Raw genomic sequence first — 56,422 nt, 5'->3', positions numbered from 1 at the left:
GGCCGGAATACCCAGCGCGCCGTCACCATCGCGCGATGCCGCGCGCGCATCGCCGCGCTCGACGCGCAGAAGAAAGACATCGACGCCGCGATCGAGGAACTGGGCGAATTCGTCGTCCTGCTCGAAACCAGCGCAACCAAGGAAGCCTGAACCATGCCGCAATATACGCCCCCCGTGCGCGACACGCGCTTCGTGCTCGATCACGTCGTGAAGCTCAACGGTTACACGAACCTTCCCGGCTTCGCCGCGGCGACGCCCGACATGGTCGATGCCGTGCTTGAGGAAGGCGGCCGTTTCGTTGCCGAGGTGCTGTTCCCGATCAACCAGTCGGGCGATCAGGAAGGATGCACCCGCCATGCCGACGGATCCGTGACGACGCCCAGGGGGGTGAAGGAAGCCTATGCCAAATTCGTGGAATCGGGCTGGGGCACGCTTTCCGCGCCGGAGGAGTTCGGCGGACAGAATATGCCGCACGTCATCTCCACGGCGTTTCAGGAATATATGATTTCGTCGAACATGGCCTTCGCCATGTATCCGGGGCTGGCGCACGGGGCGATCGCGGCATTGCTGGTAAAAGGCTCGCCCGAGCAGCAGCGGACCTATCTGCCCAAGATGGTATCCGGCCAGTGGGGCGGTACGATGAACCTGACCGAGCCGCAATGCGGCACCGATCTGGGCCTCATCAAGACCAAGGCGGAGCCGCAGGCGGACGGATCGTACAGCATCACCGGCACCAAGATATTCATCTCCGCCGGTGAGCATGATCTCACCGACAATATCATCCACCTCGTGCTCGCCAAGACGCCGGGCGCGCCGGACAGTTCGAAGGGTATTTCGCTGTTCGTGGTGCCCAAGTTCATCGTGCAGGACGATGGCTCGCTGGGCGCGCGTAATGCGGTGTCGTGCGGCTCGATCGAACACAAGATGGGCATCCACGCCAACGCCACCTGCGTGATGAACTATGATGGCGCGAAGGGATGGCTGGTCGGCGAGGAGATGAAGGGCCTTGCCGCGATGTTCATCATGATGAACGCCGCGCGCCTCGGCGTGGGGCTTCAGGGCCTCGCGGTGGGCGAAACGGCCTATCAGAACGCGGTGATCTATGCCGGTGATCGCCGGCAGGGACGCGCGCTTACCGGGGCGGCGGAGCCAGCCGAAAAGGCCGATCCGCTGTTCGTCCATCCCGATGTGCGCCGGATGCTGATGCACGGCAAGGCGTGGCTCGAAGGGCTGCGCGCGCTCTGCCTGTGGGGCGGGTTGCTGGTCGATCTGGAGGAAAAGGCGGCGAGCGAGGAGGAACGCCAGTCCGCCGCCGATCTGATCGGGCTGCTCACCCCGGTCATCAAGGGCGTCGGCACCGACAAGGGCTATGAGATCGCCACCAACGCGCAGCAGGTCTATGGCGGGCACGGCTACATCCAGGAATGGGGGATGGAGCAATATGTCCGCGATGCGCGGATCGCGATGATCTACGAAGGCACCAACGGCGTGCAGGCGATGGATCTCGTGGGGCGCAAGTTGGCGATGAACGGCGGTCGCGCGGTGCAGGCGTTCTTCGCGCTGGTCGCGGGCGAATGCGCGGCGGCCAAGGGCAATCCGGCAACCGCCGATCTCGCCAGCCGGCTGGAAAAGGCGCTGGGCGAGATGCAGGCGGCGACGATGTGGTTCATGGGCAATCTTTCCAATCCGAACAACATCGGCGCGGGCGCGGTGCCCTATATGCACCTCACCGGGCTGGTCGCGGTCGGCCTGATGTGGCTGCGTATGGCGAGCGCCGCCGCCAGGCTGAAGGCGGCGGGTGAGGGCGATGCCGCATTCCTTGACGCGAAGCTTGTCACCGCGCGCTTCTTCGCGGAGCGGATGCTGCCCGAGGCCGGCTCGCTGCGCCGCCAGATCGAGGGCGGAGCGGACGCGGTGATGGCATTGCCGCCGGAGATGTTCCGCGCGGCTTGAGGCTGCGGCGCATGGGGGGAAGGGAGCGTTGCCCCGATCGCATCCGCGACCTATCGCACGGCGATGAGCTATCTGTATCTCGCGCTGGCGATCGTCGCGGAGGTGACGGCGACCTCCTTCCTCAAGCAGACGGCGGGGTTCACCCGGCTCTGGCCGACCGCCATCACCGTGGCGGGCTATGCGCTTGCGTTCTTCTTCCTGTCGCTGACCTTGCGGGCGATGCCGACGGGGGTTGCCTATGCCATCTGGTCAGGTGTCGGCGTGGTGCTGATCGCGGCGGTCGCCTGGCTGTTTCAGGGGCAGCGGCTCGATTCCCCGGCGCTGGTGGGAATGGCGCTGATCGTCGCCGGGGTGATCGTGCTGAACCTGTTTTCGAAGACCGTCAGCCACTGAACGTCGCGGGTCAATTCGCCAGCGCGGCGCGGAGCGCATCGGCGATACGATGCCCGCCCAGCGCAACGCGGCGCTCGCCGACGCTCTGGCGCGCCGCCGCATATTCCGCCGGGACCGGGCGCGCCGCCGCCGCCGTCGTCGCTCCCTCGAACGATCCGTTCACATAGGCGACCGTGCGGGCCAGTTCGTAGCTTTCATCAGCCCATGTCCGGAACGCTTCGGGATCGGCCTTCCCGCTCAACTCCTTGAGCGCCGATCGCGGCCATGCCTGTTCGAGCCGGATGCGCACCGCCTCGACATTCGCGTCGTTCTCGTTGTCTCCGCCGATGACATTATCCCAATAGGCATGGAGGGTCGTTGCGTCCCTGCCGCTTGCCGGGCGCACGAAATCGTTGGTTCCCGCGCGATCGCTCAGCGGAAAACGGCCTGAAATCAGGTGCCCGGCATGAAGCGGCTGCTGGATGTCTCCGGCAAGATGGAACAGCCAGCACAGCGAAACCGCGCGATCCGCCGCCGGCGCATAAGGATCGCGCACGGTCGCGAGATTGAGCCGATAGGCCTCTGCCGCTTCGCCGGTGGTCATCCCCAGCATCGCAGGGGGCACGTTCGCCGGATCGGTTCGGGACGGGATCAGCCGTAGCCAGTAATGCCAGCCGGGATGATCGTATGGCCCGTCGCGCGCGTCATCCGGCCAGCGCGCCATCATCTCGAACAGGCGACGGTCGCGCGCCGCGCCCGAATAACCCGCTAGTGCGCGTTCGAACCGCGCCTTGTCGGGATGATGCGTCATCATCTCCACGATCGTCGCGATCAGCGCGGGATTGGCGGCGGCCAGATCGTCATGGGCGATGGCGCCGGTTACCATATGCCCCTGGTTAGACCAGGCGACGGCGTTGCCCGGCGATATACCCAAAGCGGCGGCGCTCAACGCCCAGACCGCCCAGCTTCTGATCCGCATTGCCGATCTCCCCATTGAAGACGCCGCTTTCGGGTTTCCGGGCAGCATCGGGCGCGACGGGGCGATGTCAACCCGAGGGTAAATTTTTGCAGCCCCGCCGGTCGGGGCCGGCGCGATGCGGCCCGATCTCAGATCGCGCCCGAGAAGGTGTCGCATTGCGCGGGGTCGCCGCTGTTCAGCCCGCGCTTGAGCCACGCCTGCCGCTGGGCGGAGGTGCCATGGGTGAAGCTGTCGGGCATCACGCGGCCTTGCGCTTCCTTCTGGAGCGTATCGTCGCCGATCGCCTGCGCGGCGGTCATCCCTTCCTGCACGTCGCCGGGTTCGAGCCGGTCGCGGTTCTGCGCGGCCCAGACCCCGGCATAGCAATCGGCCTGAAGCTCCAGCCTGACCGAAAGGCGGTTCGCGTCAACGTCGCTCATTCGCGCCTGCTGGCGGCGCACCTGTTCGGAGGTGCCGAGCAACGTCTGGATATGATGGCCGAATTCGTGGGCGATCACATAATCCTGCGCGAAATCCCCCGCCGCGTGGAAGCGATCCTGCAATTCCTGGAAGAAGCTGGTATCGAGATAGATGCCCTGATCGGTCGGGCAATAGAACGGCCCCATCGCCGATTGCGCCGCGCCGCAGCCCGAGCGGCCCTGCCCGGAATAGAAGACGAGCTTGGGCTGCGTGAAACGCTCGTTCGATCGGGCGAACAGCGCGGCCCAGGTCTTGTCGGCGGAGCTGAACGCATTGCAGGCGGCGCGGCTCGACTGATCGACCGAGCAGGCGCCGCTTGCCCCGCCCGCGCCGGACGTGTGCGTGCCGGTCCCAATCTGCGGGGTATTGCCGACCCCGCTGCCGAGCATGTTCCCAAGATTGCCGAACCCGCCGAATATCGCGAGCAACAACAGCGCGATAGCGATCCCGCCGCAGCCGAACCGGCTGCCGATCAGCGGCAACAGGCTGAAGATCAATCCGCCGCCTCCGCCGCCGCCGCCAAAGCTCTGGCCGCGCTGATCCTCGACATTGATGTTCGGATCGAAATCGTCGAGCCGCATCGCGCTATCCCCTCAGCCGCCACCGTCGCGCCGGCATGAATGCGCGAAGCGGCGGGGCGGTTGCAAGTGCCGCGCTTGATCGCGGGCGCCGGCCCGTGCAGGAACGTGCCATGGCCGATGTCGAACCTAGCCGGCGCCGCGCGCGGGCATTGCCGTTGCCCGATACGGTGGCGCTGGTGTTGCAGGGCGGCGGCGCGCTCGGCAGCTATCAGGCCGGGGTGATCGAGGCGCTTTCCGTCGCCCAGATCGAGCCGGATTGGGTGGCGGGCATTTCGATCGGCGCGGTCAATGCCGCGATCGTCGCGGGAAACCCGCCGGCGCGGCGGGTGGAGCGGCTGCGTCAGTTCTGGGATCAGGCGACGAGCTGGCTGCCCAGCTTCCCGATCCTGCCCGACGATATGGTGCGCGAATTCGTCCATGAATGGTCCGCCGGGTTCGTCGCCATGGCCGGGGTGCCGGGCTTCTTCAGCCCGCGCTTCATGCCGCCGTTCATGGCGGTGCCGGGAACGCCCGAGGCGCTGAGCTTCTACGATTCGGCGCCGCTTGCGAAAACGCTGGACGGATTGATCGACTGGGATCTGCTGAACGAGGGGCCAGTGCGGCTTTCCGTCGGCGCGGTCGATGTGGAGAGCGGCAATTTCCGCTATTTCGACACGCGCGAGGAGCGGATCGACGCGCGGCATGTGATGGCATCCGGCGCGTTGCCGCCGGGGCTGCCGCCGGTGGAGATCGACGGCCGCTGGTATTGGGATGGCGGCCTGGTATCGAATACGCCGCTCCAGCATGTGCTCGACAACCAGCATAAGGGACTGATCGTTTTTCAGGTCGATCTGTTTTCAGCCGCGGACAAGCGCCCGCGCACGATCATGGATGTGGCGGCGCGCGCGAAGGAGATCAGCTTTTCCAGCCGCACCCGGCAAGTGACCGATCAGTTGATGAAGCTGCGAAAGGAGCGCGAGCTGGTCCGCCGCGTCCTCGCCAAATTGCCGGAGGAACTGCGCGGCGACCGGGAGGTTGAGGCACTGGCGGCGATGGCGGCGGAGCAGCCGGTCAGCCTCGTTCATCTGATCTATCGCGCGAACGCGTGGGAGGGCGGCGCGCGCGATTTCGAATTTTCCACGCGCACCATGCGCGAGCATTGGGCGGCGGGCCATCAGGCAGTGGAGGCGACGATGGCCAATGCCGAACTGGTCGCGGAGAATGTCCTTACTGGTCGCACGGCGGCCTTCGATCTGGCGAGATAGGAGTAGATATGTTTCTGAAAGGCAAGAGCGCGGTCGTCACCGGATCGACCTCCGGCATTGGCCTCGCCATCGCGAAGGCGCTGGCGGCGGAGGGCGCGGCGGTGGTGATTAACGGTTTCGGCGACGCTGCCGCGATCGAGCAGGAACGCGCCGGGCTGGCGGCGCTGAGCGGCGCGCAGGCGCTGTATGACGCGGCGGACATGACAAAGCCCGAACAGATCGCGGCGATGATAAAGCGCGCGCATGACGAACTGGGCGGGCCGGACATCATCGTCAACAACGCCGGCATCCAGCATGTCGCGCCGGTCGATCAGTTTCCGATCGACAAATGGGATGCGATCATCGCGATCAACCTGACCAGCGCGTTCCACATGATGCGCGCGGCGGTGCCGCTGATGCGCGAGAAGAAATGGGGGCGGATCATCTCCACCGCCTCGGCGCACAGCAAGGTCGCCAGCCCCAACAAATCCGCCTATGTCGCGGCTAAGCACGGCGTCGACGGGCTGACCAAGACGGTGGCGCTGGAAACCGCGACCAGCGGAATCACCGTCAACTGCATCTCGCCGGGCTATGTCTGGACGCCGCTGGTCGAAAACCAGATCCCCGATACGATGAAGGCGCGCGGGCTGACGCGCGAGCAGGTGGTGAACGACGTGCTGCTCGCCGCCCAGCCGACCAAGCAATTCGTCACACCCGAGCAGGTCGCCGCTTTCGTGCTGTTCCTGTGCCGTGACGAGGCGGCGCAGATCACCGGCGCCAATCTGTCGATGGATGGCGGATGGACGGCGGCCTGAAAATGGATGGCGAAGCCATGAGGAAAGGGCAGGAATGGGCTTGCTGATCGCGCTCACCGCCGCGGTTGCGGCGTGTCAGGCCGGTGCCGCCGCGGCGCCCCAAGCCGCGCCGCAGGCAAGCGCCGCCGCCGAAGGCGTGGTGCCCGATCGCAAGCTGCCCGAACGATCGGCTTCGTCGTCATGCGCGGGCGTGGAGGCGGCCTGGCGCCACGTCGCGACGCAGAACGATCGCGCGCGGCTGCGCAACTGGCGCACCTTGTGGGTGGAGGCGCTGGCGAAGGCGAAGGCCGCGGGCGGCGCGGACGAGATTGCGCGTGACGAGGCGTTATTCAATCCGGACCTCGCGCTCGATCGCCCGATTCCTCCCGCCGGCGATTATCGCTGCCGGATCATCAAGCTGGGGGCGAAGGCCAAGGATAACAAGAATTTCGTCACCTTGCCGCCAGCGAACTGCACTGTCGGGAAAGACGGTGGCGAAAGCTGGTTCGTGGTGAACGACGGCATCCAGCGCCCGATCGGTCGTTTCTTTGCCGGTCCGCCGGGGCGCGGCATTTTTCTCGGCACGCTGGAACTGGGCGATGAGCGCCGCCCGTTGGAATATGGACTCGACGCGAAACGGGATATGATCGCCTATCTCGATCGCGTCGGGGACAAGCGGTGGCGACTGATCGTCCCCAGCCCGCATTTCGACGCGACGATCGAAGTGATCGAGATCGCTTCGGTGCCTTAGCGCGATTTCGAGGCAGGTGGAATCACCTGCCGGCTCGGAAATCGCAGCAAACAAAGGAAAATAGAACGGTTGTCCGATGCAATCGGGTCGGCAACCGTTCTAGCGCGCCCTCGCCGGGGCATTGGCCGCGATGACCGGCACGGGCGCGCCGAGCGGCGCGAGCGAGCGGAGATATTCCTTGCCGTGGCGGTCGATCAGCGCCACCCGCCCGGCATTCGCGGCGGCGATCGCCTTCAGGAACGATCGCGGCTTCTTCATCAGATCGGGTTGCTCCAGCCCCGAAAGGCCGGCGCGGCGCGCGGCTTCCTTCGCGAAATGGACGCAATTGCGCGTATTCATCAGATAGGTGGCGTCGCCCTTCTTCTCATCCCATTCATCAACGAGGCGCAGGATGGCGGCATATTGCGCATCGCTAAGTTCCAGCGAGAATTGCGCGTCGCTGCCCTCGATATAGCTCGGCTTGGCGATGTCTATCCGGCCCTTGACCGGCCCGAACAGGATCGCGGGCGAGATGGATTTCGGCGTGAAGCCGTAATTGAGATCGACCGCAGCGCCGCCTGCATCCGGCGTGCCGCGCAGCGTGAAGAAGGCGTGCGGGAAATGATTGCCCAGTTCGTGGCTCCAGAAGGTGATGACGACTCCGGCGTGCGCGGGCAGCGCGCCGAGCGAGAGCAACAGAGCGGCGATGGTAAGGAGCAGGCGCTTCATGGCGCGCGATCTTGCCCGTGGCGGCGATCGGGTCAACCGCCTGCGCAGGAAAAGCGCGGGTTGTTGCGCGCCCGAAAGAGCTTACTGGCCGAAGCCCGCCGCGCTCGCCTGCGCGATCGCCTCCCGCGCGGCGGCGACGAGCGCGCTGGCCTTCGCCTCGCATTCGCGCTGTTCATAAGCCGGATCGGAATCCGCGACGATGCCGGCGCCGGCCTGCATGTGGATCGTGCCGTTCTTCACCACCGCGGTGCGCAGCACGATGCACGAATCCATTGATCCATCGGGCGAGAAATACCCGACGCCGCCGGCATAGGCGCCGCGCTTTTCCTGTTCCAGTTCGGCGATGATCTGGCACGCGCGCACTTTGGGCGCGCCGCTCACCGTGCCTGCCGGGAAGCCCGCCAGCAATGCGTCGATCGCGTCATGCGCGGGATCGAGCCGGCCGACGACGTTCGAGACGATGTGCATCACATGGCTGTAAAATTCGACCATGTAGCTGTCCGTCACCGTCACGCTGCCGGCGGATGCCACGCGGCCCACATCGTTGCGGCCTAGATCGAGCAGCATCAGATGTTCGGCGCGTTCCTTCGGATCAGCGAGCAGGCTGGCGCGGTTCGCCTCATCCTCGCTGGCGGTACGCCCACGCGGGCGGGTGCCGGCGATCGGGCGGATCGTCACTTCGCCATCACGCGCGCGGACGAGGATTTCCGGGCTGGAGCCGATCAGCGCGAAGCCCGGCAGATCGAGGTGATAGAGGAAGGGTGAGGGGTTGATGCGCCGCAATGCGCGGTAAAGCTCGAACGGCGGCAGCGCGAAGGGCGCGGTGAAACGCTGCGCCAGCACCACCTGAAAGATATCGCCCGCCGCGATATATTCCTTCGCCCGCGAAACCATTTCGCCATAGCGGCCAGGCGCAAGCACGGGGTTGAGCGCAACCTCCATCGGCTCGCCGCTCACGCGCGGGGGCAGCGTGGCGGCGGCGAGCCGCGCTTCCACCGCATCGAGCCGTTCCTCCGCCTGGGCGACGATCGCCGCGGGCGCACGGCTGCCATCGGGCCAGGCGGGCGCGACGAGAAACAGCGCGTCGGCCAGCCGATCGAACACCAGGATCACCGTTGGCCGCACGAACATCATGTCTGGCAGGCCGAGCGGGTCCGCCGCCGGCACCGGCAGGTTTTCCGCCAGCGCCATGGTTTCATAACCGAAATAGCCGACGAGGCAGGCAAGCGCGCGCGGCAACCCCTGCGGAACGTCGGCGCGGCAATCCGCGACCAGCCGCCGCAATGCCTCTAGCGTCGGTTCGGGGCAGGGGGTGAAGGCGTCGCGATCGGTCAGCCAGTGCGGGTTGATCGCCGCGCTGTTTCCCTCGGCGCGAAACACCAGATCGGGGGCGAGGCCGATCAGGCTGTGGCGCCCGCGCACCGATCCACCCTCGACCGATTCGAGCAGGAAATCGCCGCGTCCCGGCTCGATCAGCTTGAGCGCGACGGCAACCGGCGTTTCGGTATCGGCGACGCGCCGCCGCCACACGAGCGCGGGGCGCCCGGCGGCAAGCGCGGTTTCGGCAGCGTTATTGATTGGACGCATCCTTGCCCGCAAGATCGGCCTTCACCCGCGCGATTTCAGCCTGGTTACGCGTCGCCTTCATTTCAGCCTTCACCGCATTGGTGAATTGCTCGGCATATTCGCGACCGACCATGCTGCCCAGTTCGCGGCGCGTGGAGGTGACGAGCTGCGGCATCTTCGCGGCGTCTCCGGCGACGATCGTGTCGAGTTTGACGACCATCCAGCCCGCGTTGTTCGGCGCCTCCAGCAGCCGCGCCCCACCGCCGGGCAGGCTGAACAGCAGCGCGAGCGCGGGATTGGCGCCGCGCGGATCGTTGATCTGGCCGCGCACCGCGCCGATCGGCTGGGTGCTGGCGCCTTTCGCGCCCGATTGCGCCACCGCCTGTGCCAGCGGAACGCCCTTCTGCACCTTGGCGAGGATCGCGGAGGCGGCCTGGCGCGCCGCTTTACGCGCGCGATCGGTCGCGAAATCCTTCGCCACCGCGTCGCGCACCTTGTCGAGCGGGCGGGGGGCCGAATGAACGACGCGATCGAGCGAGACGAGCGCGAAGCTGCCATCGGGCGCGAGCTGCACCATCGTCGGCGAATCGCCTTCCTCCGCAGCGAAGCCGGCCTTGACGATTTCGGCCAGCGCGGGATCGGGCTTGGACGCTGCATCGTCAGGGTTGATCCCGGCGCTGGTGAGCGCGGGCGTTGCCTGCATGGTGAGCTTGTTGTCGTTGGCGAGTTCGCTGAAATTGGCGTTATCGGCGATCGCATCGTCCAGCTTGTCGTGGATTTTGCTCATCGCCGCGATCGTCTTCTGCGCGGTGAGCGCCTTGGCGATCTCCTCATGGACCTGCGCCAGCGTTTTGGCGGGCACCTGCTCGATCGCATCGACCTTCGCGACGATAAAGCCGATCCCGCCCTTGATCGGGCCGATCACAGCACCTTTGGCGGCGCCGAAAGCGGCGTCGGCGGCAGCGGCGGAGGTCTGGCTCGCGTAGGCCGCCTTTTCCACCGCGCTGATCGTGCGCGGCTCCAGCCCGGCGGCGCGCGCGGCATCGGCGATCGAGCCGGCCTTTGCCTTGGCGGCAAGCGCCTCGGCGCCCTTTTGATCGAGCACGACGACCTGCGTGAGCGTGCGGCGCTCCTTCGCGGCATATTTGGCGCGATCGGCGTTATAGGCCTGCGCGATCTCCGCCTCGCTCGGCTGGGCCTGCGCCTTCAGCATATCCGAGGTGACGAGCGCGTAGCGGATCACGCGGCGTTCCGGCACGGTATAACGCGCGACGTTGCGCTTGTAGAAATCCTGCACTTCCGCGTCGGTTGGCGCCGGGCCGCCGATCATCGCCGCGGCGGGAACGATCGCCACCTCGCCGGTGCGGCGCTCAAGCAGCAGAGAGGCATAAGGCAGCGCCACGGATTCGGGCATTTGCGTCGCCCCGACGGTCGGCCCCATCAGGAAGCGCGCCATCGTCTGCTGCGCGATCTCGCCCTGGATCTGCGCGTCGGTCAGCCGGCGCTGCTGGAGGATACGCTCGTAAGCGGCCTGATCGAACTTTCCGGTCGGCCCGATCAGCGCCGGAATGCTCTGCAACTCGCTGCCCACCAGCGCGCGGCTGACCGCCATGCCCTGATCCTGGCCGAATTTTTCGAGCGCGATGCCGGTGGTGAGCTGATCGAGAATGCTCTCGACGCCGCCGTTGGCGATCAGCGTCGCCATGTCCACCGTCGGATTCTGCTGGCGGATTTCGTTGAGCTGATCGGTGACGCGCTGTTTCAACTGCGCTTCGCCGATCACGGTATTGCCGATCCGTGCGACGGTGGTTGTCGTCATCGCGCCGGAGCCGGAGCGCAACCCGGTGACGTCGCCCGCGGCAAAGGCCACCGCGATCATGGCGAGAACGCCGAAGGTGATGATTAGCCCGATCTTGGAATTGGTGATCCGCCGAAAGAAGCCGAGCATACTCGTAAAAACCCGTGAAGTTGCAGGTGAGGGCTTTAGGGTCGGCTTCCGGTGGCATCAAGCGCCGAGCGCGGCTATCGCCCGATGCAATCGTGATTATCGCCATCAAGGGGAGGAATATGCGTCGTAAGCTGGTTGCCGGAAACTGGAAGATGAACGGATCGCTCGCGAGCCTTGCGGAACTCGACGGGATCGGTGCCGCCATGGATCCGCGCGTCGATGTGGCGATCGCGCTACCGGCGACGCTGATCGCGCCCGCCGCGCAGCGCGCCTCCTTCCCGATCGGGGCGGAGGACGTTCATGCCGCCGACAGCGGCGCACATACCGGCTGCATCTCCGCCGCGATGGCGAAGGAGGCGGGCGCGCGCTTCTCGATCGTCGGCCATTCCGAACGCCGCCAGGGCCAGTGCGAGAGCGACGCCGATGTGAAGGCCAAGGCGGAGGCGCTGCGCCGCAACGGGATGGACGCGATCCTGTGCGTCGGCGAAACGCTCGACGAGCGCGAGAGTGGCCGCGCGGTGGCCGTGGTGACGGCGCAGATCCGCGCGTCGCTGCCAGAGGGTGCGCGCGGCGACTGGCTCGCTATCGCTTACGAGCCGATCTGGGCGATCGGCACCGGGCGCACCGCGACCGTCGCGGATGTGGAGGCGATGCACGGCGCGATCCGCGCAACGCTGGTGGAATTGCTCGGCGCGGAGGGCGGCGCGGGCGTGCGGCTGCTCTATGGCGGATCGGTGACGGCGGATAACGCCGCCGCGTTGCTTCATGCCAGCGACGTGGATGGCGCGCTGGTCGGCGGCGCGAGCCTGACGGCTGCGAAGTTCGCGCCGATCATCGCGGCGGGCGCGGACGCATGACGCTGGCGCCCCTCCGCCAAGTTCGCCGTGTCCTCACCGCGATCGACGGGGAGGGGCGATCACACATCGCCGCCGACGGGCCGAGCCCGGCAGGATTCGCGCTGCCCGGCTCGCCGTTTCGCAGCGATAATATCTGGCGCACCGGCGCGGCTCCGGCGCCGATCGAGGCACCGGATACGATCGCCGAACACAAGGGTGTGCTGCCCCCACCGGGCGGCACGGTGCTGCGCGTGATAGATTTTCCGCCGCAGGAGGGATCGCGTGCCGATCAGGCAGCACTTGCCGCGCAGGTGTTCGCGTTGCTCTATCCCGATGCCGATCATCACGCGGGCAGCGAGCGCAGCGCCGGGATGCACACCACCGATACGGTCGATTATGCGATCGTGCTGGCCGGGGAAATTTGGGCGGTGATGGATCGCGACGAAACGCTGCTGCGCGCCGGCGACATCCTGATCCAGCGCGGCACCTCGCATGGCTGGGAAAATCGTGGCACCGCGATGGCGCGCGTGGCGTTCGTGCTGATCGACGGCACGCGCGATGGCGTGAGCGGTCGCACGGCCTGATGCTGCTGATCGTCGGAACATTTCGGTTGTCGCGCGACCGGCTGGATCGGGCGCGCCCGGCGATGGCCGCGATGATCGAGGCGAGCCGCGCCGAGGATGGCTGCCTGCTTTATGCCTATGCCGAGGATGTGCTCGACGCCGGCCTGATCCATGTGAGGGAACTGTGGCGGGACGAAGCGGCGCTGGAACGCCACTTCGCCTCCGCGCATATCAAGGCGTGGCGCGCGGCATGGCCCGCGCTTGGCATTGGTCAGCGCGATCTCGTCGCCTATGAAGTGGGCGCGGCGCGCACGGTCTGACGCCGCGCCGGCTTCAACCGAACCGCGTCTTCAGCACTTCCCATGCCGCGCGCAGGCCGAGCGCATCGCCGCCCTTGGGGCGCCCGGCTTTCGCCGCCGGTCGCCATGCGAAAGTATCGACATGCGCCCACGCGATCGTTTCCGGCACGAAACGGCGCAGGAACAAGGCGGCGGTGATCGCGCCGGCAAAGCCACTGTCGGGTGAATTCACCATGTCCGCGATGTCGGATTTCAGCATCTCGTCATAACCGTCCCACAGCGGCATTCGCCACAAGGGATCCTTCACGCTTTCGGATGCCGCCAGCAATTCCGCCGCCAGTGCCTCGTCATTGGCGAACAGCGGCGGCATATCCGGGCCAAGCGCCACGCGCGCGGCGCCGGTGAGCGTCGCGAAATCGAGGATCAGCGATGGCGACGATTCCACCGCCTTCGCGAGCGCGTCGCCAAGGATCAGCCGCCCCTCGGCATCGGTATTGGTGTTCTCCACCGTCAGGCCCTTGCGCGTCTTGAGTACGTCGCCGGGGCGGAAGGCGTTGCCGGCCACCGCATTCTCCACCGCCGGGATCAGCAGGTGGAGCCTGACCTTCAGCCGCGCGCCCATCACAAGGCCAGCCAGAGCGAGCATATGCGCCGCGCCGCCCATATCCTTCTTCATCAGCCGCATACCCGCGGCCGGCTTGATATCCAGCCCGCCCGAATCGAAGCACACGCCCTTGCCGACCAGCGCGACGCGCGGATGCGCGGGATCGCCCCATTCCAGCTCGATCAGGCGCGGCGCATGTTCCTTCGCCGCCGCCTGCCCGACGGCGTGGATCATCGGATAGCCCGTGGCGAGCGCATCGCCGCGCGTCACGGTGAGCGTCGCGCCATGTTTCTTTGCCAGCGCCCCGGCGATCTCCTCCAGCCCCGCCGGGCCGAGATCGGATGCGCCGGTGTTGACCAGATCGCGCACCATGGCGGTGGCCTCCGCGACGCGCAGCGCCTCGTCGATCCGCGCGGGTTCGCCCGAGAGCAACACGCGCGGCTCAGCCGGATCGGCGCGATAGCGCTCGAAGCGATATTGGCCGAGCAACCAGCCGAGCATCGCCGCCCCCGGCTCGCCCGAGGCGAGGCGATAGGTGCCCTCCGGCAGCGAGGTGCCGAGCGACGCGATCCGCCATGGCGAGCTTTCCGGCTCGGGGCAGACGAGCAGATACGACCATTCCTCCGCGCCCTCGCCGGGCAGCACCGCGCGTTCGCCCGCCTTGCCCGTCACCCGGTTCGCCGCGATCGCGCTGCGCACGCGGGGCGGCTGGCCGGCGAGCCAGTCGGCGAAGGCATTGGGATGGACGACGTGGATCGCGCGTGCCGGCTGGCCGCGATCGGGCTGGAGCATCGGGGTAAAGTCGGTCATGCCGTCACCAAAGCAGGACTTTGGCGCGCGCGCAACGCGAGCGGTTTGCAAGCGCGAATGCACATTCTACATCATGCGCCATGACAATTCATTCCACCCGTATGCTGATTCTCGGTTCCGGCCCGGCCGGCCTTTCCGCCGCCATCTATGGCGCGCGCGCCGGGATGCAGCCGATCGTCGTTCAGGGCATCCAGCCCGGCGGCCAACTCACCACCACCACCGACGTGGAGAATTATCCCGGTTTCGCCGACGTGATCCAGGGCCCGTGGCTGATGGAGCAGATGCAGAAGCAGGCCGAGCACGTCGGCACGCGGCTGATGTGGGATACGATCGTCGAGGTTGATCTCTCGAAGCGGCCGTTCCGCCTGATCGGCGACGGCGGGGACGTTTATGAAGGCGATGTGCTGGTGATCGCCACCGGCGCGCAGGCCAAATGGCTCGGCATCGACAGCGAGGAGCCGATGAAGGGCAAGGGCGTCAGCGCCTGCGCCACCTGCGACGGCTTTTTCTATCGCGGCAAGAAGGTGGCGGTGATCGGCGGCGGCAATACCGCTGTCGAGGAGGCGCTCTATCTCACCAACCATTCCGATAACGTCACGCTGATCCACCGCCGCGATTCGCTGCGCGCGGAGAAGATCCTTCAGGATCGGCTGTTCGCGCATCCGAACATCACGGTGCTGTGGAACAAGGAAGTGCGCGAATTCGTCGATGGCGGCGGCACGGCGGGCCTCGTCGCGCTCGATCTGCGCGACACGGAGACGGGCGAGGCGTCGCGGCTCGATGTCGAGGGCGGCTTCGTCGCGATCGGGCATCATCCGGCGACCGAATTGTTCCGCGGCCATGTCGCGCTTGATGCCGACGGCTATGTCGCGGTGCAGACCGGCTCGACGCGCACCAGTGTGGCGGGCGTGTTCGCGTGCGGCGACGTGATGGACAAGGTCTATCGCCAGGCGGTGACGGCGGCGGGCACCGGCTGCATGGCCGCGCTGGATGCGGAACGCTTCCTTGCCGAGGCCGATTTTGAAAAGCTCGCCGAAGCGGCGGAATAGCTTTACGTGTATTGTGAAGGTGATACACACCTTCGCCTGAACGATAATGAACCGGGGGGAATGATGAAGTTTCGGATCGCGCTCGCGTTGTCGGCGGCGGGCATCATGCTGGCGGCGCCGGCCATCGCGCAGGACAAAAAGACGGACGACAAGGCGCCTGCGGAAAAGAGCGGCGATCCCGCGATCCCGCCGCCCGTCGTTTCGGTGACGCACCACAGCGGCACGTTCGGCGGGGTGAAGATCGCGTACAAGGCGATCGCGGGCGAAACCTATCTGAAGGACAAGGACGGCAAGCCGCTCGCGGCGATCACCTCCTATAGCTATATCAAGGAAGGGCCGGTCGATCCGAACCGCCCGGTGACGTTCCTGTGGAACGGCGGTCCCGGCTCCGGATCGCTCTGGCTTCAGATGGGCGCGTTCGGGCCGAAGCGCGTCGTGCTGCCCGATGCCAAGGACGATGGCGCGCCGCCTTATCGCATCATCGACAACAACGCCTCGCTGCTGGATGCGACGGACCTTGTATTCATCGACCCGGTCGGCACCGGCTTCAGCCGCGCGCTCGGCAAGACCGATCCGAAGGATTATTGGGGCATCACCGCCGATGCCAAGTCGATGGCGCGGTTCATCCGATTGTGGCTGGACGCCAATGGCCGGTGGAATGCGCCGAAGTTCATCGGCGGCGAAAGCTATGGCACCACGCGTTCGGCGGCGGTCATCAACGAGCTTGAGGGCAGCTATACCGATGTCGCGGTGAACGGCATCATCCTGATCTCCTCGATCATGGATTTCAGCCAGGCGGCGGAAGCGCCGGGCAACGAACTTGGCTATGTCACCAACCTGCCGTCGATGGCGGCAACGGCCTGGTATCACAACAAGGTGCCGAACAAGCCCGCCACGGTCGAGGAATTCGTGGCGGAGGCGCGCGCCTGGGCGATCGGCCCCTATGCCTCGGCGCTGCTAAAGGGCAACAACCTGTCTGCCGAGGAGCGTGCGCAGATCCTGCCGCAGCTCTCGCGCTTCACCGGCGTGTCGCAAACCTTTCTCAGCAATGCGGACCTGAGGCTGTCGCCGGGGCGCTTCTACAAGGAATTGCTGCGCGATCGCGGGCTGACGATCGGGCGGCTCGATACGCGCTACACCGGCAAGGATTACGACAATGCGGGGGAGGAGCCGGATAACGATCCGAGCTTCTATGGCATTGACGGTTCCTATACCGCCGCGATGAATTGGTGGGCGCGCGAGGGGCTGAAATATTCGCCCGAACTGGTCTATTCCTCGATCGGCGCGGTGCGCGACTGGGACTGGAAGATCCCCGGCCCGCGCGGCGGCTCGGTCTACGTCAATGTGGCGCCCTATATCGGTCGTGCGCTGCGCGAGAACAGCGGGCTGCGCGTGTTCGCCGGGCAGGGCTATTATGATTTCGCGACGCCCTTCTTCGGCGCGGAATATTCATTCAGCCGGACCGGAATGCCCACTGACGGGCGGATCGAATGGCATTATTATCACGCCGGCCACATGATGTACGTGCGTGATGAGGATTTGCAGAAACTTTCCAACGACATTCGCGCGTTTATTCGCAAGCGTTGACAAGATCGCGGATCGCCGCCGCCAGCGCGGCGGCGTCCGCTTGCCGCGCGAAGCTATGTGAGGTGGAGGGGATAACGATCGTGCGCGGCGCCACCGCTGCGCGTTTCGCGGCATCGGCATAAGCGATGGCGGTGGCGTCGCCCTCCGCCAGAATAACCGTCGCCTTCGATCCCCAGCCCGCGATAGCCGGCAGCGCGGTGGCGGCGAGCGACCCGGCCTCAGTCGATCCATCCGAAATGCGCCGTAAACCACGGATGAATTTACCGATCGAAACGCCGCCGCTGAGCGCGCGGCGCCATGTCGCGGGATCACGCAGCCGCGCGGCATAATGCGCGCGTATTGCGGCGGGCGGGGGCAGCCCGTCCACCGGCTCGATCACCCATGGGTTGGCGAGCAGCACCCGTGCGATTCCCGCCGCCTTGCCGTGGAGCGCCAGCGTCGTCGCTGCGTCGCAATTACCGAACCCTGTCAGCCGGGTGATATGCGGCGCTTCGGCGCGAAACGCCGCGGCTGCGGCGAGCAGATCGTCTCGCGCCGCATAGAAGCCGCGATTTTCTCCGCTCGAATCGCCGATTCCGCGCCGGTCATAGCGGAACACGGGTACGCCCTCCGCGGCCAGAGTGGCGGCCAGCATCGCCATGCCGCGATGCGCGCCCGCACGAATCTCATTACCCCCCGAAACGATCAGCAGCCCCGTTGCGCCTGGCGCCTCGTCAAGCGAGCCGATCAGCGTATCGCCGCCGCAGGGGAAGGCGATCAGCCGCCGCACGCGGCGATCCATGCGGCGAGATCATCGGCCACCGCTTCCTGCAACACAGCATCCACCCCCGGTTCGGTGGCGCGCCATAGCGGCCGACCGGGCAAGTAAAGCGCCGCCTCGCGCGGGTCTTCTTTCAGTCGCGCCACGCGCAGCGCGCCAGCGGCTGGCGTTTCGGCGGTATCGAGTTCGCCGAGCAATGCGGGCGACAAACGGTTGCCCGCATAACCCTCGCCGCCGCCGATCCGCTGAATCCGCGCCAGTTCGCGATATTGCTCGGCCCCGGTCATCGGGGAGAGGCGCCACCGGCCAGCGAGTTCGGCTCCACCGTCGATCAGCGCGCCGCCGCGCCACGCCATCGCGAATACCGGCGCGTTCAACGCCTCCACCGCCGCGGCGAAGGCCGCTCGCCAGCCCGCCAGCGATGCTGCCCGCGTGGGGACGAGGCTTTCGCCGGTGCCGGGCAGATCGGGCAAGGCGCCGCCAATGCCGAGCGCGGCCAGCCGCCGCAGAACGTCGATCGCCGCCGCGCGGGTGCGGTTGCCCTCCTCGAACAAGGGGAGGATGGCGGCGACGACAGGGCCGCGTTCCGGTCCGAAACGCAGCATCGCCTCGCGACCGCCGCGCCATGCGTAATGCGTGATGCGCGGGGCGCTCAGGCGGCCACCTTGTCCGCGGCGAAGCGCGCGAGCGCGCCGAACGTCTCCAGCATGTCGCCGTCGATATCGTCATCGTCGATGGTGATGCCCAGCCGATCTTCCAGTTCGGTCAACACCCCGGCGACCGCCATCGAATCGAGTTCGGGCAGCGCGCCGAACAACGGCGTGTCGGCATGGAAGGCGGCGACCTGTGCCTCGGACAGCCCAAGCGCATGGCGCAACACCGCGCGCACAGCCTGTTCGATCTCGTCCATCCCTGCTCGCCCCATGCGCGATCCCTTCCCGTCAGGACGGGCCGTTAGGACGGGGGGATGAAATCCGCAACGGGTTCGGCCATGGAAAGCATCATGGTGCCGCTAGACCCGACCCCGCAATTGATAGATCACGTCCTTGCCGGGGCGGACGACGCCCCCGCGCTGATCGAGCGCGGCACGACGCTGACCTATCGGGAGGTGGAGCAGGCGGTCGCGCGGCTCGCTGGCTGGCTGGCGGGCTTCGGCTTCGCGCCGGGTGATCGCGTCGCGACCTGGCTACCCAAGGCGCGTGCCGCCTGTCTGATGCCGCTCGCCGCGCCGCGCGCGGGGCTGGTCCATGTGCCGATCAATCCGCTGCTGAAGCGCGCCCAGGTGGCGCATATCATGGCGGATAGCGGTGCACGGCTGCTGCTCACCCAACCGCCGCGCGCAGCGACGCTGGCGGCGGATGACCTCGCGACGGAAGTGATCGTCGCGGTGGAGCCGGGTGAGGGCGATGCGTTGCCGCGTTCCTCGGGTGATCCGGATGCGCTGGCCGCGATCCTCTACACATCGGGTTCGACCGGGCGGCCCAAGGGCGTGATGTTGAGCCACGCCAATCTGTGGTTTGGTGCGAATTCCGTCGCGCATTATCTTGAAATTGTGCCAGAAGATCGCGTGCTTGGCGTGTTGCCGTTGAGTTTCGACTATGGCCAGAGCCAGTTGCTGTCGACATGGGCGGCGGGCGCTGCGGTGGCGCCGCTCGATTATCTTACGGCGCGCGATGTGGTGAAGGCGGTGGAGCGGGTTTCGGCGACGACGCTGGCGGGGGTGCCGCCCTTGTGGGTGCAATTGATCGAGGCGGACTGGCCGACAGAGACCGCCGCGCGGATCACGCGGCTGACCAATTCCGGCGGCGCGCTGACGCCCCGGCTGGTGCGCGCGCTGCGGGAAAGGTTCCCCGCCGCGCGCCTGTATCCGATGTACGGGCTGACCGAGGCGTTCCGCTCGACCTTCCTCGATCCGGCGCTGGTCGACAGCCGCCCCGAATCGATCGGTCGCGCGATCCCCCATGCCGAGGTGCTGGTCGTGCGCCCGGATGGCACCCGCGCGGGCGCAGGAGAGGCGGGCGAACTGGTCCATGCCGGCCCGCTGGTCGCGCAGGGCTATTGGCGGGACGCGGCGCGCAGCGCGCAACGCTTTCGCCCGGCGCCGGCCTTCTCGCATTATGGCGGAACGGCGGTATGGTCCGGCGATACGGTGATTGCGGATGCGGAAGGGTTGCTCCGCTTCGTCGGGCGTGACGATGAAATGATCAAGAGCGCGGGGAACCGCATCAGCCCCGCCGAACTGGAAGAGGCCGCCGTTGCCGGTGGTGAGGCGGCGGAGGCGGTCGCAATTGGCGTTGCCGATGCGCGGCTGGGGCAGGCGATCGTGCTGGTGCTGCGCGGCGATGCGTCGCAGGAGGGGGCGTTGCGCGAACGGCTCAAGCGTGATCTGCCCAATTTCATGCAGCCGGCGCGGATCGAGTGGCGCGGCGATCTGCCGCGCAACCCCAATGGCAAGCTCGATCGTGCCCGAATCCGTGCGGAGGTGACGCCATGAAGCCGATGGGGCCGATCCCGCCCGAATTTGCCGGGCAGCGGGGTGAATTGACGATCGGCGGGCGGCGTGCGACCGATTGGATCGCCGAGGCCGGATCGCCGTGTTTCGTCTATGATCCCGCGATCGTCGCGGCGCGGGTTGCGCGGTTCCGCGCGGCGATGCCCGCGATTGACCTGCATTATGCGATGAAGGCGAACCCGAACCCGATATTGCTCGCTGCGATCGCGCCGCTGGTCGACGGGATCGACGTGGCCTCCGCCGGCGAATTATCCGTCGCGCTGAAGGAGATGCCGGCCAGGCACATCAGCTTCGCCGGGCCGGGCAAGCGCGACGCGGAACTGGAGGCGGCGATCATCTGCGGCGCCACGCTGAACGTCGAATCCATAGGCGAGGCCCGGCGCGCACTGGCGATCGGCGATCGGCTGGGCGCCCGCCCGCGCCTCGCCGTCAGGGTCAATCCGGATATGGAGCTGAAGGGATCGGGGATGAAGATGGGCGGTCGCCCATCGCCCTTCGGCGTGGATGCGGAAATGGCGGCGGACGTGGTGCGCCTGATCCGTGACGGCGGGGCGGACTGGCGCGGCTTCCATATCTTCGCGGGCTCGCAGGCGCTCGACGCGGCGGCGATCATCGACACGCAGGCGGCGACGGTCGCGCTCGCCGCGCGGCTGGCGGACGAAGCGGGGGCGGCCCCGCCGCTGGTCAATCTCGGCGGGGGATTCGGCATTCCCTATTTTCCGGGCGACATCCCGCTCGATATCAATCGGATCGGCGACGCGCTGGCGGCGACGCTTGAAGCGCGCGCGCCGATCCTTGGCGACGCGCGTTTCGCGATCGAACTGGGGCGCTGGCTGGTGGCGGAGGCCGGGGTCTATCTCACCAGCGTGGTCGATCGGAAGGAGAGCCGGGGCGAGACCTTCCTCGTCGTCGATGGCGGGCTTCACCACCAGCTCGCCGCCAGCGGCAATTTCGGCACCGTGGTGCGGCGCAACTATCCGATCGCGGTGGCGCATCGCATGGGGGAGGCGGCATACGGTGAGGTGTCCGTAGTGGGGTGCCTGTGCACACCGCTCGACCGGCTGGGCGATCGCGTGGCGCTGCCCCATGCGGCGCCGGGCGATATCATCGCGATCTTCCTCGCCGGCGCTTATGGCGTCACCGCCAGCCCGACGGCGTTTCTCGGCCATCCGGCGCCGGCGGAGCGCATAGTCAGTCGTTCCTAACGCTATCTTCACCTCTTGACCCCATAGGCCGGAAACGAGTGCATCCGGCGGGGAAGACGTCTCCCGCCAGGCCGGGCGCGCGAAGGAGAATGTTATGCGTTTCGGCAATGGTTCCCGTGGCCTGGCGGCGATGACCGTGGCATCGGTGATGCTGGCGGGCTGCGCTCAGGACAAGGCACGGCCAGGCGGGCTGCCGTCCGCCGCCTTTGTCGCCAAAGCGGAGCAACCCGGCGAGCAATATGTCATCGGGCCGCTCGATTCGCTGCAGATCTTCGTGTGGCGCAATCCCGAACTGTCCGCCAAGGTGCAGGTGCGCCCCGATGGCCGCATCACCACGCCGCTGGTCAACGACATGTCCGCCGTGGGCAAGACGCCGGCGCAACTCGCCGACGATATGAAGGCGGCGCTGGGCGAATATATCAAAGACCCGATCGTATCGGTGATCGTCGAGAATTTTTCCGGCACCTACAGCCAGCAGGTGCGCATCGTCGGCGCGACCGAGAAGCCGGCATCGCTGCCGTATCGCGCGAACATGACGTTGCTCGATGCGATGATCGCGGTGGGCGGCCTTTCGCAATATGCCGCCGGCAATCGCGCGCGGCTGATCCGCTATGACCGCGCGACCGGCAAGCAGCACGAATATCAGCTGAAGATCAACCGCCTGCTCAAGAGCGGTGACCCGACGGCCAATGTGAAGCTGGAGCCGGGTGATGTCATCATCATCCCCGAAAGCATGTTCTGAAAGGCCGGGCGTGTCGGGATTGCTTGAGGAGATACGGATCGCCGCCCACATGATGTGGACCCGCCGCTGGCTTGCGCTGGCGGTGGCGTGGGGCATCTGCATTCTGGGCTGGCTGTTCGTCAGCCAGATTCCGAGCCGCTACGAAAGCCACGCGCGCATCTTCGTGCAGGTGCGCCAGGTATTGCCGACCAGCGCGAACGGCGCGGCTGTAGGGGATCAGACGCGCGATATTGATACGGTGCGCCAGACGCTGACTTCCGCAGTGAACCTTACCAAGGTGGTGCGTGGCACCGATCTGGCGCAGGGCGCGACGACGGATCGCGCGATCGCGGATCGCGTCGCGGGGCTGCAAAATGCGATCAAGATCACCGCGCAACAGGATAATCTGTTCGAGATCGTCACCACCGCCTCCACGCCGCATCTCGCGCGGCAGATAACGCAGAAGCTGATCGACCTGTTCGTCGAGCAGAATCTGTCGGACGATCGCAGCCAGAGCGCGCAGACACTCCAGTTCCTCGATTCGCAGCTTCAGTCGCTCGGCGCCAAGCTTCAGGACGCGGAGGTTAAACGCGCCAATTTCCAGAACCGCTATCTCGGCTCGCTGCCGGGCACCGGATCGGTCAGCGACCGGATCGGCGCCGCGCGCGCGCAAATGGGGCAGGTCGACAGCGATCTTGCCGCGGCGCAGGCCAATCTTGCGGCGTTGAGCGGCCAGATGTCTGGGACGCCGCGCAACATCCCCGGCGCCGGCCCCGCGCCGGGCATTGGGCCGGCGCGCGCGCGCCTCGCGGCGATCCAGGGCCAGCTCGCCGATGCGCGATCACGCGGTTATACTGATAACCACCCGGATGTCGTCGCGCTGAAGGCGCAGCTTGCGCAGGCGCAGGCGGATGCCCGCAACGAACCGGCATCGGCAGGCGCGGCATCGGCGGACAATCCCGCCTATATCTCGCTCCAGTCGATGCGCGCGGACCGGCAGGCCGCCGTAACCGCGCTGGTGATGCGCAAGCGCCAGCTTCAATCCGATCTCGATACGCTCAACGCGAAACTGGCGCAGGATCCGGCGGTCGCGGCGGAGCAGGGCGGGATCGACCGCAATTACAGCGTGCTCAAGGATCAGTATGACCAGTTGCTCGTCCAGCGCGAGCAGGTGGCGCTGCACAGCCAGGCGCAGACGCAGACCGACGCGGTGAAATTCAGCGTGATCGACCCGCCGACCAGCTCGCGCACGCCGACCGCGCCGAACCGCCCGTTGCTGCTGACCGGCGTGCTCGCCGCCGGGTTGCTCGGCGGGCTGGGCGCGGCCTTCGCGCTGGGCCAGGTACAGGGAACCTTCCCGACGGCGCAGCGGCTGGAAAAGGCTTCGGGGATGGCGGTGATCGGATCAATCGGCGAGATGGTGACGCGTGCCCAGTCCGAGGATCGCGCGAAGAAGCTGAAATGGCTGGCGGGCGGCACCGCTGCATTGCTGGCGAGTTACATCATCCTGCTCGGCGTCGAGATGGTTCAGCGGGGGATGACGGCATGAGCAAATCATCCGCCCCGCGCGAAGGATCGCTGATCGAGCGCGCCGCGCAAATATATGATTTCGATGCGCAATTCCGCGTGCGCCGCGCCGATCGTGCTGCCACGCGGGAGGCGCAGGCGCAGGCACAGGAAGCGGAGGAAACCGCGCCGGGGCTTCCGGCTCACACGTTCCTGGATGACGCGCCCGCGCCGCCGCCGGGCGCGATGACCATGTCGCCCGAAGTGGCGGCGACGCTGGCTGCGATCCCGCTGGAATTGCGCGATTTCGCCGTGCAGGCCGACGATGACGGATGGGAGAATCCATCCGGCGTCGCGCATATTGATCGGGCGATGCTGGCGGGGAAGGGGATGCTCGTTCCCGGCGCCCCGGTGGGCGCACTCGCCGAGGAATTCCGCATGGTGAAGCGGCAGTTGCTGCTCAATGCGCGGACGATCGCGGCGGGCGCGCCGGAGCGCCGCGCGCGCACGATCCTCGTCGGATCGGGCAAGCCGGGCGAGGGCAAGACTTTCTGCGCGATCAATCTCGCGATCAGCCTCGCCGCCGAACGCGATGTCGAGGTGTTGCTGGTCGATGCCGATTTCGCCAAGCCCGATGTCATGGCCTCGCTCGGGCTGGATGATTCGACCGGGCTGCTCGATATCATCAGCGATCAGACGCTCGATCCGGAAGCGTTCGTGCTGAAGACGGACGTGCCGCAACTCTCGCTGCTGCCGGCGGGCGCGCGCAGCCACGCCGATACCGAATTGCTCGCCAGCGTGCGCACCGCGCAGGTGCTCGATCAGTTGCTGGCCGCCGATCCGCGCCGGATCATCGTGTTCGATTCGCCCCCGGCGCTTGCCGCCTCGCCGGCATCGGTGCTGGCGCTGCTCGTCGCGCAGGTGATGCTGGTGGTGCGCGCCGATCGCACGACGGATAGCGACGTGCGCGAAGCGGTGGCGCTGCTCGACGGCTGCGAACACATCAGCCTGGTGTTGAACGCCACCTCCTACGAGCCGCACCGCGGGCGGTTCGGCAGCTATTACGGGCAGGGGAAATGATGATGAGGCGGGGTCTCCTTGCCGCGTCGCTAGGGGCGGTGATGATCGCTTCGCCGGCGCTTGCCGATACGCGATATGTCGCGCCCTATGTCGAACTCGGGCAGGCGATCGGCGCCGATCTGACCAACGACGATGTCGTGACCTGGACCCAGGTGGCCGTCGGCGTGGAGGCGGGCATTTCAGGCCGCCGTGCCGAAGGGCAGATCAGCGCGCGTTATGAGCGCCGCATTCCGTGGAACGGCAATCTGGCCGACGTGGACATGGTTTCCGGCCTCGCGCGCGGCTCGGTAAAGCTCGCGCCGGGCTTCTCGATTGATGCGGGCGCCCTCGCGACCCGCACCCGCGCCGACATTCGCGGCGCGGCGCCGGGGCTGTTCAGCGACAATTCGGCCAATGTGTCGAACGTCTATTCCGTCTATCTCGGCCCGCAATACACCACCAGCGCCGGCCCGGCGCAGGTGATGCTCGGCTATCGCTTCGGTTATACCAAGGTCGAGGTGCCCGGCTTCACCGGCATCGCGCCGGGGGCGCCACGGCTCGACTATTTCGATGATTCGACAAGCCATCTCGCGGTGGCCTCGATCGGCGTCGGCGCGGGGCGGATCGCGCCGTTCGGCATCACGCTGAGCGGTGCGCTGGAGCGCGATTTCGCCAGCCAGCTTTCGCAACGATACGAGGGCGAGTTCGCGCGCGTCGATGTGGTTCAGCCGGTCAGCCGCACGGTCGCGCTGCGTGCGGGCGCGGGCTATGAGAAGATACGCTCGACCCAGCGCGATCCGCTGATCGACGGCAACGGCAATCCGGTGCTGGACGGCAACGGGCGCTTCGTCACCGATCCCGCTTCGCCGCGCCGCATCGCCTATAACACCGATGGGCTGATCTATGACGCGGGCGTGGTGTGGCGCCCCTCCGCGCGGCTCGAATTGCAGGCCAATGCCGGTTATCGCTACGGCGGCGAAACCTATTTCGGATCGCTTGCGTGGCGCATGTCGCCGGACAGCGCGGTGCGCGCGGTGGTTTACGACGGGATCAGCACGTTCGGGCGCCAGCTCCGCGATGGCCTGGCTTCGCTGCCGACCAGTTTCGAGACGCAGGCCGATCCGTTCGGGCAGCAGTTCGCCGGCTGCGTGTTCGCGGCGCAACCGGCCACGGGTGGCGCGGGCGGATGCCTCAACAGCGCGTTCCAGTCGGTAACCACGGCCGTCTATCGCGCGCGTGGCGTGGACGTGGTCTATTCCCGCACGCTTGGCGTGACGCGGCTCGGGCTGGGCTTCGGCTATGCCAATCGCAAGCTCTACGCGCCGCCCGCCGCGCCGGGCATCAGCATCCTCGGCGATAATGACGAGAGCTATTACGCGCAGCTTTTCTACGCGCGCGCGCTGAGCCCGGTTTCGGAAATCGACGCCAATCTGTTCGTGAATTATTATAACAGCAACATCGCGGTGATGCAGGGCGTGCTCGGTGCCGGCCTCACCGGGAGCTATCAGCGTCGCTTCGGGCGCATCGGCACGATCGCCTCGCTCGGCATCTACACATACGATCAGCGCGGTTTCGACAGCCAGTGGTCGGCGCAGGGGCTCCTTGGGGCGAGGTACACGTTCTGATGGCGCGGGAGCACGAAAATCAGGGAGCCTCGCAAGATGTATGAGGATCATTTCGGCCTCAGCGAACGGCCGTTCCAGCTCACGCCGGACCCGAAATACTGGTTCGACAGCGCCACGCATCGCAAGGCGATGGCATATCTCGGCTATGGGCTGGCGCAGGGCGAGGGCTTCATCGTCATCACCGGCGATATCGGCGCGGGCAAGACAACGCTGGTCGGCCATCTGACTTCGCGGATCAATCCGGCGGACCTCAACGTCATCTCGCTAGTGTCGAGTGCGATCGAGGCGGACGATCTGTTGCGGATCGTCGCCACCGGGCTTGGCGTTGCCGATGCGCCGCGCAACAAGGCCGAACTGCTCACCGTGATCGAGCGCGGGCTGAACGCGGTGGCGCGCACCGGGCGGCGCACGCTGCTGATCGTAGACGAGGCGCAGGCGCTGGATATCTCCGCGGTCGAGGAACTGCGGATGCTGTCCAATTTCCAGGCCGGCGGGCGGGCGCTCGTCCAGATATTCCTGCTCGGCCAGCCCGAGTTCCGCGAGCGGCTGCACGGCTCGCAAGCGCTGGAGCAATTGCGCCAGCGGGTGATCGCGATCCATCACCTCGATCCGATGGGGGCGGAGGAGATCGCCGAATATGTCGGCCACCGGCTCCAGATCGCCGGATGGCGGGGAAGCCCGGATTTCGCGGACGATGCCTTTCCGTTGCTCCACCAGATTACCGGCGGCGTGCCGCGCCGGGTGAACCAGCTCATGGGACGCGTGATGCTCCACGCCGCGATCCTCGGCGCGACGCTGATCGACGCCGCGCTGATCGAGGAGGTGCAGGCCGATGCGGTTCGCGATCTGCCGACCGCGACACCATCCACCGCGCCGGCGGACGCGATCACGCGCGAGGATGCAGCCGTGCTCGCCCAGCGCATCGCCACGCTGGAAGCGCGGATCGAGGAGCAGGATGCCGCGCTGCGCCGCGTGCTCACCCTGTTGGTTGACTGGGTGGAGAATGAGGTTGGCCCGCCCGCATCCCGGCTGGAGGCGGTGCGCGGCGCCGCTGCCTGACATGGGTGTTATCAACGGCTTGTCGGTCGATATCGAGGAATGGTTTCAGGTCGGCGCGTTCGAGCGGACGATCGCGCGCAGCGACTGGGAGGGCCTGGAATCGCGCGTCGAGCGCAATACGGGCACGGTGCTCGATCTGTTCGCCGAGGCTGGCGTGAAGGCGACGTTCTTCACGCTCGGCTGGGTCGCATCGCGCCATCCCGCGCTGATCCGCCGCATCGTGGCCGAGGGGCATGAGATCGCCAGCCACGGCTGGGATCATGCGCGCGTCTTCACGATGGACGCGGCGATGTTTCGCGACGACCTGCGCCGCACCCGCGCCGCGCTGGAGGATGCGGGCGGCGTCGCCGTCACGGGCTATCGCGCGCCGAGCTTCTCGATCGACGCGCGCACGCCATGGGCGCATCAGGTGCTGGCGGAGGAAGGCTATGCCTATTCCTCCAGCGTCGCGCCCGTAGTGCACGATCATTATGGCTGGCGTGACAGCCCGCGCTACGCATGGCGCCCGCTGGCGGACGCGGCGTTGATCGAATTGCCCGTCACGGTGGCGGAAATCGCCGGGCGGCGGCTGGCGACGGGGGGCGGATTCTTTCGGCTGCTGCCGTCCGCGCTCACCGATTTCGCGGTGCGGCAGGTGAACGGCGAGAAGCAGCCGGCGATCTTCTATTTCCACCCATGGGAGGTCGATCCCGGACAGCCACGGGTCGCGAACGCGCCGATCCGCTCCAGGCTGCGCCATTACAGCCGGCTTGGCGCGATGGCGGGCAAGCTGCGCGGGCTTGTCGCGCGGCATCAATGGGGGCGGATCGACGCGATCGCGACGAACGGCACGGCGCGATGAACGCGGAAGGCGGACTGGCGATCGCGGTGCGCGAGGCGCTGCCGGCGGACGATACGGCGATTGATGCCTTCGTCCGCGCACGGCCCGATGCGACGCCATTCCACCTTCCCGCCTGGAGCCGGGCGGTGGAGCGTGGGTGCGGCCAGCGCGCGCGCTATCTGCTGGCCGAGCGCGGCGGCGCGATCGTCGGCGTGCTGCCGCTGACCGAGATGCGTTCGCGGTTATTCGGCAACGCGCTGGTCTCGGCCGGTTTCGCGGTCGATGGCGGGGCGCTGGGGGAGGGCGGCGAGGCGCTCGCCACCGCCGCTCGCGCGCTTGGGTTGCCTTCGGTCGAACTGCGTGGAGGCGCGGCGCCGCGCGGCTGGGCGACAGACGACGCCACCTATCTCGGCTTCGTTCGCCCGCTCGCGAGCGATGACGAGGCGGAGTTGAAGGCGATCCCGCGCAAGCAGCGTGCCGAGGTGCGCAAGGCGCTGGCGAACGATCTGGAGGTGATGACCGGCGGCGTGGAGCACGCGGGCGAGCATTATGCGGTCTATGCCGAATCGGTCCGCAATCTCGGCACGCCGGTCTTCCCGCGCGCGCTGTTTCGCGCGGTCTTGGAAACGATGGATGCGGACGTGCTGACCGTGCGCCACAAGGGCCGTGCGGTGGCGAGCGTGCTCAGCCTGTATTTCAACGGAACGGTCTATCCCTATTGGGGCGGCGGCACGGCGGCGGCGCGGGCGCTGCGCGCCAACGACCGGATGTATTTCGCGCTGATGGCACATGCGCGGGCGCGCGGCTGCACCCGTTTCGATTTCGGGCGCTCCAAGGCAAGCACGGGCGCGGCGGCGTTCAAGAAGAACTGGGGGTTCGAAGGCGAGCCGCTCGCTTATGCGCGGTGGAGCGAAGGGGCGGCGCGCGAGATAAATCCGCTCAACCCCAAATATGCGCTGATGGTGCGGACGTGGCGGAAACTGCCGCTGCCGATCGCCAATTTCATCGGCCCGTGGATCAGCCGGGGGCTGGGGTGAACGAGATATTGTTCCTCGCGCATCGCGTGCCGTTCCCGCCGGATCGCGGCGACAAGATCCGCAGCTATCATGTGCTGCGCCACCTCGCCGCGCGCGCGCGTGTGCATCTGGTGACGTTCGCGGACGATCCGCGCGATCTGGTGCCGGCGCCGGAATATCGCGCGCTGGTTGACGAATGCGTCGTGGTTCCGCGCACCAAATCGCGCGCGCGTGCCGCGATCGAGGCGCTGGCGACGGCGCAGCCGCTGTCGCTCACCGCCTTCGCGCATCACCGTGTCGCGGCGGCGGTGCGCGATATCCTCGCGCGGCGCCCGATCGACGCGATCTACGTCTTTTCCGGGCAGATGGCGCAATATCTCCCCGTTTCCGGGCCGCGCGCGATCATGGATTTCGTCGATCTCGATTCGGCCAAGTTCGCGGCCTATGCCGGGGATGCGCGTGGGCTGACCCGTTATATGATGCGTCGCGAGGCGCGGCTGCTCTCGGCGTTCGAGCGCGAGGTGGCGGGGCGCGTCGATGCCCGCCTGTTCGTGAGCGCGGCGGAAGCGGCATTGCTCCCCGGCAGCATCGCGATCGAGAACGGCATTGATACCGCGCATTACGATCCCGGCGCGCGGCATGTGCCGGTGGTGGGGCAGGGGCCGCTCATCGTCTTCACCGGGCAGATGGATTACCGCCCGAATATTGATGCGGTGATCTGGTTCGCGCGCGAGATGCTGCCGCGCATCCCCGGCGCCCGCTTCGCGATCGTCGGGCGCGCGCCCACGGCGGAGGTGCGCGCGCTGGCGGGGGAGCGGGTGATCGTCACGGGCGAAGTGGCCGATGTGCGCGGCTGGCTGGCGGCGGCGAGCGTGGTGGTAGCGCCGCTCAAGCTGGCGCGCGGCATTCAGAACAAGGTGCTGGAGGCGATGGCGATGGCGCGCCCGGTCGTCGCATCTGCAGCCGCCGCGGAAGGGATCGACCATGACGGCACGATCCGTGTCGCGGGCGATGCGGATGGGTTTGTCGCCGCCGTCAATGCGCTGCTCGGCGATCGGGATGCTGCCGCTGCGCTCGGCAAGGCGGCGCGCGCACGGGTGATCGCGCGTTATGACTGGGCCGCGGCACTCGCGCCGCTGGACGAGTTGATCGGGATCGCGCCGGCGCCGCGCGTGGCGGCATGACGCTGGCAATGGCCCAAGCGGCGGTGGCCGCACCCGCGAGACGGCAGACGTGGCGGGGATCGCTGATCGCGCTGGCGCTGGTGGCCGCGCTGATCCTCACCGTTTTTCACGACGATCTGTTTCATCTCGTGTCGATCTGGTGGACCAGCACCACCTTCGGCCATTGCCTGTTCATCGGGCCGGTCGTCGCCTGGCTGGTGTGGGTCAGGCGGCGCGAACTGGCCGTGTTGCAGCCGCAGGCGTGGTGGCCGGGGCTGGCGATCGTCGCGCTGGGCGGGTTCGGCTGGCTGCTCGGCGATGCGGCGGGGGTGGCTTTCGCGCGCCAGCTCGGCCTGGTGATGATGCTGCAAGGCGCGGTGGTGACGTTGCTCGGCGCGAATGTGGCGCGCGGGCTGCTGTTTCCATTGTGCTACGCCTTTTTCCTCGTGCCGTTCGGCGAGGCGTTGGAGCCGCCATTGCAGCAGGTGACGGTGGCGATCACGCTGCCGTTGCTCCACCTGTTCGGCGTGCCGGCGGTGGTGGACGGCGTGTTGATCCACGCCGGGCGCTATTATTTCGAGGTGGCGGAGGCGTGTTCGGGCGCGAAGTTCGTCATCGCCATGCTCGCTTATGGCGTGCTGGTCGCGAATGTCTGCTTCGCCTCGTGGCGGCGGCGGGCGGTGTTTCTTGTCGTCAGCCTGATCGTGCCGGTGATCGCCAACGGCATTCGCGCGTTCGGAACGATCTATGCCGCGCATCTCACCTCGATCGAGCGGGCGACCGGGTTCGATCATATCGTCTATGGCTGGCTGTTCTTCGGCGTCGTGATGGCGCTGGTGATGGCGATCGGCTGGCGCTGGTTTGATCGCGCGCCGGATGATCCCGCGTTCGATCCGGCGACATTGGCGCACCCGATCCGTCATCGGCTCGCGCTCCTTCCCGCGGCGGCGCTGGTGCTGGCGACCGCAGGACTGTTCGCCGGATGGAGCGCCGCGATCGCCGCGCGCGCTGCCACGCTGCCGGACCGGATCGCGCTGCCGGAGGTGCCGGGCTGGCATCGCGCCCCGCTCAGCCGGCGCGCGCCATGGCAACCTCATTACCCCGCGGCGGATCATTATCTGTTCGGGCGTTATATGGATGCTGAGGGCCATGCGGTGGATATCGCGATCGCGGTGTTCGCCAGCCAGCGTGAGGGCAAGAAGCTCGCCGCGTTCGGCACCGGGGTGCTGCGCGAGAATGACGTGTGGGTGCGCGTTTCCGACGTACCGGGCCTTTCCGGCGGCAGCGCGATGCGGATCACCGCGCCCGGCCCGGTGGAGCGGATCGTCGCATCATGGTATCGCGCCGGCGGAATCGTAACCGGGGAAGATGTCATCGTGAAATTCGCCACGCTCAGGGCCAGGCTGCTGGGCGGCGATCAGGCGGCGGTCGCGATCCATCTGTCGGCGGAAGGGCGCGACGCGCGTGCCTCGATCGAGCGTTTTCTCGCGGCGCTCGGGCCGATCGGCGGCGTCGCGGATCGCGTGACGGCGGCGCGCTGATGTGCGGCATCGCGGGGCTATATTATCCGGGAACGCCCAAGCCGGTTGATCCGGCGCGCGTGCGCGCGATGGCGGATGTCATGGCGCATCGCGGGCCGGATGGCTCGGGCGTGTGGACCGCGCCGGGCGTTGGCCTTGGGCATCGCCGGCTCTCGATCATCGACGTGGAAGGCTCGCCGCAGCCGATGCACGGCGCTGACGGCGCGCTGTCCATCGTGTTCAACGGCGAGATCTATAATTACCGCGCGCTGCGGCAGGAACTGCGCGCGCGCGGCTGGGCGTTTCACAGCGACGGCGATACCGAGGTGCTGCTCGCGGCATGGGCCGCATGGGGGCCGGCGATGCTCGATCGGCTGATCGGCATGTTCGCCTTCGCGATCCATGATGCGCGGGCGAACACGCTGTTCCTCGCGCGGGACCGGCTGGGGGTGAAGCCGCTCCATTATGTGGAACTGGCCGATGGCGCGCTTGCCTTCGCTTCCGAACTGAAGGGCCTCATCGCGCATCCCCTGCTGCGCCGCGCGCCGGATGTGACAGCGATCGAGGATTATCTGGCATTCGGCTACGTTCCCGACGATGCCTGTATCGTCGCGGGGGTGAAGAAACTCCCCGCCGGTCATTTCCTGCTGGTCGAGCGTGGCAAGCCGGTTCCGGCGCCGCGCCAATGGTGGGACGTGTCCTTCGCCGATCGCGCATCGGGCACGCCCGCCGCGCTGGAGGAGGAACTGCGCGCGCACCTGCGCGAGGCGGTGCGCTCGCGGATGGTGGCGGATGTGCCGCTCGGCGCGTTCCTGTCGGGCGGGGTGGATAGCTCCGCAGTGGTCGCGCTGATGGCGGAGGCGTCGACGCAGGCGGTGAAGACCTGCACGATCGGCTTCACCGCCGCCGGCCATGACGAGCGCGGTTACGCAAGCATCATCGCCGAGCGGTTCGCGACCGATCACCGCGCGCGCATCGTCGATGCGAGCGACTTCGGGTTGATCGACCCGCTCGCTCACGCCTTTGACGAGCCGTTCGCCGATGCCTCCGCGCTTGCGACGCTGCAGGTGTGCGCGCTCGCGCGGGAACAGGTGACGGTCGCGCTCTCCGGTGATGGCGCGGACGAGGCGTTCGCCGGTTATCGCCGCTATCGCTTCCACGCGGCGGAGGAGCGGGTGCGCGGGTTGCTGCCCGCGGGGTTGCGCGCCGGCCTGTTCGGGACGCTGGGGCGCTTCTATCCCAAGGCGGATTGGGCGCCGCGCCCGCTGCGCGCGAAGACCACCTTGCTCGCACTCGCTGGCGACGGGGCGGAGGCCTATGCCCAGGCGGTCGGCGTCACCACGCCCGCGCTGCGCCGACAATTGTTCACCGATGCCGCGCGCCGCGCGCTTGCCGGGCATCGGGCGGAGGATCGCTATGTCGCCGCGATGCGTGACGCGCCGGCGCGCGATGGGCTGGACCGCGCGCAATATGCCGACATGAAGATCTGGCTGCCGGGCGATATCCTCACCAAGAGCGATCGCACCAGCATGGCGGTGAGCCTGGAAGCGCGCGAGCCGTTGCTCGATCACCGCCTGGTCGAATTCGCCGCGCGGCTCCCCGCGTCGATGCGGTTGCGGCATGGCGAGGGGAAATGGCTGATGAAGAAGGCGATGGAGCGCTATCTCCCGCGCGAGATTCTCTATCGCCCGAAGATGGGCTTCGTCACCCCGGTCAGCGCATGGTTTCGCGGGGCGCTGGCCGATCAGGCGGCGGCGCTGGCGAAATCGCGCAGGCTGGGCGATACCGGCTGGTTCGATCTCGATCGGCTCGCGCGGCTCGCCGAGGCGCACCGCACAGGCCGCGAGGAACATGGCCGGACGCTGTGGCAGTTCGTCATGCTGGAAAAGAGCCTGGCGGGGCTGTTCGGCTAAAGCAAAAAACCCCTCCCTGTCGGGGAGGGGCTTCTGGGCCGTCATGGGAGTGAATCCCATGACGTCGGACGCGGCAGGTGGCCGCGCCGGCCGGCCTTTCGCGGTCTCGCGGCCAGCTTGCGCTGGCCGCGTGCCGCTCAGGCGAACAGCTTTGCCCAGCGACGTTCCGGGCGATCCTTCCACAGGCCGCGATGATAGGCGTCCGACGCCAGCAGCGGCATGACCGAGCCGGCCTCGGCGAACACCATCTGTTCGATGCCGGTGTTCACCTTGCCCCAGCTTGCCGCCTCTTGCAGCGTGGAGGAGGAGCAGGCGCCGTCACGCACATCGGCGACGGTGATCTGCACCGCATATTTATGCACCTCGACATCCTCGTGGCCGAGGATCTCCGCGCAGACGACGGTGTCCTGGATGAAGTTCTTCGGCACGCCGCCGCCGATCATCAGCAGGCCGGTGGTGCCCGCCGCGATCTTGATATCGGTCAGTTCGCGGAAATCGGCCACCGCGTCGATCATCAGATAGGGCTTGCCCGCCTTGGCATTGTCCACCTGATGCTTGACGAGGCCGAAGCCCGCCGAGCTGTCCACGAACGCCGGGCAGAAGATCGGCACGTCATGCTCATAAGCGAGCTTGACGAGGCTGTTCTCCTTCTTGCCATGCTCGGCGAGATAGCGGCCCATTTCGCGGATGAACGCGCGCGAGGAATATGCCTTGGGCTCCAGTTCGTTCGCGATCTTGTTGATCGTGAAATCGCAATCCTGAAGCTGTTCCTCGTCGATATAGGTATCGTAGATGCGATCAATGTAGAGCGAGCGCAGCGTGTCATCGTCCGGCACCTCAAGCGCCTGATAATGCTTGTGGCCGAGGCCCTCGAAGAAATCCATGTCAACGATCGTCGCGCCGGTGGCGACCACCACGTCGACCATCTTGTTGCGCACCAGTTCGGCATAGAGATCCATGCAGCCGCCAGCCGAGGTGGAGCCGGCGATTACCAGCACCACGGTGCAATCCTTGTCGCCAAGCATCTGGTTGTAGATGCTGGTGGCGCGGCCGAGATCGCGGCTGGTGAAGCTCATGTCGGCCATCGCATCGACGATCGGGCGCGCGTCAAAGCTCTTGATGTCGATGTGCTTGACCTGCTTCGACAGCAGTTCGGCCTTGCGATTGTCATTGATCGGCGCGTTGGCCGCGGCGGTCTTGGTCAAGGTGTCGGTCATGGGAAACTCCCGCATACGATGCCGTCGTCATTCAAGGGGACGCGGAAACCCCAGGGGCGACGATGCGCGCGGAACGCATCGTCGCCCGAAAGCCTGCCTTGCGGCTATTACAATGTTACGACGTTGTTCGCGACCTCGCGCACGCCATCCATGTAGAGCGAGACCATCGGCTCGTCGGTGACGATGATCGTCTCGTCCGATCCGAAGCCGTTGAACGCGGTGCGCATCGCCGCGCCATAGGCGCCGAGCATCCCGATCTCGATATAATCGCCGGCCTGCACGTCCGCCGGGAGCAGGAACGGGCCTGCCATATGATCGAGATCGTCGCAGGTCGGGCCGTAGAACGAGAAGGGGTGATCGCGCACGGTCGATTCCGGTTCGCGCAACAGCGCGACCGGGAAACGCCAGCCGATATGCGCCGCATCGAACAACGCGCCATAAGCGCCGTCGTTGATGTAAAGCTCGTTGCCGCGACGCTTTTCGACGCGCACCACCACCGAACTATATTCGGCGCAGAGCGCGCGGCCCGGCTCCGCCCACAGTTCGGCCGAATAGCTGACCGGCAGGCTTTCGAACGCGCGGTGGATCGTCTCGAAATAACGCTCCAGCGGGGGCGGTTCCATCCCCGGATAGGAGGAGGGGAAACCCCCGCCGACATCAATCACGTCCACCGTCACCGCCGCATCGACGATCGCGTGGCGCACGCGCTCCATCGCCTCAGCATAGGCGTCCGGCGTCATCGCCTGGCTGCCGACATGGAAGCAGATGCCAAGCGCATCCGCCGCCTGCCGCGCCGCCATCAGCAGCGGCTTTGCCTCATGTGCCGGAACGCCGAACTTCGACGCGAGGCTGAGCTTGGAATGCTCCGACGACACGCGCAGACGGACGCACAGCGTAAGATCGCTGGCGTTGCGGGTGGCGCGGACGATCTTGTCCAGTTCCTCAAGGCTGTCGAGGCTGAACACGCGCACGCCATGCGTGAAATATGCCTCCGCGATCGCTTCCTCGGCCTTCACCGGGTGCATGAAGCAAAGCGTGGCGCCGGGCGCGGCGCGCGCGACGAGCCGCACCTCCGCGATCGAGGCGACATCGAAATGCGTGATGCCGTTTTCGAACAGCGTGGCGATCAGCTCGGGGCTGGGATTCGCCTTCACCGCATACATCGAGCGGCCCGGAAACTTCTCCGAAAAGAAGCGGGCGGCCCGCGCGGCGGCGTGCGGACGGATCAGCGTCACCGGCTGAACCGGCGCCCGCTTCGCAATGTCAATGGCTCCGCCGGCATTGGTGGCGGAAACTATCGAGGGGGCGGCTAGCCCCAGCGCGCTATGATGCTGGTGCAACTCAAGGGACCTCCAATTGCCTTGCGGCGTCGAGCGAAAAAAGCTGCCTTGCGGTTGGAAGTCCCATGGGGCAGCGGATGGGCGAGTTAGGGTCGCTGGCCCTGAATGTAAAGTGGATTCAGATGATGCAGGTTCGACCGTGACAATTGTACGCCAGCCAACCCGTGCCGGGGTGCGCGACGCAGCGGCGAAGATCGCCGCGATCCTCCCGCCGACGCCGTTATTCGTGCATGAAATCAATGGGATTGATGTCGCCTTCAAGGCGGAATCGTTGCAGCCGATCGGGGCGTTCAAGATCCGTGGGGCGTGGCACCGGCTGACCGCTTTGGACGCGGAAGCGCGCGCGCGTGGCGTTGTCGCCTTCTCATCCGGCAATCACGCGCAGGGAATCGCCTGGGCGGCGCGGCGGCTGGGAATCGCGGCGACGATCGTGATGCCTGCCGACGCGCCGCGCGCGAAGCGGGAGGCGACGCTCGCGCTGGGTGCGGAAGTGGTGGCTTACGACCGGGCGACCGGCAGTCGTGAACTGATCGCCGGGCAACTCGCCACGGCGCGCAACGCGACATTGGTGCCCAGTTTCGACGATCCGTGGGTGATCGAAGGGCAGGGAAGCACCGCGATCGAGGCGGCGCGACAGATGGTTGAGGCCGGCCTTGGCGCACCGGCTCACGCGATCGTGCCGTGCGGCGGCGGCGGGCTGGCGGCAGGCATTGCGCTCGCGCTGCCCGAGGCGCGAATCACCATCGTCGAACCCGCCGGGTGGGACGACATGACCCGAAGCCTGGAAGCGAGCTGGATCGAGCCGGTCGGCCCGAATCCGCCGTCCACGGCCTGCGACGCGCTTCAGACGAAGGAGGTGTCCCCGCTGACCTTCGACGTGCTGGCGCGCCGCGATGCGAAGGGCGTTGCCGTAAGCGAGGAAGAAATTGCGACCGCGCAGCGCTGGGCCGCGGAAAACCTGCGACTCGTGGTGGAACCCGGCGGGGCGGTGGCGCTGGCGGCGCTGCTGGCGGGGCGTGTCGCGCCGGAACCCGGCGTGCTGGTGATCCTGTCCGGCGGCAATGTGGATATCGCCGCATACGGGCGTGTGCTTTGCGGCGGTTCCGAAAGCTAGTCTGGTGTACGAAAAAGGGGCGACGAACCGAAGTTCGCCGCCCCTTTTTCGTGTTGAAACGCTGAAGCTTACGAAGACTTCAGGTTCGACGAGACATTGTTGAACGTGGTCGTCAGCTTGCCGCCCAGGTTCGACATCGCGGTGATCGCGGCGACGGCGATGAGCGCGGCGATCAGGCCGTATTCAATCGCGGTGGCGCCCTTGGAATTCTTCAGGAAAGTGCGGATCTTCTGCATATTCGATCTCCAATGCTGGTCCAAAGCTTCAGTCACCCGGCTGAATCGAGGATCCCTCATTCAGCACACGAATCGATAGAATGTTGAGGTTGAGGAATGTTTAAAGCGGGGAAATCTTTGTCGGCATGGCGAAAGAAGTCAGCTTGCCTTCGTCACTTTGGTGCTGACATTGTTCCAGATGTCGGTGGTGGCGGAGGCCACTTCCATCAAGCTGGCGATCATCGCGATCACGATCACGGCGAGGATCAGGCCATATTCGATCGCGGTCGCCCCGCGACGATCACGCCACAGGCTCGTGCGAGCACTGCGTTTGCGTACAGGGCGTGATGGCCACTTTGGCAACATGAGGTAAAGATGGCAGATCAGCCTTAACGAAAAGTCGACATGGCGCCCGGAATCGAACTTTTTCTCGTCGTCGCCGCCGCGCTTGTTGATGAGGCCGGCAGAGTGCTTGTGCAGCAGCGCCCCGAAGGAAAGGCGTTGGCCGGCCTGTGGGAATTCCCCGGCGGCAAGATCGAGCGCGGCGAGACGCCGGAAGCGGCCTTGTGCCGGGAGTTGCGCGAGGAACTGGGCATCACGGTCGCGCCGGCCGATCTTGCGCCGGTGACTTTCGCCAGCGAACCGCGTGGCGAACGACAGATGATCCTGATGCTCTACCGCTGCCGACGCTGGGCGGGATCGCCGCAACCGCTGGAGGCGGCGGCGTTGCGCTGGGAAGATACGGATTCGCTCGCCGCATTGCCGATGCCGTCAGCGGATGTTCCGCTCGCGGCGGCGCTGCGCACGACTGGGGCGTTACGGCGCGTCGTCAGCGATTGATCCGTCATATCTGCCGCTTCCCAGCGGGAAGTGAAGGGTTGCGATCGTTCTCCCTTCGCGGCGCGCAAGCGCGATATCCCCGCCAAGCTGGGAGGCGAGGGCTGCGATCAGCCGTTGCCCCATATGCCCCTCATTCACTGGCGTGGCGGTCAGGCCGATGCCGTCGTCGCTCACGGTCAATTGCATCGCGTCCGGGCGGAACGGGTGTGGCCGCAGGCGCACGGCGACATTGCCGGGGCGATCGTCGGGGTAGGAGTGTTTGGCGATATTGGTCAGCAATTCATTGGTGATGAGCCCGACGATCACGGCCTGAGACAGCGGCACGGCGCATTTGTCCGCTTCGAAACGCAGCGAAATCGGGCGCATGTTGAAGCGCGTCAGCCGCATGTCGTCACATAAATTGCCGAGGAAGGCGCTCAGATCCACCCGCTCGCTGGTCGCCTCGTCGATCCGCAGGCGCTGATAGACCCGACCGAGCACCACCATGCGGGAAACGATGCTGTCGATCGCCGCCGCCGTTTCGGGGGTGCTCGATTGTCGCGCCGTCATCGTCGCGGCGGAAACCAGCATCGAAAGATCATTCGCCAGACGATGCGACAATTCGCGCAGCAGCGCGGTGTAACGCGCCTGTCCGGCTTGCGCGAAACGCAGTTCGCCGGTCAGCAACTCGTGTTCGCGTTTCGCGCGGCCAGCGAACCATGAGACAAGCAGCCCGAGCATCACGGTGGCGATCAGCCCCAGCGCGTTGGTGGGATCGGGCACCGCCAGCCCTTCGCCGGGCAGCGCGAAGGCAAGCGCAATCGCGCCGAACCCGACGCCCGCCAGCCCCGGCCCGCGCCCGCCGACAATGGCGATGACGACAAACGCGAGCGCGATCGAGACGAACAACAGCAAGGGATGCGCGGGCGCGAAATGCAATATCCCGAACGTCACCCCCGCGATCAGCGCCAGCGCCCCGGCGGACAGGATGAGCGAGCGGCTGAGCGATGGCGTCACGGCAGTTTCTCCCACCAGCGTCGACGCGAGTTGATTTCCGGACACGTGCTGATGCGCTTCATTATGCGCCTTCTTGCTTACGCCGGCCTTACTCCACTTCTGTTCCACGCATGGTCACATGGCCGTGGCTGGCGTAATGTCCGTGTAAGCGATGGTGGATAGAGCGCCCGAAATGTGCTCACCATTCGGCGGGCGATAACATCAGTTGATAGCGGGCAGGGCGCTTTGACCGACATATTCGATACTGTTGCGCCTTTGCCGCAGAGCCGCTCGATCAGCCGAAGCGGGCAGATGCGGCTGATCGCGCTCGTGTTCGCCGTGCTGGTCGGGCTGCTGCTGCTCGTCGCGGGCGGGCGCATGTTGTTCGCCACCCACCCGGCGCCGCCGGAAAAATTGCCCGCGGGCGCGTTCAGGCCGACGCCGGAGCAGTTGAAGCAACTCACCATCGCGTCGGTGCGGAGCGGTGCCGATGCGATGCTGGTGCGCGCGAGCGGCGCGATCGCGGTGGACGGCGATCGCAGCACGCCGGTGTTGCTGCCGTTTTCCGGGCAGATCATGGCGGTCTATGTCGAGCCGGGCCAGCGGGTCACGCAGGGGCAGCCGCTGCTCCGCATCGCCTCGCCCGAAATGGTCGATGCGCGCAATGCGCTGCAAGCCGCCACCGCCCAGCGCGCGACAGCGGCGGAGGCGCTGCGCGTCGCGACCGCGAATGCCGCGCGGCAGAAAGCGATTTTCGAAACCGCCGGTGGCGCGCAGAAGGATTATACCCAGGCCGAGGCCGATCGGGTGGCGGCGCAATCCGCGCTGAACACCGCCGAGAGCGCGCTCCGCGCGGCGCAGAACCATCTGGCGATCTTCGGGCGGCGCGGCGACGGGGATGGGCCGGCGGGGCATCCCGCGACGCTCTATCGCGCGCCGGTGGGCGGCCTGATCGCCGATCGCAGCGTCGTGCCGGGCCAGTTCATCACCGCCGGCAGCAGCACGCCGCTGTTGACGATCACCGATCCCTCGCGCGTGTGGCTGATCGCGCAGGTGGCGGAGGGCGATGCCGCATCGGTGCGGGTCGGCGATCAGGTGCGGGTGACGACGCCCGCGTTGCCCGGCCGCACATTCGACGCACGGATCGACAATGTCGGCGCGGCGCTCGATCCGAACAGCCATCGCCTGCCGGTGCGCGCGTCGATCAGCAACCCGGACGGTGCGCTCAAGCCACAGATGTTCGCCTCGTTCACGATCCGGCGGCAGTCGGATGGGGGTAATGCGATCCTCGTGCCCGCGTCCGCGGTGATCCATGAAGGCGATAATGCGCGCGTGTGGATCGAGGGGCGCGACAAGCTGCTCTATGCGCGCACGGTCACCACCGGGCCGAGCGAGGGTGGGCTTACCCGCATCACCAGTGGCCTGAAGCCCGGCGATCGCGTGGTGACGGCGGGCGCGCTGTTCGTGAACGAGGCGGGCCTCGATCAATGAACCGGCTGGTAGAGCTGGCGCTGCGCCAGCGGATGCTCGTGCTGACGCTGCTCGTCGGCCTCATCATGGCCGGCGCGGTCGGCTTCGCGAACCTCAATATCGAGGCTTATCCCGATCCCGTTCCGCCGATGGTGGAAGTGCTGACGCAAAGCAACGGCACGTCCGCCGAGGAGATGGAACGCAACGTCACCACACCGATCGAGGTGGCGATCGCCGGCCTGCCGCATATCAAGGCGGTGCGCTCGATCTCGCTGTTCGGCCTTTCCGACGTGAAGATCCAGTTCAGCTACGACGTGACCTTCCGCGAGGCGGAGCAGCTTGTGCTCGGTCGCCTCTCGCAAATCCCGCCGATGCCGAACGGCGCGCAGCCGACGATTTCGCCGACCAGCCCGATCGGGGAGATCTATCGTTATCGCGTGGTCGGCCCGCCCGGCTATTCGGTGATGGACCTGAAGACATTGCAGGATTGGGTGCTGCAACGCCGCTTCAAGCGGCTGCCCGGCGTGGTTGATGTCACCGGCTGGGGCGGGAAGCTGCGCACTTATGAGGTGCAACTCGATCGCGACCGGCTGATCGCGCACGGCATCACCGTGTCGCAGGTGCTGGCGGCGATCGGCAAGAGCGACGGCAATGTCGGCGGCCAGACCGTGAATTTCGGCGAACAGGCCGCGATCGTGCGCGGGGTGGGGCTGATCCAGTCGGTCGATGCGATCCGCGATACGTTCGTCGGCATGGCGGGCAACGTCCCCGTCCTGCTGCGCGATGTCGGCACGGTGAGGATCGGCAACATGCCGCGCCTCGGCATCGCTGGCGACGGCAAGGACGACGATATCGTCATGGGAATCGTGCTGATGCAGCGCGGGGCCAAGTCGATGCCGGCGATCCGCGCGGTCGAGAAAGAGGTGGAGACGATCAACGCTGGCGGGGTGCTGCCGCCCGGCGTGCGGCTGGAGCGCATCTACGACCGCTCGAACCTGATTAACGTCACCACGCACACCGTGATGCACAATCTCGTCGCCGGCGTGGCGCTGATCTTCATCCTGCAATGGCTGTTCCTCGGCAATCTGCGCAGCGCGCTGATCGTGGCCGTGACGATCCCGTTCGCGCTGTCGGTCGCGGTGCTGGTGCTGATCCTGGAGGGGGAATCCGCCAATCTGCTGTCGCTCGGCGCGCTCGATTTCGGGCTGATTGTCGACGCGGCGGTCATCATGGTGGAAGCGATCTTCCGGCGGATGGTGGAGCGATCGCACGATATCGGCAGCGGCCGCATCCACGCGAGCAACGCCAACCGCTTCTCCGCGATCCTCCACGCCTCCAACGATGTGAGCCGGGGCATCTTCTTCGCCGCCGCGATCATCATCGCGAGCTTCCTGCCGTTGTTCACGCTTACCGGCGTGGAGGGGCATATCTTCGGCCCGATGGCAAAGACCTATGCCTATGCCATCGCGGGCGGGCTGGTCGCGGCGGTTACCGTCGCGCCGGTATTGTCGGCGCTGCTGCTGCCGGACAAGCTGGCCGAGGTGGATACATGGGTGGTCCGTCACCTGAAGCGGCTGGCCGAGCCGGCGGTGTCGTTCGCGCTCGCCAATCGCGTGCTGACGGTGGGCGTCACCAGCCTCGCGCTCGCCACCTCGCTGTTCGCGGTGCGGGCGCTGGGCGTGGAATTCTTGCCGCATCTGGAGGAGGGCAACCTCTATATCCGTGGCACCTTGCCCGCGTCGATCTCGCTTGAGGCGGGGCAGCCGGTGGTCAACGGCATCCGCCGCATCATCGCCGATCGACCGGAGGTGGAGCGCGTGGTTTCCACCCATGGCCGCCCCGATGACGGAACGGACGCCACCGGCTTCTTCAACGCGGAATTCTACGCGCCGCTGAAGCCCGCCGAGGACTGGCCGAAGGGCGCGACCAAGGAGAAGCTCACCGCCGAACTGCAACAGAAATTGCAGGCCAAATACCCCGGCGTCGATTTCGAATTCTCGCAATATATTCAGGACAATGTCGATGAGGCGTCTTCGGGCGTGAAGGGCGCCAATTCTATCAAGGTGTTTGGCAACGATCTGGAAACGCTGGAAAAGATCGCCGCGCAGATCAAGGCGCAGATGGCGCAGGTGCGCGGCATCGCCGATCTTGGCGTATCCAATTCGCTCGGTCAGCCCACCGTCCGCATCGACATAGATCGCGTGGCGGCGGCGCGCTACGGCCTCGCGCCCGACGATATCAACCAGACGATCGCGGCGGCGGTCGGCGGGCAATCCACCGCCAACCTTTATGAGAAGGACACCGATCGCTATTTCCCGATCGTCGTGCGGCTCGATCCCACGCAGCGCAACGATATCGAGGCGCTCAATCGCATCACCGTCGGCGCGCCATCACCCAGCGGCAACGGCATGATCCAGGTGCCGCTATCCGAAGTGGCGAAGATCCGCCTCACGTCGGGCGCGTCGTTCATCTATCGCGAGCATCAGGAACGCTATGTCCCGATCAAGTTCAGCGTGCGTGGCCGCGATCTGGGCAGCACGGTGGACGAGGTGAAGGCGCGGATCGCGAAACATGTCGATCTGCCGCCGGGCTATCACCTCGAATGGGCGGGCGAACTGGGCAATCTCGCCAGCGCGGTGGCGCGCCTTCAGATCGTGGTGCCGATCAGCCTGCTGCTGATCCTCATCCTGCTGTTCGCCAATTTCGGTTCGATCCGCGATACGATGCTGGCATTCAGCGTGATCCCGATGGCGTTGATCGGCGGGGTGCTGGCGCTGGCGCTGACCGGCACGCCGTTCAGCATCTCCGCCGCGATCGGCTTCGTCGCCCTGTTCGGCATCGCGGTGATGGACGGTATCCTCGTCGTTTCCACCTATAACGCCCAGATCAACGAGGGGCTGGCCCGCGACGATGCGATCGCGGTGACGGTGCGCCATTGCCTGCGCCCCGTGGTGATGACCTGTCTTGCCGCCGCGATCGGCCTGCTGCCCGCCGCCGTTTCCTCGGGCATCGGCAGCCAGGTGCAGAAGCCGCTCGCGCTGGTCGTGGTCGGCGGGATGACGCTGGCGCCGATCCTTATCATGATGGTCCTGCCGGTGCTGATCGCGCGCTTTTCCCGCCATACAGGCGGCGTTATTCATCAGGTGCGCCATGACGACGCCGATGAGACGCCGATGGAGCCGGCATGATGCGCGTTCTTTCGATATCCGCGCTGGCCGCACTGCTGGCGGGCTGCACGATCACCCCTGCGCATCCTGGCACGCAGGTGCCGCTCCCGCCCGCGCGCGCATCCGCGACGATCGAGCCCGTCAGCGGCGCGGCGCAGCGGCTTGAGGTCGGTGCCCCCGCGCTCGATCGCTGGTGGCAGGCGTTCGGAAGCGCGAAGCTCGATGCGCTGGTGCAACTGGCGCTCGCGCACAATGAGGATCTGGCGACCGCCGACGCGAACCTCCGGCAGGCGCGGGAACAGGCGCGCGTCACCAGCGGAGCGCAGGGGCCGCAGCTCGATGCGAGCTATCAGGCGGAGCGCACACGCGTTTCGAACGTGCTGTCGCCGCCGCTCAACGATCAGGCGCTCACGCTCTATACGCTCCATACCGCGCAGGTGACGGTGGCCTATCCGCTCGACCTGTTCGGCACGGGGCGCAATGCGGTGCGTTCGGCGCGCGCGGCGGCTGAGGTCGCGGCGCATCGGCTGGATGCGGCGCGGATATCGGCGGTCTCGAATCTCGTCGTCGCGGTGATCGAGCGCGCTGCGCTCGATGCGCAGGTTTCCGCCACGCGCAAGGCGATAGAGGATGATCGCGCGCTCGTCGCAATGCTTGAACGCCGCCGTGTGCTGGGCGAGGTCGGGCTGGTGGACGTTGCCGCGCAGCAGACGGTTCTTGCCAATGTCGAGGCGACGCTGCCGGCGCTGGAGCGGCAACGCGATCATCAGGCAGGCCTGATCCTCACCTTGCTCGGGCGACCGGCGGGATCGGCGCTGCCCGATCTCCCGACGATCGACGATTTGCATCTGCCCACCGATCTGCCGGTTTCGCTGCCCGGTGATATCGTCGCGCATCGACCGGATGTGCGCGCGGCGGAGGCGCAGATGCGCGGCGCCGCAGCGGATGTAGGCGCGGCCATCGCCGCGCGCCTGCCCGCGATCACGCTCAGCGGCGCGGCGGGGGGCTCCTCCACGCGCTTCTTCGACATGTTCGCGAGCGGCAATCCGTTCTTCGCGCTGATCGGCGGGGTTACCCAGCCGCTGTTCCATTCGGGTGAACTGCGCCACAAGCAACGCGCGGCGGAGGCGGCGCTCGATGCCGCCAAGGCGCAATATCGCGCCGCGGCGTTGCAGGCGTTCCTCGATGTGGACGACGCGCTTTCCGGCCTGCGCAACGATGCCGCCGCGCTCGATGCCGCGACCCGCGCGGATGTCGCCGCGAGCCGCACGCTGGCGATGACGCGGCGGCAGATGGAGCTTGGCGCGGTCGGCGCGCTGGCGCTGCGCGGTGCATCGTCGGCGGCATCGCAGGCGTCGGTCCAGCGCATTCAGGCGGTCGCCGCGCGGCTCACCGATACGGTAGCGCTGTTTCAGGCATGTGGCACGCCGGTGACGGCGCGCTGAGGACGATGTTCAGTTGGTTTGCAGCATGTAGCCAACGCCGCGCACCGTCTGCACGGTAAGCGCCAGCCCGGCATCCTTCAGGTGGCGGCGGATGCGGTGGATATAAACCTCCACCGCATTCGATCCGAGCGAATCGCCCGCGCCGAACAACTGATCCTCAAGCACACGCTTGGGCACCACGCGATCGAGCTGCCGCATCAGCAATTCCAGCAACTCCCCCTCGCGCACCGAAAATTCCAGCGGCGCGCCGTCGACGCGGAATTGCCGGGCCTCGGTGTCCAGCTCCAGCCCGCCGGCACGCAACAGGCGATCCTTATATCCCGAATCGCGCCTGAGGATCGCGAGCACGCGGGCGTGAAGCTCGTCGAAATGAAACGGCTTGGACATATAATCGTCCGCCCCGGCGCTCAGCCCGCGAATACGGTTTTCCACCTCGCCCCGCGCGGTGACGACGAGGATCGGTTCGCTGTGGCGCGCCGTGCGCAGCCGGCGCAGCAGATCGAGTCCGTCCTCGTCGGGCAGGCCGAGATCGAGGATGATGAGCGCGTAGCGCGTCGTGCGGATCAGGATTTCCGCATCGCCCGCATCGTGCGTGATGTCGCAATGCATATGGCGGCGCGCGAACGCGTCGGCCATCGCATGCGCAAGCTCGATATTGTCCTCGACGATCAGCAATCTCATCATGGCTTCATGCGATGATGGCACGGCGGGTTCAACGCGTATCAGCCGTGCGGCGCGGCATAGCCGGGAAGATATGACGCATCGGCGCTGCGCGCCGCCTTCAGCGCCTGTTTCACGGCGGCGTCGAAATCGCCGGCGACGAGCGCGGGCTTGATATGGCGGCGCAAATAATCCGCCCACAGGAATTCGGAAAAAGGCGTGTCGTCCTTGGCATAGCCGCCCGCCCGCCGAAGCTCGCCCGCGAGCGAGCGATAGGGATCGTCGATCAGCTTCGTCACCTTCTTCGGCAGATCCTCCGCCGGTTGCCGCACGCCCTTCGCATCGAAAGGATGGAGCCAGTTGCGATTGTCCATGACCGTCAGGAACATGTCGTGCGGCAGGTGGCTCAGATCGGCGACGATATGCACCAGCACGGTTTTCTGGCCGGCATCGTGCAGCGCGAGCGTGAGGTGGTGGTTGTCGATCAGCCAGGGCCGCTGCTTTGGCCCCATCACGGCGGGGACAAGGTGGTGGGACAGGAATGCCTCGTCGGCGCCCCTGGATTGCTCCTCCCAGTCGCGTCGCTTGCGCGCGACCTCACGCAGGCCGACGGTCATCTGCGTCGGGCGCAGGTCCGTGATCGGGGTTGGACGGAGAAAGGGCTGACATTCCTGCATTACCATTCCCTCTGATCGTCATCACCGCATCCGCGACGCTGAAGCTGCTCCGGGCGATCAACGTTTCCTGCCCCGCGCGGCGGAATAGATCGCGGATGTGATCGTGAACGCGCGCAAGCTGCAATCGGATGCCGCCCCGCTTCAGCTTTCCGTCGAATTCGATCAGGCAATCGAGCGCGGTGCTGTCGAAATCGCTGCTTTCCTCAAGGCTCAGCACCAGCGCGCGATCGCCCCCGAGCCTGCGCTCCACCGTGCCGAACACGCGCTCCGCGTTGCCGAAGAACAATGGTTGCGCGGGGCGCAGGATCGTCACGCCCGGCACCGCCTTCGCTTCCGGATGGCGCGCGAGATCGACGAAATCGTGGCCGCCGTCGAGTTGCCCGAGCGCGGCGACATAGGGCGCGGCCATGCGCTGGATCAGCGCGGCGAGCGACAGGCCGATCGCCACCAGCATCCCATCGAGCACGCCGAACGCCAGCACCGACGCGGCAGCCGCGAAGGCGACGATTTCGTCGCGACCGATTTTCCACAGATGCGCAAATGGCGCGGGTGACAATGCGTGGGTGAGGGCGGCGATCACCACCGCCGCCAGCACAGCATCCGGCAAATGCGCGATCGCCGGTCGGCCCAGCCATGCCAGCGCCGCCAGCGCGAGCCCGGCGAACACCGATGTCCAGCGCGAGCCGCTGCCCGCGCTCTCGCTCGCCGAGCCGGCGGAAAAGCCGGCGCCAACCGGCATACCCTGCACTAATGCCGCGGCGAGGTTCGACACGCCGATCGCGGCCAGTTCCCGATCGGGGTCGATCGTGTCGCCGTGACGCAGCGCGAGCGCGCGCATCGTGCCCCAGCTTTCGGCGAACAGGATCAACGCCAGCGGCACGACGAGTTGGGCGAGCCGCGACGCCTGCCCGAAAGTCAGATCCGGGATGCTCGGCAGATGCGGCGCGATGACGATTTCGCCGACCGTCTTCACCCCATGCGCGGGGAGATCGCACAATAATGATGCGGCGACGCCCAGCGCCAGCACGACGAAGGCGGCGGGCATCCCCCTGATGCGGCGCAGCGCGAGCAGCAGCGTCAGCGCGATCAGGCCCGTGGCGACGCTCGCGCCATGCCATTCGCCGATGTTTCCGAATATCCCCCCGATCAGCTTCAGCAGATTGCCGCCGCCAATCTCCACCCCGGTGATCGCGGGCAATTGGCGCAGGATGATGGTGATGGCGAGCCCGAGCGCGAAACCACGCAGCACAGGGCGCGCGATAAAGCTGGTCAATGCCCCCAGCCGCAGCGCCGCCGCGATCAGGAACAATATGCCGGCGAAGGCCACCGCCACCGTCGCCAGTGTGGCGCGCAATGCCGCGTCGCCCGGCATGGCGGCGAGCGCCGCCGCCAGAATCGCGGCGGACGAGGAAGTCGGCGACACGATCGCGAAGCGGCTCCGCCCGAACACCGCATAAGCGAGGCACCCGGCGATCGCGGCGACGATCGCACGCGCCGGTTCCAGCCCGGCGATACTGGCATAGGCCACCGCCTCGGGAAGCAGCAATCCCGCCACCGAAACGCCGGCGACAATGTCCGATCGCGTCATGCGCGCAACGCTACTCGCTTCGCGGGAGAGGACAAGCGGTCGGGATGTTTGAGAGGTATTCGCTTGCCCGGCGCTGTATCGGTCCCGTCGGCGGTTATCGCGCAGCATCTTTGCGTTCGGGTTCAAAGACGCGCTAAGTCAAGCGCCGGGCATGGAGCAGGTGGAGTTCCTTTGAGCGAGAAAAAATACCCCGTCAGCTTCTACGCGGAAACGACGAACAGCATCGGCTATCTCACGCGGATGGCGTTTCGCTCTTTCACGCGGTCGCTTGAGCGGCGGACCCAGCCTTATGGTGTAACCGCGGGCCAGTGGCGTTTTCTTCGCGCGTTATGGGCGCGCGATGGCGTTACGCAGCGCGAACTGAGCAAGCGTGTCGGCATCCACGAGCCGACGGTGGTAACCGCGATGAACGGCCTGGAGCGAAAGGGCTTCATCCGCCGTGAACAGAGCACGACGGACCGGCGGCGGCTGCACGTGTTCCTCACGCCAGAGGCGCGCGAACTGGAGGCGCAATTGCTGCCCCATGTCGCGGAGGTCAACGAGATCGCCACGCGCAACATGACCGAGGAACAGGTGAAGACATTGCGCGAACTGCTGGCGCTGGTCACCAGCAATCTCGCGGAGGACATCGGCGAGTGACGGCCAGCGGCGTGGGCCGCATCAAATCCTGAATTCCGCGAACGTCTCCGGCGCGAACATCTCCTCGATCGTCAGCCGACGCGGCGACAGGCCCTGTTCGTGGTGATAGCGGGTGAACGTCTCGATCACGTGGCGGTTGCGGCCGATGCCATAGGGCCACCATTCCCTGCCCATCGTGGCGATCGTATCCTCCACCGCCGCGATCTGCCACGGCAGCATCGTCTTGAGCGAGGCGGAGACGAGCAGTTGCTCGTAGCTCAGCCGCTGCGCCTCTACGAACGCCTTGTAGAGCGACTGCGCTATCCAGCGGTTCTTCTCATACACCTCACGGCGGATCGCGACGACGTGCATGATCGGGAAGATGCCGGTCTTGGCGAAATAGGCCTTTTCGACATCGACGAAATCGGGGAACAGGCGGCGCACCTTGCCCGGCTCCGAATAGAAGGTTGATGGCGCGCGCGCGGTGTGGAGCGCGTCGATCTCGCCATCCGCCAGCATCCGCGCGAGCGTCTCGGTCGGGCCGATCGGCTCAACCCTGAATTGCGGCGGCAGGTTGAGCTTGAGTTTCTCCTCGCGCCCCGGCTCCTCCTCGCCGCCGGTGACATAGGTGACCGAGGCGGGATCGACGCCATATTCGTCCTGCAGGATGCCGCGAATCCACACGGGCGCGGTCATCTGATATTCCGGAACGCCGATCCGCTTACCGATCAGGTCGCTCGGTTTCTCGATCCCGCTGCGCGCGGAGACGAAGATGCACGAATGGCGGAAGAAGCGCGATGGAAACACCGGGATCGCGATAAAGCCCGGATCGTCGCGCCCGAGCGTGACGCAATAGGAAGACATCGAAAGCTCCGCCGCATCGAACTCCCGATTGCGCAGCATCCGGAAGAAGGTTTCCTCCACGTCCAGCGCCTGAAAGTTGAGGTCGATGCCGTCCGGTCGCACGCGCCCGGTTTGCAGCGCGTCGGTGCGATCATAGTTCCAGCAGGCGAATGAAAGGGGAAGGCGGCTCATGCGGAAATCTTCTCCAGCGCGATATCAATGATCGTTTCGGGTGAGGCGTCCGCCTGGCTGGCCGCGGATTCGATCAGCGCGGCGCAGGCGGCCATGGTTTCGAGCCCCCAGCGCCCGTCGTGGATCGGCGCGCGCGTGCCATGGATCGCGGCGGCGAATTCGTCGATCACCGCGCGGCGCGGCACGATGGGCGGGTCGATCGGGCGCCATTCGCGCGCGCCGTCGGTGTAAAGCATCAGGCCGGTGGGGAGCAGCTTGATATCGGCGCGCTCGCAACTCGCGAGGATGAAGCCGAAATGCTCGTGGTGCGGGGCGGGGGCAGGGGGAGCGCTGTTGCCGTAGGTGCGCGCCAGCTTCGCCTCGATTTCATCCTGTTGCCGAAGCGCGCGCCGTGCCGTGCCATAGGCGTCGGGGTCTTTCGGACGGCCAAGCTCGCTGATCCAGCCGAGCAGTTCGTCGCTGTCATAATGGGCATAGCCGCTATAGGAGAGCGTCGCCGCCGCGCCGCCATCGAAGAACAGCATCGCGCTATAGGCGCCGTCACTGGCGCGCGCGCTGTCCCAATTGCCCGTCACCGCGCGCACCGAACGCAGCTTCCGCCCGGCCAGCCGCCGCACTACGTCGATCTGATGCGCCGCCTGACTATAGACCACGCCGCCGCCGCGCGCCGCGTCAAGTTCCTCCGGGCGGCGGGGGCGGTACATGAAATCGGTGAAGTTGAACGCGAGAAGCTGGCGCAGCGGGCCGTAAGCGCCCGAGGCGATCAGATCGGCGGCGGCGCGCACGGGGGCGTCGAAGCCATGGCTTGGCCCGACGACGAGCACGCGACCGGCGCGCCGGGCCGCCTCGGCCATGGCGGCGCAATCGTCCACGCTCGTCGCCATCGGCTTTTCGACCAGCACATGCTTGCCGGCGCGCAGCGCCGCGATTGTCTGCTTGGCATGATATTCGTGCGGGGAGGCGATATAGACGGCGTCGATATGCGGCGCGGCGAGCATTTCCTCCAGTGACGCGAAGGCCGTCGCGCCGAACTCGGCGGCGAATTGTCGGCACGCCGCCGCGCGCGGATCGACCGCACCCGCCAGCACGACGCGCGCATCATTGGTAAGCGCAGGCTGGGTGAGCATGAAACCGCGCCCCAGCCCGACGATCCCCAGCCGAATCCTGTCCATCGCGTCCTGCCGCTCCCTCCAGCGTTACCCCTGATTAACCCGCGGCGGGCTTGAAAGTCAAAATACTTCGATATAAAAGTATTGTCATTCAAGGCGGCTCCACCGGGGTGGACCGAGCGCGCTGCGCAGGATCGAGGATTGGCGAATGACACCGGAACAGAACGACCTTCTCTGCCGCGTCGAGGGTGCGGCGCCGATGGGGCGGCTGATGCGGCAGCACTGGCTTCCGGCCTGTATGAGCGAGGAGGTCGCGGAGCCGGATTGCACGCCGCTGAAAGTGCGGCTGCTCGGCGAGAATATGGTGGTGTTCCGTGACAGCAACGGCCGGGTTGGCGCGCTCGATGAGCTTTGCCCGCATCGTCGCGCCTCGCTCGCCTTCGGTCGCAATGAGGAATGCGGCCTGCGCTGCCTGTACCATGGGTGGAAATTCGATGTGGACGGCAATGCGATGGACATGTCGTCCGAGCCGGTCGACGCGGCATTGCGCACGACGATGAAGGCCAGGGCCTATCCCGTGCATGAAGCCGGCGGCTTCGTCTGGGTGTGGATGGGCGATCCCGCGCAGGTGACGCCGTTCGCGCCGCCCAATTGGGCGATGGCGCCGGCGGGCAAGATCAGCATCGTCAAGATGCACGGCGCATGCAACTGGGCGCAGGTGCTCGAAGGTTCGATTGATTCCGCGCACAGTTCCAGCCTGCATTCCACCAACATGCCGACCGCGACCGAGGTTGACGGTTCCACCGCGACCGAAACCGCATGGCTGCGCCCTTCCGCCGACAAGGCACCGCGGCTCGAAGTGCAGAAGACGCCGTTCGGCTTTCGCTATGTCGCGATCCGCACGCCGATCGTGGACGCGGACAAGCAGGATTATGTGCGGATGACGTTGTTCGTCGCGCCGTTCACTGTCCATATTCCGTCCACCGATCGTTATCATCTCAGCCAGATGCTGGTGCCGATCGACGATGAGAACACCATGTTCTACTGGATCGCCTGGCATCCCGAAAAAGGCATCTCGCAGGATGCGTGGCGCCGGTTCTGCGGCGCGGAGATCGGCAAGGATGTCGAGCCGGTAACTTTTCGCAAGGTCCGCAACGCCGCCAACAATTACATGCAGGATCGCGCCGCGATGAAGGCGGGGGACTTCACCGGGATCTACGGCATCCCCACGCAGGATATGGCGATGTGGGAATCAATGGGCGCGATCGCCGACCGCAGCGAGGACCGGCTGGGATCGAGCGACAAGGCGATCTTCACCTTCCGCACCCAGATGTATCGCGCGGCGCAGGCGGTGGCGCGCGGCGAGCCCGCGATCGGCACTGTCGAGCCACGCGTTCCCCATGCCAAGCTCATGTCGTTCGAGGGGATGTTGCCCAAGGGCGAGGATTGGCGCGTGCTCAACGTCTGCGATGAGGAAAGAGCGATCGCATCCGGCCAGCCCTGACGTCCTGACCGGGCCTTCCTAACTCGCCGTAATTGACGCCCGCGCTCGCTGGCGCTGTCAGGCGTGCTTTATCCGCGCCACGGGTTAAGCTGGGCGGAGCGCGGCGCGCGACGGTCAGATGATCGGCGGCGGATGCAGGGAGTGAGCAGGAATGAATCTGGCGATCGCGATGGGAGCAGCGCTCGAGTCAAGACCGCGCCCGCTGACCGAATTGTTCGACGCGACGGTGCTCGCTTATCCCGACCGGCCAGCGATCGACTTCATGGGCCGCGTGATCCGTTACGCCGATCTGGCGGAATCGGTGCGCCGTGCGGCAGCCGGGTTGCGCGCGCTCGGCGTTGGCAGCGGCACGCGGGTCGCGCTTTGTATGCCCAATATGCCGCATTACCCGATATTGTTTCTGGCGACATTGCGGCTCGGCGGGGTCGTGGTGAACGTGAACCCGCTCTACGTCGAGCGAGAGCTGCATCACCTGCTGGAGGATTCGGGCGCGGAGATCATCGCCACCTGCGATCTCACCGAAATACATGCGCGCGTCTCGTCGGTCGCGACCGCTCTTGGCGTGCGCCACGTCATCACCTGTCCGATCGCGGAGGAACTGCCGGCGCTCAAGCGCATCGCCTATCGGCTATTCAGGCGCGCGGATATCGCGCCGAAACCGGCAGACCCGCGACATATCACCTTCCGCGCCCTGCTGGCGGCGGGGCGGGAGTTCACGCCGCCGACGGTCGCGCCCGATGCGGTGGCGGTGCTGCAATATACCGGCGGGACGACCGGGTTGCCCAAGGCGGCGATGCTCAGCCACGCCAATCTGGTCGCCAATGCCGATGCGATGGTGGCCTATGTCGGCGGCGAAAATCCGTCGCAGGATCGCGTGATCGGCGCCTTGCCGCTGTTTCACGTCTTTGCGTTGACCACGGTGCTCAGCTTCTCGATCCGCGTCGGCGCGCAGATGATCCTGCTCCCACGGTTCGAACTGGAGGGGATGCTCGCGACGATCGCGCGCACGCGCCCCACCTTCCTGCCCGCCGTGCCGACGATCTTCGGCGCGGTCGCCAGCGTCGCGGCGAAACGGACGGTCAATCTCTCCGGTGTTCGCGCCTGCATATCGGGCGGCGCGCCATTGCCTGCGGAAGTGCGCGAGGCTTTTACGCGTGCCACCGGCGCGCGGCTGGTGGAAGGCTATGGCTTGTCGGAGGCGTCGCCGATCATCACCTGCAACCCGATCGACGGCGTGGACAAGCCGGGTTCCGCCGGCCTGCCGTTCCCCGGCACGACGATCGAAATCCGCGACCTCACCGATCCGGGGAAAATAGTTTCGCAGGGTGAGCGCGGCGAGATATGCGCGCGCGGGCCACAGGTGATGGCCGGCTATTGGCGGCGCGACGAGGCCACGCGCGAGGTGTTCGTCGATGGTGCGCTGCGCACCGGCGATGTCGGCTATCTCGATGATGGCGGCTATCTCTTCATCGTCGATCGCATCAAGGACGTCATCATCAGCGGCGGCTACAACGTCTATCCGCGCGTGATCGAGGATGCCTTGTATGAGCATCCGGCGGTCGCCGAGGCGGTCGTAATCGGCGTCGATGATTCCTATCGCGGGCAGGCGGCGAAGGCATTCGTGACACTGAAGCCCGGACCAGCCCCGACACCCGCCGAGCTTCGCGCCTTTCTGGGCGACAAGGTCAGCAAGATCGAACTTCCCCGCGAAATCGAAATTCGCGACACATTGCCCAAAACCCTGATCGGGAAGCTCTCGAAGAAGGAATTGATCGCGGAGAGCAAAATGAACGCGCCAAGTTTGCCGCCTGATCCGGGCGGAAGCTGATCTCCCGGCCGCTGTTGATGTCGCGCGTGCGCGATCAATGTTCAAGGTCGGCGGGGGCGGGATTCGGCGCCGGGTCAACGCTCCAAAGCCGCGTTGACGGGAAATGCCACGGGAGGTCGCGGTTCTTTCCTTGCTGTTCGAAAATGGCGCGCTCGACATGAATATGATGGGCACTCAGATCATTGGGAAATTTCGATCAAATTCGATCGTTGACGTCAGCTAGGCGCCCTAATGTAAGCCGTTCAGGGAAACGGCCACAGATATCAAGGGCCGCCGTTCAATCGTATCCGGGTCGAACGAGTGTTCCGAATGGCCAACCGCGATCAGCGGCGGTGAACCACCGAGACAGAGAACATTGACTTCAGGGTGCAATCGGACGGTGTCGTGCCTTGCGCAGCACGATCGAGGCAATTTGCGGCTGACGCAAAATTGGCGGCGATTGCTGCGCGCGGCGAATTGGGTCGCCACAAACTGACAGGCTGTCGACCAAGAGGAGCTGATCTTTCAAGGCCGCGCGTACCAGCTTTCGCTCGACTGGCTTATGGTGTCCGCCGAGCGCAGAAGGATGACAGGTTCAGGGAATATCAGGAGAGGCTTCATGCTCGTCGTCCACCATCTCGGCCTATCGCAATCGGAGCGAATTGTCTGGCTTTGCGAGGAGCTTGGTATCGAATACGAACTGAAACGCTACGATCGTCGGGCGGACAACCGGCTTGCCCCCGACGATTATAAGGCGCTTCACCCGATGGGAATCGCACCCGTCATCAACGATGGCGATCTCGTGCTCGGAGAAAGCGCGGCTATCTGCGAGTATATAACCGCGCGCTATGGCGAGGGTCGCTTGAGCCCCGTTTTGGGTGACGCGGACTACACCGATTACCTGTTCTGGTTTCACTGGTCGAACGCGACCTATATGGCAACCAAGATGATCGGGATGGGGATCGCCTTCAGCGGCGGCGAGATCGCGAGGGTGCCGTTCGTTGCCGAGCGCGCGCAGCGGAGCCAGGATCTCATGGAACGGCGCCTCGGTGACGTGCCGTTCTTCGCCGGTCAGCGGCTGACGCTGGCGGACATCATGATGGTCTATAGCCTGACTACCTCGCGAGCGTTCGGCGCGCCGCCGCTCACTGACCTTCCCCACACGCAGGCGTATCTTCGGCGCATCGGCGAGAGACCGGCCTATCAGAGGGCATTGGCAAAGGCGGAGCCGGGTATGCGGCCGATGATCGATTGAAGCGCGGCGGGCGCGTCTCGATCTAGCTTTCGGCCGTGAGCGCGATTGCCGCTGCCATCCATCCGAGCTACCAACCGAGCGTGTTGACTCCTTCCGATCAGGCGACGGCGCGCGCGCATTTGGCGGAGGCCTTGCTGCGGACTGGTGAGGAGGACCGTTCCGCGCTTCAGGAAGTGTATCGGCTGACCTCCGCGAAGCTATTCGGGATTTGCCTGCGTATCTGCGGGGATCGCAGCAGTGCCGAGGACGTGTTGCATGAAGTGTATCTCACGATCTGGAAGCGGGCCGGCGCCTTCGAGCCCGGTCGGGCGAGCCCGATTTCCTGGCTCGCGACGATCGCGCGTAACCGGGCGATCGACTGGGTTCGCGCGCGCGGCGCGCGACCGTCGCATCCGATCGAGGAGGCAGACAAGGTGGCTGACCCG

The 56,422-nt window shown here is 66.5% G+C and carries 52 protein-coding genes (2 of these 52 running past the window's edge); 33 read left to right on the top strand and 19 right to left on the bottom strand.

The genetic code is table 11. From position 1 onward, the window contains the following. From Q0316_RS12035 to Q0316_RS12025, 3 genes are all read left to right on the top strand, one after another. Positions 1–150, top strand: the end of a protein-coding gene (locus Q0316_RS12035) for a MerR family DNA-binding transcriptional regulator (RefSeq protein ID WP_298672724.1). The gene continues 270 nt to the left of window position 1, outside the view; the window shows 150 of its 420 coding nt (coding positions 271–420); its start codon lies off the left edge, out of view; its stop codon occupies positions 148–150. A 3-nt stretch (positions 151–153) separates the two neighbouring features. Further along, complete coding sequence (locus Q0316_RS12030) at positions 154–1,953, top strand: acyl-CoA dehydrogenase C-terminal domain-containing protein (RefSeq protein WP_298672721.1); 1,800 nt, start codon at positions 154–156, stop codon at positions 1,951–1,953. Between the two features lie 63 nt (positions 1,954–2,016). Then, complete coding sequence (locus Q0316_RS12025) at positions 2,017–2,346, top strand: SMR family transporter (RefSeq protein WP_298672718.1); 330 nt, start codon at positions 2,017–2,019, stop codon at positions 2,344–2,346. 10 nt (positions 2,347–2,356) lie between these two features. Here Q0316_RS12025 and Q0316_RS12020 read toward each other — a convergent pair whose 3' ends face one another. Then, complete coding sequence (locus Q0316_RS12020) at positions 2,357–3,304, bottom strand: S1/P1 nuclease (RefSeq protein WP_298672715.1); 948 nt, start codon at positions 3,302–3,304, stop codon at positions 2,357–2,359. 128 nt (positions 3,305–3,432) lie between these two features. Further along, positions 3,433–4,344 carry a neutral zinc metallopeptidase gene (locus tag Q0316_RS12015; protein WP_298672713.1) on the bottom strand — a complete coding sequence of 304 codons (912 nt, stop codon included), beginning with the start codon at positions 4,342–4,344 and terminating at the stop codon, positions 3,433–3,435. Between the two features lie 110 nt (positions 4,345–4,454). Here Q0316_RS12015 and Q0316_RS12010 point away from each other — a divergent pair, with 110 nt between their 5' ends. From Q0316_RS12010 to Q0316_RS12000, 3 genes are read left to right on the top strand one after another with little or no spacing between them, the layout of a single operon-like run. Further along, positions 4,455–5,588, top strand: coding sequence for a patatin-like phospholipase family protein (locus Q0316_RS12010; protein ID WP_298673075.1), 1,134 nt, complete (start codon positions 4,455–4,457; stop codon positions 5,586–5,588). A gap of 8 nt (positions 5,589–5,596) precedes the next feature. After that, a complete protein-coding gene (locus tag Q0316_RS12005) occupies positions 5,597–6,382 on the top strand; it encodes a 3-hydroxybutyrate dehydrogenase (RefSeq protein WP_298672711.1) in 786 nt (261 codons plus the stop codon). Between the two features lie 34 nt (positions 6,383–6,416). After that, complete coding sequence (locus tag Q0316_RS12000) at positions 6,417–7,112, top strand: DUF4893 domain-containing protein (protein ID WP_298672709.1); 696 nt, start codon at positions 6,417–6,419, stop codon at positions 7,110–7,112. Between the two features lie 99 nt (positions 7,113–7,211). Here Q0316_RS12000 and Q0316_RS11995 read toward each other — a convergent pair whose 3' ends face one another. From Q0316_RS11995 to Q0316_RS11985, 3 genes are all read right to left on the bottom strand, one after another. Further along, complete coding sequence (locus Q0316_RS11995; RefSeq protein WP_298672707.1) at positions 7,212–7,820, bottom strand: hypothetical protein; 609 nt, start codon at positions 7,818–7,820, stop codon at positions 7,212–7,214. 81 nt (positions 7,821–7,901) lie between these two features. Next, positions 7,902–9,407 carry an anthranilate synthase component I gene (gene trpE / locus Q0316_RS11990; RefSeq protein WP_298672705.1) on the bottom strand — a complete coding sequence of 502 codons (1,506 nt, stop codon included), beginning with the start codon at positions 9,405–9,407 and terminating at the stop codon, positions 7,902–7,904. Continuing rightward, positions 9,391–11,334 (bottom strand): peptidylprolyl isomerase, encoded by a 1,944-nt coding sequence (locus Q0316_RS11985; protein ID WP_298672702.1) that lies wholly within the window; start codon positions 11,332–11,334, stop codon positions 9,391–9,393. Before Q0316_RS11985 ends, trpE begins: the two co-directional genes overlap by 17 nt. Before the next feature lie 119 nt (positions 11,335–11,453). Here Q0316_RS11985 and tpiA point away from each other — a divergent pair, with 119 nt between their 5' ends. Genes tpiA through Q0316_RS11970 form a run of 3 tightly spaced genes read left to right on the top strand, consistent with a single transcriptional unit; the run spans position 11,454 to position 13,053 of the window. Beyond that, entirely contained in the window at positions 11,454–12,191 is a 738-nt protein-coding gene (gene tpiA / locus Q0316_RS11980; protein ID WP_298672699.1) for a triose-phosphate isomerase, read from the top strand. Next, positions 12,188–12,754, top strand: coding sequence for a cupin domain-containing protein (locus Q0316_RS11975; RefSeq protein ID WP_298672696.1), 567 nt, complete (start codon positions 12,188–12,190; stop codon positions 12,752–12,754). The genes tpiA and Q0316_RS11975 overlap by 4 nt, the downstream gene beginning before the upstream one ends. Continuing rightward, the gene (locus Q0316_RS11970; RefSeq protein WP_298672693.1) at positions 12,754–13,053 is read left to right on the top strand and encodes a putative quinol monooxygenase; all 300 of its coding nucleotides are present in this window, start codon (positions 12,754–12,756) and stop codon (positions 13,051–13,053) included. The genes Q0316_RS11975 and Q0316_RS11970 overlap by 1 nt, the downstream gene beginning before the upstream one ends. Before the next feature lie 13 nt (positions 13,054–13,066). Here Q0316_RS11970 and Q0316_RS11965 read toward each other — a convergent pair whose 3' ends face one another. Then, on the bottom strand, positions 13,067–14,446 hold the full coding sequence (locus Q0316_RS11965) for a M17 family metallopeptidase (RefSeq protein WP_298672691.1): 1,380 nt from the start codon (positions 14,444–14,446) through the stop codon (positions 13,067–13,069). Positions 14,447–14,526: 80 nt separating this feature from the next. On the opposite strand from Q0316_RS11965, the gene trxB reads away from it, so the two are divergent. Continuing rightward, positions 14,527–15,495 carry a thioredoxin-disulfide reductase gene (gene trxB / locus Q0316_RS11960; RefSeq protein WP_298672690.1) on the top strand — a complete coding sequence of 323 codons (969 nt, stop codon included), beginning with the start codon at positions 14,527–14,529 and terminating at the stop codon, positions 15,493–15,495. A gap of 60 nt (positions 15,496–15,555) precedes the next feature. After that, complete coding sequence (locus Q0316_RS11955) at positions 15,556–17,082, top strand: peptidase S10 (protein WP_298672689.1); 1,527 nt, start codon at positions 15,556–15,558, stop codon at positions 17,080–17,082. On the opposite strand, the gene Q0316_RS11950 is transcribed toward Q0316_RS11955, so the two are convergent. The 3 genes from Q0316_RS11950 to Q0316_RS11940 are packed head-to-tail and all read right to left on the bottom strand — an operon-like array spanning position 17,066 to position 18,767. Further along, complete coding sequence (locus Q0316_RS11950) at positions 17,066–17,863, bottom strand: hydrolase 1, exosortase A system-associated (protein WP_298672687.1); 798 nt, start codon at positions 17,861–17,863, stop codon at positions 17,066–17,068. The two genes, Q0316_RS11955 and Q0316_RS11950, sit on opposite strands and share 17 nt — an antisense overlap. Next, positions 17,839–18,447, bottom strand: coding sequence for a hypothetical protein (locus tag Q0316_RS11945; protein ID WP_298672685.1), 609 nt, complete (start codon positions 18,445–18,447; stop codon positions 17,839–17,841). The genes Q0316_RS11950 and Q0316_RS11945 overlap by 25 nt, the downstream gene beginning before the upstream one ends. 47 nt (positions 18,448–18,494) lie before the next feature. Then, complete coding sequence (locus Q0316_RS11940) at positions 18,495–18,767, bottom strand: phosphopantetheine-binding protein (protein WP_298672682.1); 273 nt, start codon at positions 18,765–18,767, stop codon at positions 18,495–18,497. Positions 18,768–18,845: 78 nt separating this feature from the next. Between Q0316_RS11940 and Q0316_RS11935 the strand changes: the two genes are divergently transcribed. The 12 genes from Q0316_RS11935 to Q0316_RS11880 all read left to right on the top strand — a co-directional run bounded on the left by Q0316_RS11935 (position 18,846) and on the right by Q0316_RS11880 (position 33,961). Then, positions 18,846–20,336, top strand: a complete 1,491-nt coding sequence (locus Q0316_RS11935) for an AMP-binding protein (RefSeq protein WP_298673073.1) — start codon at positions 18,846–18,848, stop codon at positions 20,334–20,336. Next, entirely contained in the window at positions 20,333–21,559 is a 1,227-nt protein-coding gene (locus Q0316_RS11930) for a pyridoxal-dependent decarboxylase, exosortase A system-associated (protein ID WP_298672681.1), read from the top strand. Before Q0316_RS11935 ends, Q0316_RS11930 begins: the two co-directional genes overlap by 4 nt. A gap of 94 nt (positions 21,560–21,653) precedes the next feature. Beyond that, positions 21,654–22,301, top strand: coding sequence for an XrtA/PEP-CTERM system exopolysaccharide export protein (locus tag Q0316_RS11925; RefSeq protein WP_298672680.1), 648 nt, complete (start codon positions 21,654–21,656; stop codon positions 22,299–22,301). Positions 22,302–22,311: 10 nt separating this feature from the next. After that, on the top strand, positions 22,312–23,829 hold the full coding sequence (locus Q0316_RS11920; RefSeq protein ID WP_298672678.1) for an XrtA system polysaccharide chain length determinant: 1,518 nt from the start codon (positions 22,312–22,314) through the stop codon (positions 23,827–23,829). After that, a complete protein-coding gene (locus tag Q0316_RS11915) occupies positions 23,826–24,866 on the top strand; it encodes an AAA family ATPase (RefSeq protein ID WP_298672676.1) in 1,041 nt (346 codons plus the stop codon). The genes Q0316_RS11920 and Q0316_RS11915 overlap by 4 nt, the downstream gene beginning before the upstream one ends. A 2-nt stretch (positions 24,867–24,868) precedes the next feature. Next, a complete protein-coding gene (locus Q0316_RS11910; RefSeq protein ID WP_298672674.1) occupies positions 24,869–26,470 on the top strand; it encodes a hypothetical protein in 1,602 nt (533 codons plus the stop codon). A 36-nt stretch (positions 26,471–26,506) separates the two neighbouring features. Beyond that, positions 26,507–27,529: an AAA family ATPase gene (locus Q0316_RS11905; protein ID WP_298672673.1), complete on the top strand. Its 1,023-nt coding sequence runs from the start codon at positions 26,507–26,509 to the stop codon at positions 27,527–27,529. Between the two features lies 1 nt (position 27,530). Further along, positions 27,531–28,370, top strand: coding sequence for an XrtA system polysaccharide deacetylase (locus tag Q0316_RS11900; RefSeq protein WP_298672671.1), 840 nt, complete (start codon positions 27,531–27,533; stop codon positions 28,368–28,370). Beyond that, a complete protein-coding gene (locus tag Q0316_RS11895; RefSeq protein WP_298673071.1) occupies positions 28,367–29,386 on the top strand; it encodes a FemAB family XrtA/PEP-CTERM system-associated protein in 1,020 nt (339 codons plus the stop codon). The genes Q0316_RS11900 and Q0316_RS11895 overlap by 4 nt, the downstream gene beginning before the upstream one ends. Next, positions 29,383–30,549 carry a TIGR03087 family PEP-CTERM/XrtA system glycosyltransferase gene (locus tag Q0316_RS11890; RefSeq protein WP_298673069.1) on the top strand — a complete coding sequence of 389 codons (1,167 nt, stop codon included), beginning with the start codon at positions 29,383–29,385 and terminating at the stop codon, positions 30,547–30,549. Before Q0316_RS11895 ends, Q0316_RS11890 begins: the two co-directional genes overlap by 4 nt. Next, on the top strand, positions 30,546–32,069 hold the full coding sequence (gene xrtA / locus Q0316_RS11885) for an exosortase A (protein ID WP_298672670.1): 1,524 nt from the start codon (positions 30,546–30,548) through the stop codon (positions 32,067–32,069). Before Q0316_RS11890 ends, xrtA begins: the two co-directional genes overlap by 4 nt. Continuing rightward, the gene (locus Q0316_RS11880; RefSeq protein ID WP_298672667.1) at positions 32,069–33,961 is read left to right on the top strand and encodes an XrtA/PEP-CTERM system amidotransferase; all 1,893 of its coding nucleotides are present in this window, start codon (positions 32,069–32,071) and stop codon (positions 33,959–33,961) included. The genes xrtA and Q0316_RS11880 overlap by 1 nt, the downstream gene beginning before the upstream one ends. Before the next feature lie 137 nt (positions 33,962–34,098). Here the strand turns inward: Q0316_RS11880 and Q0316_RS11875 are convergent, their stop codons facing one another. Continuing rightward, positions 34,099–35,178: a deoxyhypusine synthase gene (locus Q0316_RS11875; RefSeq protein WP_298672666.1), complete on the bottom strand. Its 1,080-nt coding sequence runs from the start codon at positions 35,176–35,178 to the stop codon at positions 34,099–34,101. Positions 35,179–35,285: 107 nt separating this feature from the next. Next, positions 35,286–36,518, bottom strand: a complete 1,233-nt coding sequence (locus tag Q0316_RS11870; RefSeq protein ID WP_298672665.1) for a type III PLP-dependent enzyme — start codon at positions 36,516–36,518, stop codon at positions 35,286–35,288. 139 nt (positions 36,519–36,657) lie between these two features. On the opposite strand from Q0316_RS11870, the gene Q0316_RS11865 reads away from it, so the two are divergent. Next, positions 36,658–37,632 (top strand): threonine/serine dehydratase, encoded by a 975-nt coding sequence (locus Q0316_RS11865; protein WP_298672663.1) that lies wholly within the window; start codon positions 36,658–36,660, stop codon positions 37,630–37,632. Between the two features lie 68 nt (positions 37,633–37,700). Here the strand turns inward: Q0316_RS11865 and Q0316_RS11860 are convergent, their stop codons facing one another. Both Q0316_RS11860 and Q0316_RS11855 read right to left on the bottom strand, forming a co-directional pair. Continuing rightward, positions 37,701–37,868, bottom strand: coding sequence for a Flp family type IVb pilin (locus tag Q0316_RS11860; RefSeq protein WP_298672661.1), 168 nt, complete (start codon positions 37,866–37,868; stop codon positions 37,701–37,703). 138 nt (positions 37,869–38,006) lie between these two features. Next, positions 38,007–38,159 carry a Flp family type IVb pilin gene (locus tag Q0316_RS11855; protein ID WP_298673068.1) on the bottom strand — a complete coding sequence of 51 codons (153 nt, stop codon included), beginning with the start codon at positions 38,157–38,159 and terminating at the stop codon, positions 38,007–38,009. Positions 38,160–38,252: 93 nt separating this feature from the next. On the opposite strand from Q0316_RS11855, the gene Q0316_RS11850 reads away from it, so the two are divergent. After that, on the top strand, positions 38,253–38,687 hold the full coding sequence (locus Q0316_RS11850) for a (deoxy)nucleoside triphosphate pyrophosphohydrolase (protein ID WP_298672660.1): 435 nt from the start codon (positions 38,253–38,255) through the stop codon (positions 38,685–38,687). Here the strand turns inward: Q0316_RS11850 and Q0316_RS11845 are convergent. Continuing rightward, positions 38,664–39,683, bottom strand: a complete 1,020-nt coding sequence (locus Q0316_RS11845) for a DUF4118 domain-containing protein (RefSeq protein ID WP_298672658.1) — start codon at positions 39,681–39,683, stop codon at positions 38,664–38,666. The genes Q0316_RS11850 and Q0316_RS11845 overlap by 24 nt on opposite strands. Before the next feature lie 291 nt (positions 39,684–39,974). Here Q0316_RS11845 and Q0316_RS11840 point away from each other — a divergent pair, with 291 nt between their 5' ends. Genes Q0316_RS11840 through Q0316_RS11830 form a run of 3 tightly spaced genes read left to right on the top strand, consistent with a single transcriptional unit; the run spans position 39,975 to position 45,744 of the window. Then, positions 39,975–41,153, top strand: coding sequence for an efflux RND transporter periplasmic adaptor subunit (locus Q0316_RS11840; RefSeq protein ID WP_298672656.1), 1,179 nt, complete (start codon positions 39,975–39,977; stop codon positions 41,151–41,153). Beyond that, on the top strand, positions 41,150–44,320 hold the full coding sequence (locus Q0316_RS11835) for a CusA/CzcA family heavy metal efflux RND transporter (protein WP_298672654.1): 3,171 nt from the start codon (positions 41,150–41,152) through the stop codon (positions 44,318–44,320). Before Q0316_RS11840 ends, Q0316_RS11835 begins: the two co-directional genes overlap by 4 nt. Then, complete coding sequence (locus Q0316_RS11830) at positions 44,317–45,744, top strand: efflux transporter outer membrane subunit (RefSeq protein WP_298672653.1); 1,428 nt, start codon at positions 44,317–44,319, stop codon at positions 45,742–45,744. The genes Q0316_RS11835 and Q0316_RS11830 overlap by 4 nt, the downstream gene beginning before the upstream one ends. A gap of 9 nt (positions 45,745–45,753) precedes the next feature. Here Q0316_RS11830 and Q0316_RS11825 read toward each other — a convergent pair whose 3' ends face one another. From Q0316_RS11825 to Q0316_RS11815, 3 genes are read right to left on the bottom strand one after another with little or no spacing between them, the layout of a single operon-like run. Then, positions 45,754–46,425 carry a response regulator transcription factor gene (locus tag Q0316_RS11825; RefSeq protein ID WP_298672651.1) on the bottom strand — a complete coding sequence of 224 codons (672 nt, stop codon included), beginning with the start codon at positions 46,423–46,425 and terminating at the stop codon, positions 45,754–45,756. Positions 46,426–46,466: 41 nt separating this feature from the next. Further along, entirely contained in the window at positions 46,467–47,021 is a 555-nt protein-coding gene (locus Q0316_RS11820; RefSeq protein ID WP_298672648.1) for a ParB-like protein, read from the bottom strand. Beyond that, positions 47,002–48,669 carry a SulP family inorganic anion transporter gene (locus Q0316_RS11815; RefSeq protein ID WP_298672646.1) on the bottom strand — a complete coding sequence of 556 codons (1,668 nt, stop codon included), beginning with the start codon at positions 48,667–48,669 and terminating at the stop codon, positions 47,002–47,004. Before Q0316_RS11815 ends, Q0316_RS11820 begins: the two co-directional genes overlap by 20 nt. Positions 48,670–48,840: 171 nt before the next feature. Here Q0316_RS11815 and Q0316_RS11810 point away from each other — a divergent pair, with 171 nt between their 5' ends. After that, positions 48,841–49,308, top strand: coding sequence for a MarR family winged helix-turn-helix transcriptional regulator (locus Q0316_RS11810; RefSeq protein ID WP_298672644.1), 468 nt, complete (start codon positions 48,841–48,843; stop codon positions 49,306–49,308). A 21-nt stretch (positions 49,309–49,329) separates the two neighbouring features. Here the strand turns inward: Q0316_RS11810 and Q0316_RS11805 are convergent, their stop codons facing one another. Then, positions 49,330–50,322 carry an ABC transporter substrate-binding protein gene (locus Q0316_RS11805; RefSeq protein ID WP_298672642.1) on the bottom strand — a complete coding sequence of 331 codons (993 nt, stop codon included), beginning with the start codon at positions 50,320–50,322 and terminating at the stop codon, positions 49,330–49,332. Further along, complete coding sequence (locus Q0316_RS11800) at positions 50,319–51,494, bottom strand: Gfo/Idh/MocA family oxidoreductase (RefSeq protein ID WP_298672640.1); 1,176 nt, start codon at positions 51,492–51,494, stop codon at positions 50,319–50,321. The genes Q0316_RS11805 and Q0316_RS11800 overlap by 4 nt, the downstream gene beginning before the upstream one ends. A gap of 145 nt (positions 51,495–51,639) precedes the next feature. Between Q0316_RS11800 and Q0316_RS11795 the strand changes: the two genes are divergently transcribed. The 4 genes from Q0316_RS11795 to Q0316_RS11780 all read left to right on the top strand — a co-directional run. Further along, on the top strand, positions 51,640–52,935 hold the full coding sequence (locus Q0316_RS11795) for a Rieske 2Fe-2S domain-containing protein (RefSeq protein ID WP_298672638.1): 1,296 nt from the start codon (positions 51,640–51,642) through the stop codon (positions 52,933–52,935). 151 nt (positions 52,936–53,086) lie between these two features. Then, a complete protein-coding gene (locus tag Q0316_RS11790; RefSeq protein ID WP_298672635.1) occupies positions 53,087–54,763 on the top strand; it encodes a long-chain fatty acid--CoA ligase in 1,677 nt (558 codons plus the stop codon). Between the two features lie 541 nt (positions 54,764–55,304). Next, the gene (locus Q0316_RS11785) at positions 55,305–55,997 is read left to right on the top strand and encodes a glutathione S-transferase family protein (protein WP_298672632.1); all 693 of its coding nucleotides are present in this window, start codon (positions 55,305–55,307) and stop codon (positions 55,995–55,997) included. Positions 55,998–56,041: 44 nt separating this feature from the next. Next, on the top strand, positions 56,042–56,422 hold the 5' portion of the coding sequence (locus Q0316_RS11780) for a sigma-70 family RNA polymerase sigma factor (protein WP_298673066.1). 225 nt of this gene lie beyond the right edge of the window; 381 of the gene's 606 nt are visible here — the first part of the coding sequence; it begins with the start codon at positions 56,042–56,044; the stop codon falls past the right edge of the window.

It is taken from the genome of uncultured Sphingomonas sp. (assembly GCF_937871615.1).
GTDB lineage: Bacteria > Pseudomonadota > Alphaproteobacteria > Sphingomonadales > Sphingomonadaceae > Sphingomonas.
Note: the sequence above shows the minus strand (reverse complement) of the source record. Positions and strands in the feature narration are given on the sequence as shown.

Coding starts and splice junctions, on each gene's coding strand:
- Q0316_RS11925 (WP_298672680.1), top strand. CDS start 21,654: ATGCGTTTCGGCAATGGTTCCCGTGGCCTGGCGGCGATGACCGTGGCA.
- Q0316_RS12010 (WP_298673075.1), top strand. CDS start 4,455: ATGGCCGATGTCGAACCTAGCCGGCGCCGCGCGCGGGCATTGCCGTTG.
- Q0316_RS11880 (WP_298672667.1), top strand. CDS start 32,069: ATGTGCGGCATCGCGGGGCTATATTATCCGGGAACGCCCAAGCCGGTT.
- Q0316_RS11985 (WP_298672702.1), bottom strand. CDS start 11,334: ATGCTCGGCTTCTTTCGGCGGATCACCAATTCCAAGATCGGGCTAATC.
- Q0316_RS12005 (WP_298672711.1), top strand. CDS start 5,597: ATGTTTCTGAAAGGCAAGAGCGCGGTCGTCACCGGATCGACCTCCGGC.
- Q0316_RS11830 (WP_298672653.1), top strand. CDS start 44,317: ATGATGCGCGTTCTTTCGATATCCGCGCTGGCCGCACTGCTGGCGGGC.
- xrtA (WP_298672670.1), top strand. CDS start 30,546: ATGACGCTGGCAATGGCCCAAGCGGCGGTGGCCGCACCCGCGAGACGG.
- Q0316_RS11850 (WP_298672660.1), top strand. CDS start 38,253: ATGGCGCCCGGAATCGAACTTTTTCTCGTCGTCGCCGCCGCGCTTGTT.
- Q0316_RS11970 (WP_298672693.1), top strand. CDS start 12,754: ATGCTGCTGATCGTCGGAACATTTCGGTTGTCGCGCGACCGGCTGGAT.
- Q0316_RS12030 (WP_298672721.1), top strand. CDS start 154: ATGCCGCAATATACGCCCCCCGTGCGCGACACGCGCTTCGTGCTCGAT.
- Q0316_RS11800 (WP_298672640.1), bottom strand. CDS start 51,494: ATGGACAGGATTCGGCTGGGGATCGTCGGGCTGGGGCGCGGTTTCATG.
- Q0316_RS11950 (WP_298672687.1), bottom strand. CDS start 17,863: ATGGATCGCCGCGTGCGGCGGCTGATCGCCTTCCCCTGCGGCGGCGAT.
- Q0316_RS11930 (WP_298672681.1), top strand. CDS start 20,333: ATGAAGCCGATGGGGCCGATCCCGCCCGAATTTGCCGGGCAGCGGGGT.
- Q0316_RS11955 (WP_298672689.1), top strand. CDS start 15,556: ATGATGAAGTTTCGGATCGCGCTCGCGTTGTCGGCGGCGGGCATCATG.
- tpiA (WP_298672699.1), top strand. CDS start 11,454: ATGCGTCGTAAGCTGGTTGCCGGAAACTGGAAGATGAACGGATCGCTC.
- Q0316_RS11945 (WP_298672685.1), bottom strand. CDS start 18,447: ATGCTGCGTTTCGGACCGGAACGCGGCCCTGTCGTCGCCGCCATCCTC.
- Q0316_RS11835 (WP_298672654.1), top strand. CDS start 41,150: ATGAACCGGCTGGTAGAGCTGGCGCTGCGCCAGCGGATGCTCGTGCTG.
- Q0316_RS11875 (WP_298672666.1), bottom strand. CDS start 35,178: ATGACCGACACCTTGACCAAGACCGCCGCGGCCAACGCGCCGATCAAT.
- Q0316_RS11905 (WP_298672673.1), top strand. CDS start 26,507: ATGTATGAGGATCATTTCGGCCTCAGCGAACGGCCGTTCCAGCTCACG.
- Q0316_RS11915 (WP_298672676.1), top strand. CDS start 23,826: ATGAGCAAATCATCCGCCCCGCGCGAAGGATCGCTGATCGAGCGCGCC.
- Q0316_RS11900 (WP_298672671.1), top strand. CDS start 27,531: ATGGGTGTTATCAACGGCTTGTCGGTCGATATCGAGGAATGGTTTCAG.
- Q0316_RS11820 (WP_298672648.1), bottom strand. CDS start 47,021: ATGACCGTCGGCCTGCGTGAGGTCGCGCGCAAGCGACGCGACTGGGAG.
- Q0316_RS11910 (WP_298672674.1), top strand. CDS start 24,869: ATGAGGCGGGGTCTCCTTGCCGCGTCGCTAGGGGCGGTGATGATCGCT.
- Q0316_RS11965 (WP_298672691.1), bottom strand. CDS start 14,446: ATGACCGACTTTACCCCGATGCTCCAGCCCGATCGCGGCCAGCCGGCA.
- Q0316_RS11940 (WP_298672682.1), bottom strand. CDS start 18,767: ATGGGGCGAGCAGGGATGGACGAGATCGAACAGGCTGTGCGCGCGGTG.
- Q0316_RS11795 (WP_298672638.1), top strand. CDS start 51,640: ATGACACCGGAACAGAACGACCTTCTCTGCCGCGTCGAGGGTGCGGCG.
- Q0316_RS11785 (WP_298672632.1), top strand. CDS start 55,305: ATGGTGTCCGCCGAGCGCAGAAGGATGACAGGTTCAGGGAATATCAGG.
- trpE (WP_298672705.1), bottom strand. CDS start 9,407: ATGCGTCCAATCAATAACGCTGCCGAAACCGCGCTTGCCGCCGGGCGC.
- Q0316_RS11860 (WP_298672661.1), bottom strand. CDS start 37,868: ATGCAGAAGATCCGCACTTTCCTGAAGAATTCCAAGGGCGCCACCGCG.
- trxB (WP_298672690.1), top strand. CDS start 14,527: ATGACAATTCATTCCACCCGTATGCTGATTCTCGGTTCCGGCCCGGCC.
- Q0316_RS11815 (WP_298672646.1), bottom strand. CDS start 48,669: ATGACGCGATCGGACATTGTCGCCGGCGTTTCGGTGGCGGGATTGCTG.
- Q0316_RS11805 (WP_298672642.1), bottom strand. CDS start 50,322: ATGAGCCGCCTTCCCCTTTCATTCGCCTGCTGGAACTATGATCGCACC.
- Q0316_RS12020 (WP_298672715.1), bottom strand. CDS start 3,304: ATGCGGATCAGAAGCTGGGCGGTCTGGGCGTTGAGCGCCGCCGCTTTG.
- Q0316_RS11825 (WP_298672651.1), bottom strand. CDS start 46,425: ATGAGATTGCTGATCGTCGAGGACAATATCGAGCTTGCGCATGCGATG.
- Q0316_RS12000 (WP_298672709.1), top strand. CDS start 6,417: ATGGGCTTGCTGATCGCGCTCACCGCCGCGGTTGCGGCGTGTCAGGCC.
- Q0316_RS12025 (WP_298672718.1), top strand. CDS start 2,017: ATGAGCTATCTGTATCTCGCGCTGGCGATCGTCGCGGAGGTGACGGCG.
- Q0316_RS11790 (WP_298672635.1), top strand. CDS start 53,087: ATGAATCTGGCGATCGCGATGGGAGCAGCGCTCGAGTCAAGACCGCGC.
- Q0316_RS11895 (WP_298673071.1), top strand. CDS start 28,367: ATGAACGCGGAAGGCGGACTGGCGATCGCGGTGCGCGAGGCGCTGCCG.
- Q0316_RS11935 (WP_298673073.1), top strand. CDS start 18,846: ATGGTGCCGCTAGACCCGACCCCGCAATTGATAGATCACGTCCTTGCC.
- Q0316_RS11975 (WP_298672696.1), top strand. CDS start 12,188: ATGACGCTGGCGCCCCTCCGCCAAGTTCGCCGTGTCCTCACCGCGATC.
- Q0316_RS12015 (WP_298672713.1), bottom strand. CDS start 4,344: ATGCGGCTCGACGATTTCGATCCGAACATCAATGTCGAGGATCAGCGC.
- Q0316_RS11840 (WP_298672656.1), top strand. CDS start 39,975: ATGCGGCTGATCGCGCTCGTGTTCGCCGTGCTGGTCGGGCTGCTGCTG.
- Q0316_RS11995 (WP_298672707.1), bottom strand. CDS start 7,820: ATGAAGCGCCTGCTCCTTACCATCGCCGCTCTGTTGCTCTCGCTCGGC.